Origin of the sequence: Pseudoflavitalea rhizosphaerae (assembly GCF_003991355.1) — a bacterium.
Taxonomy (GTDB): Bacteria; Bacteroidota; Bacteroidia; order Chitinophagales; family Chitinophagaceae; genus Pseudobacter; species Pseudobacter rhizosphaerae.
Genome location: NZ_RCSU01000010.1, coordinates 1 through 57,671, shown reverse-complemented (window position 1 = coordinate 57,671; position 57,671 = coordinate 1). Strand labels below are relative to the sequence as shown.

44 protein-coding genes, 1 tRNA gene and 1 riboswitch are annotated in these 57,671 nt (G+C 48.0%); of the genes, 30 read left to right on the top strand and 15 right to left on the bottom strand.

Going from position 1 to position 57,671, the window contains the following annotated elements:
- Nucleotides 1-376: 376 nt before the first annotated feature.
- Nucleotides 377-1,423, top strand: coding sequence for a Fic family protein (locus tag D9Y29_RS17415; RefSeq protein ID WP_206513820.1), 1,047 nt, complete (start codon nucleotides 377-379; stop codon nucleotides 1,421-1,423).
- 367 nt (nucleotides 1,424-1,790) lie between these two features.
- On the opposite strand, the gene D9Y29_RS17410 is transcribed toward D9Y29_RS17415, so the two are convergent.
- Nucleotides 1,791-1,864: transfer RNA gene (locus tag D9Y29_RS17410), tRNA-Pro, on the bottom strand.
- A gap of 285 nt (nucleotides 1,865-2,149) precedes the next feature.
- Here D9Y29_RS17410 and D9Y29_RS17405 point away from each other — a divergent pair.
- Nucleotides 2,150-2,722: a YceI family protein gene (locus tag D9Y29_RS17405; RefSeq protein ID WP_127130547.1), complete on the top strand. Its 573-nt coding sequence runs from the start codon at nucleotides 2,150-2,152 to the stop codon at nucleotides 2,720-2,722.
- A 16-nt stretch (nucleotides 2,723-2,738) separates the two neighbouring features.
- Here D9Y29_RS17405 and D9Y29_RS17400 read toward each other — a convergent pair whose 3' ends face one another.
- Both D9Y29_RS17400 and D9Y29_RS17395 read right to left on the bottom strand, forming a co-directional pair.
- Nucleotides 2,739-3,371: a response regulator transcription factor gene (locus D9Y29_RS17400; protein ID WP_127130545.1), complete on the bottom strand. Its 633-nt coding sequence runs from the start codon at nucleotides 3,369-3,371 to the stop codon at nucleotides 2,739-2,741.
- Between the two features lie 62 nt (nucleotides 3,372-3,433).
- Entirely contained in the window at nucleotides 3,434-6,577 is a 3,144-nt protein-coding gene (locus D9Y29_RS17395; RefSeq protein WP_127130543.1) for a sensor histidine kinase, read from the bottom strand.
- Nucleotides 6,578-6,725: 148 nt separating this feature from the next.
- On the opposite strand from D9Y29_RS17395, the gene D9Y29_RS17390 reads away from it, so the two are divergent.
- From D9Y29_RS17390 to D9Y29_RS17375, 4 genes are all read left to right on the top strand, one after another.
- A complete protein-coding gene (locus D9Y29_RS17390) occupies nucleotides 6,726-8,015 on the top strand; it encodes an OmpA family protein (protein ID WP_127130541.1) in 1,290 nt (429 codons plus the stop codon).
- A 20-nt stretch (nucleotides 8,016-8,035) separates the two neighbouring features.
- Nucleotides 8,036-10,141 carry a tetratricopeptide repeat protein gene (locus D9Y29_RS17385; RefSeq protein WP_127130539.1) on the top strand — a complete coding sequence of 702 codons (2,106 nt, stop codon included), beginning with the start codon at nucleotides 8,036-8,038 and terminating at the stop codon, nucleotides 10,139-10,141.
- Nucleotides 10,142-10,797: 656 nt separating this feature from the next.
- Nucleotides 10,798-11,037 carry a hypothetical protein gene (locus D9Y29_RS17380; RefSeq protein WP_127130537.1) on the top strand — a complete coding sequence of 80 codons (240 nt, stop codon included), beginning with the start codon at nucleotides 10,798-10,800 and terminating at the stop codon, nucleotides 11,035-11,037.
- Nucleotides 11,038-11,046: 9 nt separating this feature from the next.
- On the top strand, nucleotides 11,047-11,847 hold the full coding sequence (locus D9Y29_RS17375) for an SOS response-associated peptidase (protein ID WP_127130535.1): 801 nt from the start codon (nucleotides 11,047-11,049) through the stop codon (nucleotides 11,845-11,847).
- Here the strand turns inward: D9Y29_RS17375 and dinB are convergent.
- Together dinB and D9Y29_RS17365 are read right to left on the bottom strand one after the other, a co-directional pair.
- Nucleotides 11,804-13,027 carry a DNA polymerase IV gene (gene dinB, locus D9Y29_RS17370; RefSeq protein ID WP_127130533.1) on the bottom strand — a complete coding sequence of 408 codons (1,224 nt, stop codon included), beginning with the start codon at nucleotides 13,025-13,027 and terminating at the stop codon, nucleotides 11,804-11,806. The two genes, D9Y29_RS17375 and dinB, sit on opposite strands and share 44 nt — an antisense overlap.
- Nucleotides 13,028-13,036: 9 nt before the next feature.
- Nucleotides 13,037-16,018 carry a DNA polymerase III subunit alpha gene (locus tag D9Y29_RS17365; protein ID WP_127130531.1) on the bottom strand — a complete coding sequence of 994 codons (2,982 nt, stop codon included), beginning with the start codon at nucleotides 16,016-16,018 and terminating at the stop codon, nucleotides 13,037-13,039.
- Nucleotides 16,019-16,319: 301 nt separating this feature from the next.
- On the opposite strand from D9Y29_RS17365, the gene D9Y29_RS17360 reads away from it, so the two are divergent.
- Nucleotides 16,320-16,601, top strand: coding sequence for a hypothetical protein (locus D9Y29_RS17360; RefSeq protein ID WP_127130529.1), 282 nt, complete (start codon nucleotides 16,320-16,322; stop codon nucleotides 16,599-16,601).
- 229 nt (nucleotides 16,602-16,830) lie between these two features.
- Here the strand turns inward: D9Y29_RS17360 and D9Y29_RS17355 are convergent, their stop codons facing one another.
- The 8 genes from D9Y29_RS17355 to D9Y29_RS17320 all read right to left on the bottom strand — a co-directional run bounded on the left by D9Y29_RS17355 (nucleotide 16,831) and on the right by D9Y29_RS17320 (nucleotide 27,435).
- Nucleotides 16,831-18,066, bottom strand: a complete 1,236-nt coding sequence (locus D9Y29_RS17355) for a DUF4857 domain-containing protein (protein ID WP_127130527.1) — start codon at nucleotides 18,064-18,066, stop codon at nucleotides 16,831-16,833.
- Between the two features lies 1 nt (nucleotide 18,067).
- On the bottom strand, nucleotides 18,068-18,736 hold the full coding sequence (locus tag D9Y29_RS17350) for a hypothetical protein (RefSeq protein ID WP_127130525.1): 669 nt from the start codon (nucleotides 18,734-18,736) through the stop codon (nucleotides 18,068-18,070).
- Between the two features lie 5 nt (nucleotides 18,737-18,741).
- Complete coding sequence (locus D9Y29_RS17345; RefSeq protein ID WP_127130523.1) at nucleotides 18,742-19,629, bottom strand: ABC transporter ATP-binding protein; 888 nt, start codon at nucleotides 19,627-19,629, stop codon at nucleotides 18,742-18,744.
- Nucleotides 19,630-19,760: 131 nt separating this feature from the next.
- Nucleotides 19,761-21,164 (bottom strand): RagB/SusD family nutrient uptake outer membrane protein, encoded by a 1,404-nt coding sequence (locus D9Y29_RS17340; RefSeq protein ID WP_127130521.1) that lies wholly within the window; start codon nucleotides 21,162-21,164, stop codon nucleotides 19,761-19,763.
- 29 nt (nucleotides 21,165-21,193) lie between these two features.
- Nucleotides 21,194-24,640 (bottom strand): SusC/RagA family TonB-linked outer membrane protein, encoded by a 3,447-nt coding sequence (locus D9Y29_RS17335; RefSeq protein WP_164735453.1) that lies wholly within the window; start codon nucleotides 24,638-24,640, stop codon nucleotides 21,194-21,196.
- 306 nt (nucleotides 24,641-24,946) lie between these two features.
- Nucleotides 24,947-26,143, bottom strand: a complete 1,197-nt coding sequence (locus tag D9Y29_RS17330; protein ID WP_127130517.1) for a FecR family protein — start codon at nucleotides 26,141-26,143, stop codon at nucleotides 24,947-24,949.
- A 95-nt stretch (nucleotides 26,144-26,238) separates the two neighbouring features.
- Nucleotides 26,239-26,805: an RNA polymerase sigma factor gene (locus tag D9Y29_RS17325; protein ID WP_127130515.1), complete on the bottom strand. Its 567-nt coding sequence runs from the start codon at nucleotides 26,803-26,805 to the stop codon at nucleotides 26,239-26,241.
- 174 nt (nucleotides 26,806-26,979) lie between these two features.
- The gene (locus tag D9Y29_RS17320; RefSeq protein WP_127130513.1) at nucleotides 26,980-27,435 is read right to left on the bottom strand and encodes a sigma-70 family RNA polymerase sigma factor; all 456 of its coding nucleotides are present in this window, start codon (nucleotides 27,433-27,435) and stop codon (nucleotides 26,980-26,982) included.
- Nucleotides 27,436-27,658: 223 nt separating this feature from the next.
- Between D9Y29_RS17320 and D9Y29_RS17315 the strand changes: the two genes are divergently transcribed.
- Nucleotides 27,659-30,826 carry a sensor histidine kinase gene (locus D9Y29_RS17315; protein ID WP_164735452.1) on the top strand — a complete coding sequence of 1,056 codons (3,168 nt, stop codon included), beginning with the start codon at nucleotides 27,659-27,661 and terminating at the stop codon, nucleotides 30,824-30,826.
- Nucleotides 30,827-30,828: 2 nt separating this feature from the next.
- Here D9Y29_RS17315 and D9Y29_RS17310 read toward each other — a convergent pair whose 3' ends face one another.
- Nucleotides 30,829-31,497, bottom strand: coding sequence for a LuxR C-terminal-related transcriptional regulator (locus tag D9Y29_RS17310; RefSeq protein ID WP_127130509.1), 669 nt, complete (start codon nucleotides 31,495-31,497; stop codon nucleotides 30,829-30,831).
- 315 nt (nucleotides 31,498-31,812) lie between these two features.
- On the opposite strand from D9Y29_RS17310, the gene D9Y29_RS17305 reads away from it, so the two are divergent.
- From D9Y29_RS17305 to moeB, 8 genes are all read left to right on the top strand, one after another.
- Nucleotides 31,813-32,313, top strand: a complete 501-nt coding sequence (locus D9Y29_RS17305) for a BON domain-containing protein (RefSeq protein WP_127130507.1) — start codon at nucleotides 31,813-31,815, stop codon at nucleotides 32,311-32,313.
- A gap of 23 nt (nucleotides 32,314-32,336) precedes the next feature.
- On the top strand, nucleotides 32,337-32,759 hold the full coding sequence (locus D9Y29_RS17300; RefSeq protein ID WP_127130504.1) for an SH3 domain-containing protein: 423 nt from the start codon (nucleotides 32,337-32,339) through the stop codon (nucleotides 32,757-32,759).
- 116 nt (nucleotides 32,760-32,875) lie between these two features.
- Nucleotides 32,876-34,474, top strand: coding sequence for a L,D-transpeptidase family protein (locus D9Y29_RS17295; protein WP_127130502.1), 1,599 nt, complete (start codon nucleotides 32,876-32,878; stop codon nucleotides 34,472-34,474).
- 70 nt (nucleotides 34,475-34,544) lie between these two features.
- Nucleotides 34,545-34,874, top strand: coding sequence for a DMT family transporter (locus tag D9Y29_RS17290; RefSeq protein ID WP_127130500.1), 330 nt, complete (start codon nucleotides 34,545-34,547; stop codon nucleotides 34,872-34,874).
- A gap of 286 nt (nucleotides 34,875-35,160) precedes the next feature.
- Nucleotides 35,161-36,108, top strand: a complete 948-nt coding sequence (locus tag D9Y29_RS17285) for a PLP-dependent cysteine synthase family protein (RefSeq protein WP_127130498.1) — start codon at nucleotides 35,161-35,163, stop codon at nucleotides 36,106-36,108.
- Nucleotides 36,105-36,560: a M67 family metallopeptidase gene (locus D9Y29_RS17280; protein ID WP_127130496.1), complete on the top strand. Its 456-nt coding sequence runs from the start codon at nucleotides 36,105-36,107 to the stop codon at nucleotides 36,558-36,560. Before D9Y29_RS17285 ends, D9Y29_RS17280 begins: the two co-directional genes overlap by 4 nt.
- 12 nt (nucleotides 36,561-36,572) lie before the next feature.
- Nucleotides 36,573-36,851: a MoaD/ThiS family protein gene (locus D9Y29_RS26695; protein ID WP_206513819.1), complete on the top strand. Its 279-nt coding sequence runs from the start codon at nucleotides 36,573-36,575 to the stop codon at nucleotides 36,849-36,851.
- Nucleotides 36,852-36,878: 27 nt separating this feature from the next.
- A complete protein-coding gene (gene moeB, locus D9Y29_RS17275; RefSeq protein ID WP_206513818.1) occupies nucleotides 36,879-38,042 on the top strand; it encodes a molybdopterin-synthase adenylyltransferase MoeB in 1,164 nt (387 codons plus the stop codon).
- Between the two features lie 131 nt (nucleotides 38,043-38,173).
- Here moeB and D9Y29_RS17270 read toward each other — a convergent pair whose 3' ends face one another.
- Entirely contained in the window at nucleotides 38,174-39,736 is a 1,563-nt protein-coding gene (locus tag D9Y29_RS17270) for a hypothetical protein (RefSeq protein ID WP_127130494.1), read from the bottom strand.
- Nucleotides 39,737-39,959: 223 nt separating this feature from the next.
- Between D9Y29_RS17270 and D9Y29_RS17265 the strand changes: the two genes are divergently transcribed.
- From D9Y29_RS17265 to D9Y29_RS17200, 14 genes are all read left to right on the top strand, one after another.
- The gene (locus tag D9Y29_RS17265; RefSeq protein WP_127130492.1) at nucleotides 39,960-41,129 is read left to right on the top strand and encodes a 2-isopropylmalate synthase; all 1,170 of its coding nucleotides are present in this window, start codon (nucleotides 39,960-39,962) and stop codon (nucleotides 41,127-41,129) included.
- A gap of 80 nt (nucleotides 41,130-41,209) precedes the next feature.
- Nucleotides 41,210-42,607 carry a 3-isopropylmalate dehydratase large subunit gene (leuC, locus tag D9Y29_RS17260; protein ID WP_127130490.1) on the top strand — a complete coding sequence of 466 codons (1,398 nt, stop codon included), beginning with the start codon at nucleotides 41,210-41,212 and terminating at the stop codon, nucleotides 42,605-42,607.
- An 18-nt stretch (nucleotides 42,608-42,625) separates the two neighbouring features.
- Nucleotides 42,626-43,222: a 3-isopropylmalate dehydratase small subunit gene (gene leuD, locus D9Y29_RS17255; protein ID WP_127130488.1), complete on the top strand. Its 597-nt coding sequence runs from the start codon at nucleotides 42,626-42,628 to the stop codon at nucleotides 43,220-43,222.
- A 30-nt stretch (nucleotides 43,223-43,252) separates the two neighbouring features.
- Complete coding sequence (gene leuB, locus D9Y29_RS17250) at nucleotides 43,253-44,368, top strand: 3-isopropylmalate dehydrogenase (protein ID WP_127130486.1); 1,116 nt, start codon at nucleotides 43,253-43,255, stop codon at nucleotides 44,366-44,368.
- A gap of 280 nt (nucleotides 44,369-44,648) precedes the next feature.
- Entirely contained in the window at nucleotides 44,649-45,539 is an 891-nt protein-coding gene (locus D9Y29_RS17245; protein WP_127130484.1) for a branched-chain amino acid transaminase, read from the top strand.
- 217 nt (nucleotides 45,540-45,756) lie between these two features.
- Nucleotides 45,757-47,436, top strand: coding sequence for a dihydroxy-acid dehydratase (gene ilvD, locus D9Y29_RS17240; protein WP_127130482.1), 1,680 nt, complete (start codon nucleotides 45,757-45,759; stop codon nucleotides 47,434-47,436).
- Nucleotides 47,437-47,469: 33 nt separating this feature from the next.
- Entirely contained in the window at nucleotides 47,470-49,215 is a 1,746-nt protein-coding gene (ilvB, locus tag D9Y29_RS17235) for a biosynthetic-type acetolactate synthase large subunit (RefSeq protein WP_127130480.1), read from the top strand.
- Between the two features lie 183 nt (nucleotides 49,216-49,398).
- Entirely contained in the window at nucleotides 49,399-49,992 is a 594-nt protein-coding gene (ilvN, locus tag D9Y29_RS17230; protein ID WP_127130478.1) for an acetolactate synthase small subunit, read from the top strand.
- A gap of 50 nt (nucleotides 49,993-50,042) precedes the next feature.
- Nucleotides 50,043-51,122, top strand: a complete 1,080-nt coding sequence (gene ilvC, locus D9Y29_RS17225) for a ketol-acid reductoisomerase (RefSeq protein ID WP_127130476.1) — start codon at nucleotides 50,043-50,045, stop codon at nucleotides 51,120-51,122.
- 251 nt (nucleotides 51,123-51,373) lie between these two features.
- A complete protein-coding gene (gene ilvA, locus D9Y29_RS17220; protein WP_277601130.1) occupies nucleotides 51,374-52,663 on the top strand; it encodes a threonine ammonia-lyase in 1,290 nt (429 codons plus the stop codon).
- A 113-nt stretch (nucleotides 52,664-52,776) separates the two neighbouring features.
- A riboswitch (SAM riboswitch) is annotated at nucleotides 52,777-52,921 on the top strand.
- A 320-nt stretch (nucleotides 52,922-53,241) separates the two neighbouring features.
- Nucleotides 53,242-53,817, top strand: a complete 576-nt coding sequence (locus tag D9Y29_RS17215) for an RteC domain-containing protein (protein WP_127130474.1) — start codon at nucleotides 53,242-53,244, stop codon at nucleotides 53,815-53,817.
- A gap of 135 nt (nucleotides 53,818-53,952) precedes the next feature.
- Entirely contained in the window at nucleotides 53,953-54,513 is a 561-nt protein-coding gene (locus D9Y29_RS17210) for an RNA polymerase sigma-70 factor (RefSeq protein ID WP_127130472.1), read from the top strand.
- Between the two features lie 12 nt (nucleotides 54,514-54,525).
- Nucleotides 54,526-55,530 carry a FecR domain-containing protein gene (locus D9Y29_RS17205; RefSeq protein ID WP_127130470.1) on the top strand — a complete coding sequence of 335 codons (1,005 nt, stop codon included), beginning with the start codon at nucleotides 54,526-54,528 and terminating at the stop codon, nucleotides 55,528-55,530.
- Between the two features lie 15 nt (nucleotides 55,531-55,545).
- Complete coding sequence (locus D9Y29_RS17200) at nucleotides 55,546-57,597, top strand: STN and carboxypeptidase regulatory-like domain-containing protein (protein WP_127130468.1); 2,052 nt, start codon at nucleotides 55,546-55,548, stop codon at nucleotides 57,595-57,597.
- The last annotated feature ends 74 nt before the right edge of the window (nucleotides 57,598-57,671 follow it).

The window sequence follows — 57,671 nt, the reverse complement described above, 5'->3', positions numbered from 1 at the left end:
GAAGCGGTCCAATGTATATACAGTCTCAGCGCGGCTTTTGACCAAAAAGAAAAAGGACAAAGCGGAAATATTTCCTCTTTGTCCTCTCTTGTCGGGTGGATTGGACAGATATCTAATCTTTTCGTTTCTGAATTGTTGGAAATCAATAAATAGTTTATTGGTGATAGTCTTTATTCGTTGGATGGGATTTTGATACCATTACTAAATGAGATTAAATAAAGCTGTTTTTCGATGCATGAATAGAGCGGACCATGAGCTTTATTTTTGCCAAGGGTAAGCTAAATCCACATTGAGCTCACTTCACATACCCAAATTTCATAATTAAGCTCATTATTTGAGGAATTTGAGCTAGATTTATTGAAGAAATGAGCTTAATATGACAAGTCTATCGGGCACTCAGATGGCTATTCTGGAGTTTATCAGGGATAACCCAGGGCAATCTTCTCTTTACATCCACGAAGGGATTTCAGGAAATAAAGCATATGCCACAACCAAGAGAGCAATATCTCAATTAATTGCTCAGAATTGGGTAATTGCCAAAGGGCAAGGTAAAAGTACGAGATACTACATTGGTTCTTCTTTTATGTTGCTATCTCCGGTAGATATTGAAAAGTATTTCTTAAAGGAGATTGATGAGCGGACCATAAAATCTGATTTTAATCTTGAATTAATAGGCCAACAGTTGCCTTCGGCAAGGGTTTTCACTGACGATGAGTCAAAACATCTAGACTCACTACAAGAGCAGTTTAAAAGAAATATTTCTAAACTTACTCCGACTGAATATAATAAGGAGTTTGAAAGGCTTGCTATAGATTTGAGCTGGAAGTCCTCCCAGATTGAAGGGAACACTTACTCGTTGCTGGAAACCGAACGCCTGTTAAAAGATAAAGAGGTAGCTATTGGAAAGCCAAAAGAAGATGCAACAATGTTATTGAACCATAAGGATGCTATTTCATTTATTATTGATCATCCTGATTATGTTGTTCCATTAACAATATCAAGAATAGAAGATATTCATAGCATTCTTTTAAAGGACCTTGGTGTTGATCGAAATATCAGACAAGGAAGGGTAGGTATATCAGGAACTAACTACCGGCCATTGGATAATGAATATCAGATAAGAGAGGCTGTTAGAGATATGTGTGAGTTAATCAACAGCAGAGCGAGCGTTTTTGAAAAATCATTATTATCTCTAGTGCTACTTTCATACATCCAGCCGTTTGTTGATGGGAATAAGAGAACTGCGCGAATTGTCAGCAATGCAATTTTGATTGCAAATAATTACTGTCCCATTTCGTTTCGAACTGTAGATTCTGTTGAATATAAAAAAGCAATGTTGATATTTTACGAACAGAATAATATCAGTGCTTTTAAAAAGATTTTTATTGGCCAATTTGAGTTTGCGGTTAAGACGTATTTTTAATAGATTAATCTTTGTCGGTTTAGATTTTATTGAACTGAATGGAAGTATGCTGAAAAGAATTATACAGAAAAGTGAAGAATCAGAGGAGGATTACATTCTATTACGATGGAAAGGATCAGGAACGTTATACAATTCATCTAAGTTTCACGAATGATATGTATCAAATTCACTACTACGTATTTGATGGAAATGATGTATTTGATGAAACTAATTATAAAAATGAAAAAGTAATTAGAGACAGTGATTTTAATGAAATAATGAAAGTCATTGAAGAGTGCTTTCCTGGATTGATAGAAACCAGATCCAGTGAGACGAGAATTCTGGTGACAAAAAAAGCGATCTGAAATTCAGATCGCTTTTTTCGTTGTCGGGAAGACAGGATTCGAACCTGCGACCCCCTGGTCCCAAACCAGGTGCGCTACCGGCCTGCGCTACTTCCCGAACTTTTTTTCCGGACGCAATCCGAAAATTGCGGGATGCAAAAGTAAGGATTTAACTTTCAAAAACTCACACATTTAGAAATTTATTTTTGCCAAAATTACCGCTTACGAGCGAAATCCCCCACCAGCAACAGTTCCAGCCTGCAAAAACAATCCCCTTCATCCTCCATTCTTCCCACTTCAACCGGCCTGTCGCCGTTCTCCCCCTTTTTGTCGTTACCACACCCGCTTCGCATCCCGCGACTATTCTAGGTTTGCATTATTCCATCAACAAAAAATCAACAACATGAAAAAGGCAATTGTATTTCCTCTCATCGCCATAGCAATGTTCTCCTGGAAATCATTCCCCGCAGATATATGGACATTCGATGAACACCATGCCAGGCTGAGGTTTTCCGTTTCACATCTTTCCCTGGCCGATGTGGAAGGATCGTTTAAGATCAAAGAATCAACCATTACTTCCAATGGTAAGGAGTTTACCGATGCCTCGGTTACCCTCATCGCGGATGCGGCCAGTATCAACACAGACAATGAAATGAGAGATGGTTACCTCAGAAAGCCAGATTACCTGGATACAGATAAATACCCAACCATCACCTTTAAAAGCACTTCATTCAAAAAAGAAGGAGATCATTACAAAGTAACCGGTCCACTCACCTTACATGGGGTAACCAAAACCGTTACACTTACTGCCGTTGGCAAACTGGGAGAGAACCCAATGGACAAAACGCCAATGGCAGGTTTCAAAGTTACAGGCACCATCAACAGAAAAGACTTTGGAGTTTGCACCAGTACGCCATCAGCCATGTTGGGCGAGGAGATCCATATCGTCGCAAATGTTGAGTATATCAAGAAGTAAAAATAGAAGCACTGGATTATACTATCCGGTCGCGGAGCGCTTTGGCAACGGCTTCACTCTTGGAGTTCACATGCAGCTTTTCGTAAATGCTGCGGATATGACTACGTACGGTATCGATAGAAATGTACATTTCCGCCGCCACCATCTTGTAGCTGTTCCCATCCACCAGGCTTTGTAATACCTGCTTTTCGCGCTGGGAGAGCGCGTAATCGGGACTGACAGAGGGCTGCATACCGGCAAACATTTTCAATACCTGGGTAGCTATGCTCGCATTCATCGGAGCTCCGCCTTCGTGCACTTCGCGGATATAGTCGATGAGCTTGACAGGAGGGGTTTTCTTCAGCAGGTACCCATTAGCACCCTGGCGGATCGCTTCGAATACATTTTTGTTATCGTCAAATACAGTCAGCATCAGGACCTTTACGTCAGGGTGCTGACTTCTTATTTTGGCCAGCCCTTCAATGCCTGTCATAGCCGGCATATCGATGTCCAGCAAAATCACATCAGGTTTCAGTGTTTTGATATCCTGCACGGCGGTTTCGCAGTTGTCGAAAGCGCCCACCACCTCAAACCCATCGGTATTGCTGAGCAGCAGCACCAGGGATTCGCGCATCACTTCGGAATCATCGTATAACAATATTTTGATCATGTACGTAGTTTGCTGGTTCTTTGCAAAAATAGGGGCTAAGGTCACTTTCTGCTATCACATGATTATGCTAAGGGTATCCTGAGCTCCACTGAAGTGCCGGATTCAGGGGCTGAGATGATCTTCAATGCCCCCTTCATCGCTTCAGCCCGCTTCCTCATGTTCCGCAGTCCATTACCCCTTACTGGTCCCTGCTGATCATCTTCTGTGTTGAAACCCACTCCATTATCGGTGATCGTCATTTGCAGGGCGTTCTTTTGCTTGCGAAGGGTAATGTCCACTTTTGCAGCTTTAGCGTATTTCACAATATTATTGATGGCTTCCTTGAAAACGAGAAAGATCTCCCGTCGCCATTCCATATCGAAGGTCATGTCTTTTACAGTTTCGTCCACTGTAAAAGTGTATTCGATATCGCTTGCCTCCAACACGTTGCCGGCAAATTCCTTCATACGCGCCAGGATCTTGCGCATGCTGTCGTTCACGGGATTGATGCTCCATACGATATCGTCCATCGCTTCCATGATGCGGGAAGAGCTGTCGCTGATACGGCCCATATAATCCTGGCTGGCCTGCTGATCAGTCCCGATCTTTTTCACGGCCATATTGCTGAGGATATTGATGGTGCTGAGTGTAGAACCCATATCGTCGTGCAGGTCGCGGGCCAGTCGTGTGCGGATCTTTTCCACCTGCATCAGCCTGCGGATCCGCAGCCGGTAAAGATAGTAGAGGGCTCCGGCAATGGCCAGCACTACCAGTCCATAGAACCAGAACGTCCGCCAGAAAGGTGGCCTGATGATGATCCGCAATGAAGTGATATGGGGCGAAAAGATCCCTACTTCATTACGGGCGCGTACCTTGAAAACATAATTGCCGGGAGGCAGCAATGTAAAGTTCACCTGCAACGGACCTTCCATTCTTTGCCAGTCTTTATTGGCGCCCTCCAGCATGTAATAGTAACTGAGTTTATCGATCCGGTTGAAGCTGAGCGCCGCAAATGTGATGGTGAGCGAATTTCGATCGTACGGAAGCGTTAGTCCTCCCTGTTTTTCCAGGGAATCGACCGGCAGGAATTCGTTGAACAGTTTTACACTTCCGATACGTACATCGGGTGGCAAAGATTTATCATGGTATTGCGCCGGATCAAACGTGACCATGTTCTGATTACCCAGGAATGCCAGTTTCCCATTCCTCAGCTTAACACTGGCATCCAGCAGGAAATTATGATTGTATACGGTGATCAGGCCATCCCATTGCGTGAACCTGATGAAATAGTTGCCTTCGAAATTGTATTTGTACATTCCGTTGGCAGTGCTTAGCCAAACGTTCTGCTGATTATCCACCTGCATAGTCAGCACAGGACCAACGGGCCACTGATTGTAGGTGGCGGCATGGGTAATAGCGCCGGTATTATAATTCAGGAGATGCAGGTAATCGCCGGCAAATGCATAGATGCTGTCGTTCACCTGCACAATATCCCGTACATGGTTTCCATAAAAGAATTGTTGGGAAGATGGAATATTGTACTGCTTCACTTCATTGCCTGTGAGCGGGTCCACCACAAAAACGCCCTTCCCCCCGGTTGCAATCCAGAGCAATCCCCGATTGTCAACCATTATCTTACTGATGATCGATCTGTATTGATTTGTTATTTTGAAAGAACTGTCGTGCAGGCTGGATCCATTTTTCCATTTCAATATCATACCACTTTGGGTAGCAAACCAAAGATTCCCCTGCTGGTCTTCCGTGATCTGACGGATGGTAGAACCCTTGAAGGGAGCAGGTTTCAGGAAAACGGATTTTCCTTTTACCGTGTCATAGATCATTAGTCTACCCGCCTGGCAGGCAATCCATACCTTGCCTCCGGGGATCTGCAGGTGCATGTCCCAGGTAAGGCTGTAATTGCCATCATCTTTGGGAAGATCGAAAGTGATCTCCCTTTTCTTCAGATTGGGCTGACGGGTGAGCACACCGCGGCCCCATGTGGCAACCCAGAGATCACCATTGGGCAATTCCATAACAGAACTCAGGCTGGCGCGTTGTGGGTCCTGCCGTAATACGAGGTGCAGGTTGCTGTTGAGCTTACTGGTGGAATTGTACAATCCATTATCAGTAGCTACCCAGAGTAACTTCTCCCGGTCCTGGATAACCGAATAGATCCTGGTGAATTCAATATTGTAAGGAGATGATCCGGGAAAGATGAAAGTCTCGAAGCGATCTTCCTGCCGCATGGCCATATGATAAAGACCATATGTGAGCACAGTAGTGTCCTCAAATTCTGTGAATTTGTGCAATTCATAATAACCGCCGGGTGAAACGGTGGTAAGGCCGAGCGTGTCGTCGCTCCAGGTTTTCAGTTTTTCATCATAACAGAAATAGTGAAGGGAATAATTAGTGGTATCCCAGGTAGTGCACCAATGTCTTCTTTTTCCATCGATATAAACATTGGTTACATGCTGCCGCATGCTGCTTTCGTTCAACAGGAAATGTGGTGCATTGGGATCTGTTGCCCTGAAGAGTTGTTTTCTTTTTTTATCGAAATAAGCCAATCCGCCTCTTCCGCCGATCCAGAAACGACCTGTGCTTATATCATCAAAAGTGGCGAAGAGTCCAAATGAACGGGGAATAGAGAAAGGGGTTATGTCTTCCCTGAGTTCATTTTTTCCCTCATCATAGGATAACCAACCCCAGTTGCGGATCAGGACAAATATCTGTCCGCTTCCATTTTTTTCCAGGAAGATGTCTGCATTCTGTGGTATATCCAGTTCTTTGGCAAAGGGTACAGGTTTGTACCTGAACGTTGCATGATCGAATATGCCGATGGATTTTCCCATGCGCAGCCACATGCGCTCCATGGTATCCATCACAATCTGGTTTACGGGTAAACGCGGCAGCCTGTCGGCTCCGCTTTGCTGGTAGGGATAAAAGAATTGATAGCCGTCGTACCGCTGCAGGCCATTTTCTGTGCCTATCCACAGATAGCCCTTTGCATCCTGCAAAAGACTGTACACGAAATTGGATGCGAGGCCATCTCTTGAAGTGAGGTGATTGAAGATGAACTCCTGCGCCACTGCGCGGGCCCCAACACCAATACCGGCAGTCAGCATCAGGATGCTTAACAGAAGGCTTTGAAGCCCGCCCCCGGATTTGATTTTGGGGCCTTTATCGAAAACAGGACCGCATATATTTCCTGCGGAACGGTGAGTGATCATGTTAAAAGGATGATAAGTAGGTTCAGGATTTGAAAGCAAATGTACAACTCATGCAGTTGGTAAGCCCGCTTCAACCTTTCGTTAGCATGTTTATGCGATTGAGCCGCACAACTGACCGCAGTAGTTTTGCTCCCGTTAAATCAACGATATGAAAAAGCTCATTCTGTTATGTGTGTTCATTGCACCCTTCGTTTCACAAGCTCAGTTGGGTGGTTTGGTAAATAAAGCCAAAAACAAGATAAAGGAAAAACTGGACAATAAAGTGGACAGGGAGATCGACAAATCTCTCGATCCTCCAAAAGAAAAAACAAAAGAAGAAGAAAACAAAACAAACGGGGAAGGAAACAAACAGGGCGGAACCACGGCCAGAAGCCCCATTGCCGCTTACTCACGTTATGATTTCATTCCCGGCGAAAAAGTTTTGTATGCGGAAGATCTTGCGCAGGATAATATCGGCGAACTGCCACTCGGCTGGAATACCAGGGGAAAAGGTGAAGTGGTGACATTGGAGAATTTCCCGGGAAAATGGATGCGTATGTTCACAGGAGCTACTTATCTCTTCGGTAACAACAAAGCATTCGGTGAGAACTTCACCGTGGAATTCGACCTGATCGTAGATGGCTCCGCACCGCAGGGAACGCGCTTCTTACCGGGTTTCAAATTCGGTATGTTCAGTAGCGGCGCCAAAAAATCGACAGATAGATCATTGTGGTCGGAATCTGAATGGATGGACAAAAATGTACTGACCATCACCACCAAACCCAATCTGGACCTCATTTCCAAAGCAGAGCTCTATTCCCGCGAAAAAGGAAGCCAGAGTTTCAGCAGTGGTAATACGGACTTTGCGGCTTTCAGCAAATCATATTTCAAACCTGCTCACTATGCCATCCAGGTGCAGAAAAGCCGTGTACGCGTTTGGATAGATGGCAACAAGGTTTTCGATATTCCTGAAGTGGTTGGTTCTTCCATTCCTTTCAACAACCTGGTATTCGGTGTGTCCGATTATGTTTTTTATAACGAAAGCAATTTCGGGCTCTATATCTCCAACATCAAAGTGGCTACTGGCGTTCCGGATACCAGACACAAACTGCTGGATGAAGGGAAATTCTCTACAACAGGAATCCTCTTCGATCTCAACAGCGCCAGCATCAAACCCGAATCCCACAGTGTGCTGAAAGAGATCGGCAACCTGATGAAGGAGAACAAGGACCTCAAAGTAAAGATCGTTGGTCATACCAGCAGCGATGGCGATGATGCTGCTAACCTGGAGCTTTCCAAAAAACGGGCAGCAGCCATCAAAGACGCACTGGTAAAGGATTATAAGATCGAAGAAGAAAGGCTGCAGGCTGAAGGAAAGGGAGAAGCACAGCCTGTTGGTGATAACAAAACAAAAGAAGGACAGGCACAGAACCGCCGAGTGGAATTCATCAAATTGTAATCAGAACAGATCGTATAGCCATGAAGTTTATTGCAATGATGGCATTGGCGCTGCTTACGGGCAGCGCTTTTGCCCAGGAAAATATGTCTGAAAAAGAACTGGAAGAACTGATCCGACGTGCGGAAAAGATGGCAGAGAAGGCAAAGTCGGGTCCGGGGATGAAAAAGGCGATGGAAGAAGAAGTGAAAGCGGAGAACAAGCCCAAAAAATTTCCCACCAGGGATAATGCTGCATTGGCCGCACTGCCTGCCAAACCGATGAGCAATGGCAACATGAGCTCTTACCTGCAAAACCTTTACACCGCTTATAAAACCAAAATGCCAGTCGGTGCTATCCAGGCTGCCCAAAAAGCAACGGAAGCGCTCGGTGAAGATGCAGACAAGATGGGAGTAGCGGGTGTTTCTGCCTGGTACAATGGCGCACCGGAACAGGGCATTCTACTGCTCCTGCAGGCTGGCGCCAAAAAGCCGGAAGATCCATTACTGCTCAATAATCTCGGAGCGTTGCTCAATGCCGGCGGCGCCGCCAGGCATGCACTCCCGGTCCTTCATACCCTGGTAAGCAGGTTCCCGGAAAATCCCATGTTACTGAACAATCTCGGTCAGGCATATGCGGGAGTAGGGCAGTTGGATACGGCCATGAAATATTTTGCGCGTGTATTCAGGAAATCGCCACAACACCCGGAAGCGCGCAATACGGCAGGACAAATAGAGAAGCAACGTGGCCGCACAACCGAAGCCATCAAACATTTCCAGGAATCGCTCAAAGGCGCCCATAACCTTGAAGCCATCCAGGGACTGGAGGAATGCACCGGAGGGAATTATTACACCAAACTGCCGCCTGTTGGCTCTCCCATCGATCTTCCTTATTTCAATGAATTCAAATATAAACTTCCCAAACAGTGTACTGGCCCGGCAGACGCACCTTATATCAAACAAGAGCACGATGATTTCAGACGGTTCGTAAGCAATCTGTCGGCTGCCTACAACAACCTTGCTGCCGCAGAAAGAAAAAAAGGGGAAGAATTGCTCGACAAGGAAAGTGAAAAACTGAACAGGACGGTGTTGAATGCCCTCAGGACCGGCACTACACTCAGCGCTCCTCCATCGATCGGAAGCCCGGTGAATATCGCTGCTGCAAGAAAGATGATGGACATCGGCATGCGACTTGCCACCGTAGACCTGCCTGATCACGGCCGTCGAATGGATAAGCTTGACTCCGTTTATCACCGCCTCATCAGGGAGTACAAGGGGAAAAGTGAAAAGATCGCCGAAGAATATGCGCAGAAGAAAAGCCAGTATGATTGCGGTGAAGGCCGGGGCGCGGATTGTGCCGCCATCGAAAGGCTCAGCAAAGAAGAATGCCAGAAACAGGTAGCGCTCGGCAATGCGGCGCAGGGCGCTATCTCCGCCGCCAAAGTGGATTACCAGAAGGAACATCTCCGCTTCATCCGCTGGCAGTTCAACTACAGCGCCTTCTATGGATACCTCTCAGGATTCAATGATCACCTGGCCCGTGCCGCCTTCTATGATGCCTGCAGCAAGTACCTTACCGAACTGAAACGACTGGCATATGATCCATTCGTCTGCGCGGGTGGTCGTTGTGACGATGAAAGAACTGAAGTGCAATCAAAAGATGAATCGGATGGCACTAAAGAAATGGAATGTCCGATCGATATCGATATCAAATTCATCATTGGTAAGATCAAACTCAATTGCGAGAAATTTGAATTCACTGCCGGTGAAGGACTGGTATTCACTGCCACCAAAAGTTTCGTCGGTAGTAAACAAACCACCATGAGCCTCGGCGCAGGACTGCAATTCCAGGGATCGAAAGAATGGGGCATCTTCTCCGGTGAAGCCAGCGGCAGTGCCACACAATCCTTTTACATCGTCTGGGATAAAGACGATAAGATCATCGATGCAGGCATCGCCGTAAAAGCGGAAGGTTCCATCAAAGGCGAAGCAAAAGTGGAACTGCCCGGCGGCATCGGCAAAGACCAACTGCCTCAAAAAGAAATCAAAGTGGAAGGCGAATTCGGATATACCCTTGGAGTCAACTCCGGCTGGACCTTTGCTGACGGCAGCCTCAGCAGGATCGCAAACGCTGTCGGCTTGTTTAAATAGGCAGCAGCTTTTATTGTTTTTTGCTGCGTGGCGGCGGGATATGACAAATGGGCTGTGGAAACAAACCAACGCAGGTGAATGTTTTTTGGGCTTTTGATGGGTTGGATTGGGCGGTGGTGCTGAGCCGGACTTCTTCGCTTATGTTTCCAAGGCTCCATTTGTTCATATCCGCGCCGCCAACAGAGCCATGGAGGTGCGGCAGGGATATTTCAACACACTACATTGTTTGCATCGGGATACCTAACCAACCGTTGATGGGCCCAGGTTTGATCTTTGCTTTGTAATGGCAGCATTTATGGGTTGCGTTTTTTTATTGTTTCATTATTCATTCTTTGCTCTATTCTTTTTTCTTTTTCTTCGCAACTTTCTTATTGGGCGTCTTAATCTTTTTTACTTTTTTAAGTTGCTCCTGCCTTTTTTTGAACATTCTCAAACATCCATCTCCCGCACACGCTGGTTGGCAGGGGCCGGGAGGGGTATGAAAAGTCGGGCCCTGGAAACATAAGCGAAGAAGCCCGGCCCTGTACTACCGCTCCATCCAACCCATCGAAAGCCCAGTAAACTTCCAAATGCGCCGGTTTGTTTCCTCAGCCCGCACTTTCATACCCCTCCCGGCCCAACAACCCGGAAACAGAAAAAGTGTAAATTGAGGTGTTATGAAAGAGCAGGACATTCCATTCGAGATCATCTATGAACAGCATACTCTCAAAGTGGAGATCATCCGCAGCGGCAAAAGCGTGGTTTACAAGATCACGAATGATAAAAAGCCGGGTGTGTTTTTTGTGACCAGGGCTATGGATGCGGAAAAGAAATATTTCTGGACCTCCATTCCGGAAGGACGGCTCGAGATCGCTGCAAAGATTGGAATCCTGATCGAAGAAAAGATTAAACAATAAGTTTGTCCTATGTGCTACTATAATGGAGTGAAGGTTACCAGGTCTGAGTTCATCCGGCTAAAACAACTGGAGAAAGCCATTGCCAAACTGGAATTGCTCAACAGACCGATGATCATCGGATTCGATTATTCGCAGGCGCCGGTGCTGAAACGGGTGGAAGGAAAAGAGGATTTCGAGATCACGCAAATGGAGTGGGGATTCATCCCGCCTTACCTGAGAAACCGTGAGGCTGTGGTCAATTTCCGGAATGGCCACAAAGATGCCAATGGAAAATTCCACCCTCCCATCACCACACTCAATGCAGTGGGAGAGGAGATGCTGCAACCTGGAAAAATGTACAGGGATGCCGCGCTTCATCGCCGCTGCCTGGTGCTGAGCTCGGGATTCTTTGAATGGAGACATGTACATCCCATCGGCAGGCAGGGCAAACCACTCAAGACCGCTGTCAAATATCCCTATCATATCGTGTTGCCAGGCCAGGAAGTTTTTTTCATGGCGGGCATTTGGCAAAGCTGGACAGATAAAGACACGGGCGAAACGGTGGAGACTTTCGCCATTGTTACTACCGCTGCCAATAAACTGATGCAACAGGTCCATAATTCAAAAATGCGGATGCCGCTGATCCTGTCGGAAGACCAGGCATGGGACTGGTTGTTCGGTGATCTGAGTGAGGAGGATATCAAAAAGATTGTAGCGTCGCCTGTTGCGGCAGAACAAATGTCGGCTTATACCATCGCCAAAGATTTCAGGGCTATGAATGATCCAACTACCCCTTTCGAATACCCCGAATTGACGCCCGTTGAAATGTAGGATAGTGGCGGGTTTCGGAGGGCATCGATTCCAGTCCTTTTGCACGCATCAGCAATCCTTCACCAAAACGGTGCTTGATATGATCGATGCTCTGGTAGAGTTTGATCATCTCCTGAGTGTCTTCGAAAAGATTGATCTGGTAATTGCCCGGTACCAGGTGCGTGAAGCGTATGCCGAGCAGTCGCACCAGCATTCTTCTTTCATATAATGTTTCGAACAGGTCCTTTGCCGCTTTGAGCAGGGTATGGTCCGCTGCGGAGTAGGGGATGGTGAGCTGTTTGGTGACGGTATCGAAATTGGAGTAACGCAGTTTTACCGTTACACAGCCGGTGAGCTTGTTCTGCTCGCGCAACTGGAAAGCGATCTTTTCGGTCATACGTACCAGTTGGGACCGAAGGAATTCCACATCGATAGTGTCCTGCTGGAAAGTGCTTTCGGTGGAGATGGATTTCTGCTCGTGGTAGGGGATAACGGGCGTATCGTCAATGCCATTGGCGCGTCGCCAGAGATCGATGCCGTTCTTGCCGAGCAGGTTCTGCATCATTTCTAAGGGGATCTCGCTGAGCACTTTTACTGTTTCCACACCCATGCGCAGGAGAAGGAAAGCTGTTTCTTTTCCAACGCCGGGGATCTTGGCTACGCTGAGCGGCGCCAGGTAGGTCTTCTCGGAACCGAAGGGGATCTCGATCTGTCCGTTGGGTTTTACTTCATTGGTGGCCACTTTGCTGATGAGCTTGTTGCTGGCCAGCGCATAGGAAACGGGCAGTCCGCTTTCTTTCATCACTTTCTGACGGAGCTCTGTAGTGAACTGGTAGCAGCCAAAATATTTGTCCATTCCCGTTAGGTCCACATAGAATTCGTCCACTGAAGATTTCTCGAATAATGGAACGGTATCGCGGATGATATCTGTTACAAGTCGTGAGTAGTTGCTATAGGATTCCATATCTCCCTGAAGGATGATCGCATGCGGACAGAGCCTTTTGGCTAATTTCACCGGCATGGCTGAGTGGATGCCGAAAGAACGGGCTTCATAGCTGCAAGCTGCCACAACACCTCTGTCGCTGCTGCCGCCTACGATCAATGGTTTTCCTTTCAGAGAGCTGTTTTTCAAACATTCTACAGATACAAAAAATGCGTCGAGGTCGAGGTGAGCGATATGTCGCTCATGGTTGATGAACATAACATGGGCTTAAAGGTTTGCGTATTGTCTTTCTTTGTAACCGATCTTCTGCATGTAATCAACTTCCACGCTGAATACACCGAAGTCTTCCACTACTTTCCCACGGATACGATAGAAACCTTTTCCTTTCATAGGGTATATGCGGAGCGCAACCGGAAAATGAACAGTGTCTACCCAGTTGAGGTCCCTGTCTATGAAGGTGCCGAAGCTCATCACTTCCTGGGTTTTTGTAGGCACTGCTTTATAATCTATGAAATAGAGCTGCATGGTCACCGTCTTGCCCAGGTAATTCGGAAGATCGCCGGCCAGCAGGGTGGACTCATCCTGCTCAACCAGCTCGAAAGGATTACGCAAAGGGAAGCCGAGCAGCTCTATTTCATCGTGAAGGTCGTCCAGAGGATTATCCGACAGCTCCGGTAACCGGAACTGAAGCGGCGCTTCCTGGAACAAACGGTGACCAATATGCGATTCAGTATTCTTCTTTTGCAGGAAATTGGATTCCCACAACAGTCTCTTTTTATTCTTTCCGGTGAAGCGCAGTGCGCCGATCCTTACCAGGATATTCAGTTGCTCCGCTCCGGGCCTGGTCCGCTCTATGAAATCCTGCAGGTGCTCAAAAGGACCGTGCAGGCTGCGTTCCAGGATGATGGTCTCGATGAGTTTTTTCTCCAGTCCTTTCAGGTTCACAAAACCCATGTGTACATCGGTACCCCTGATATTGGTGAGGTAATCACTGTTGTTCACACAGGGAAGATGGATGGTAGCGCCCGTTTTCCGCAATTCCAGGAAGTACAGTTCCTGCGAATAAAATCCCCCGAAGTTATTCAGCACACCCACCATGAACTCCATAGGATAATACGTCTTCAGATATAGATCCTGGAAGCTCTCGACAGCAAAACTGGCGGAGTGGGCTTTACAGAAACTGTACCCGGCAAAGGATTCCATCTGACGCCAAACCTCTGCACTCAGCTCGTCCGGATACCCTTTGTCCCTGCAATTGCGTGTGAATTGTTCCTTCATCAGTGCAAAGCGATTATGGCTGCGGTACTTGCCACTCATGGCCCTCCGCAATACATCGGCTTCGCCCATGGACATTCCACCAAAAAAGTGCGCCACCTTGATCACATCTTCCTGAAATACCATCACACCAAATGTGTCTTTCAATAATTCTCCGATCAGTGGATGGAGATGTTGTACGGTTTCAGGGTTATGATAACGTTTGATATATTCCCGCATCATGCCGCTGCTGGCCACGCCTGGCCTGATGATACTGCTGGCGGATACCAGCGTGAGATAATCGCGGCATTTGAGTTTGCTGAGCAACTGCCGCATGGCAGGGCTTTCCACATAAAAGCATCCGATGGTGTTCACATTTTGCAACTGTTCCTGTACGTTAGGATCGTTCTTGAACTTTTCCACCTCATCTATCTGGATGCTGATATTCCTGTTTTCCTTTACCAGCCTCACGGTTTCCTTGATATGTCCGAGACCCCGCTGGCTCAGCACATCGAACTTGTAGAGGCCGATATCTTCCGCCACATGCATGTCTATCTGCGTGGTGGAAAATCCTTTCGGCGGCATCCAGGTGGCGGTGTAGGAATGAATGGGCGCTTCGCTGATCAGCATGCCGCCTGCATGGATACTGAGATGGTTCGGGAAATTGTTCAGCAGCTTTCCGTATTGCATGATCAGTGAGTGGTACTGATCACTCTGCGGTTTATTGAACCGTTCCTTCCTGCTGTCGCCATAATAATAACCACGCGCTCCCATGTCATCGATCTCTTTGGAAGGAAGACCGAACACTTTACCAAGCTCACGCACTACGGCATTGTACTGGAAAGTGACATAGCTGCCCACCAGCGCCACATGTTGCTCTCCATATCGTTTGAAGATGTAATCGATGATCTCGTCGCGGTCCAGCCAGCTGAAATCGATATCGAAATCAGGAGGTGATGTGCGCTCGGCGTTGAGGAAACGTTCGAAGAATAAATTCAGTTCCAGCGGGTCCACATCTGTGATCTTCAAACAGTAGGCTACAATGGAATTGGCGCCGCTGCCGCGTCCTACATGGAAGAAGCCACGGTTGGAAGCGTACCGCAGGAAATCCCAGGTGATGAGAAAATATGCGGTGAAACCGAGATCTTCTATCACCTGTAATTCCTTGTTGAGCCGGTCGATGGCTTTTGTATTGTTGCCGTACCGTATGCGGTAACCATCGTAAGCCAGCTTTCGCAGCAGTTGCACATCATCTTTTTTGCTGGCGGTGAAAAATTTCTTGTTCTTGTCTGTTCCGGATTCCATCTCTATGCTGCACATATCGATGAGCCGGAATGTATTGGTGACAATGAACGGGTATTGCATGAAAGCTTCGAACAGTTTTGCTGGCGCCACAAACTGTTCCGTGGTTGCACAGATAGCATCTGATTCCAGTTTTGAGAGCACAATATTTTTGTCAACAGCCCTCAGCAGGCGATGTACATTATGGTACTTCTTATTCTGTACGGTTACAGGTTGACGAATGATGAATTTTTCTTTGTACTGATTTCCCATTCCAAAGAGTTTATTCACCTCTTCGGGAAGCACACCGATCATTTCATTGGGCAGCAGTTCTTCTGCCGGTTTGTTACCCAATGGATAGATTACATAACCATCCCATAAATCCTGGAAAAATGGTTCCTGTCCGGCCTTCACAGGAAAAGGCTTGCTGGCTGAGAGATGACCAGACAGGAACGCATTGATCCAGGAGAAGCCGCGATTGTTGGCTGCCAGTAAGATATACAGCAGCTGATCACCATTGCGGACTTCCGCACCCAGGATAGGTTTGATACCTGATTCTTTGCAGCGGGAAACGAATTCCCAGGCATCACAGGTGGTATTTATATTAGTGAGTGCCAATGTTGTAGCCCCGGTTTCCATGCCTGCCTGTACCAGTTCTGCCGTGCTGTAAGTACCATAATGAAAGCTGAAATATGTTTTACAATTCAAATACATCCGTGGCGATTTTCTTTTTCAAACCTACAACATCTGCTAATAATTTTAGCATGATGAATACTAAAGAAATTAGTATTTTTGTTGCGAAAGAGCGCAGGTGATTTTTAAGAAAAGTGGAAATTAGGCTTTGAAATGCAGATGGGTAGTGAGGTTTGAGAATATCAAATTTTACTGGAAAAGAAAGATAAGTATAATCTGCATGCAATAAAAGTGGAATAGAGGGTAGAAAAAAAGTATAATAACTACTAAAAAAAGCTGACCATCATAACGCGCAATAGTAACATTCAAATGAAATTTGACTATGGTTGACGATCCAAGATATATTGCCGCAAAAAGAATGGTTGAACAGGGTGATATCAGCACTTTCAATCAATTGTTCACGATCATTCCCAAGAGCATTGTTGCAGCCGATATGGGAACACAGAACGTGAGGTTCACTACACTGATGAACCATATTGAAAAATTCACCCTGCAGGAATTGTTTATGCTGAGCAAGTTGTTTTCATTGGATGAGAAGGTTATCCTTGATCTGGCATTCAGCCAGTACATGGAACAAAAGAAAAGCAAAACCGGTAAAACATAATCCGCTCTTCTTGAGATAAACGCATGTTGCATTAGCCTTATCCATTCAACACTGAATCATTTTCAAAGAGCCATCATCTCAGCGATGGCTCTTTTTTTATTGGGGTGTGGCAGTCGCTCGCCTCCGGCGAGTGACCTGTATTTGTTCGCCTCCGGCGAACACTGTGTCGCCGGAGGCGACGGAATAAAAGTCACTCGCCGGAGGCGAGCGACTGCCACACCCTGAGTAATTAATACTGTTTGTTGGGAATGATATGCACAGCCAGGAAACCAAAGATGCCGGTCAGTGCAACAATCACCAGGTCCGGGATACTTCTTTCCAGGGTTTTCCCTTCCCTGCGCATGAGTATGACTGTTATAATAACCAGTGCAAGGTTCAGCGCCAGCCAGCTCCAGTTATTGCTATCTGTCAGGTGGAAGCTGATAAACTCATTGTCAGGTGAACTGAGTTGCAGCTGGAATGGAAAGAGGGCGCTGGCCACTTTGCCAATGGCCATTTCCGATTTCTGGGGAAGGGGATAGAAATATTTATCTATCACTTTGTAATCCCTGTCCATGGTAGTGAGCTGCACGCCTTTTTCTGACCTGGCTATCACTGTTTTGTTGAACAGGTTACCGCTGATGATGGCGCTGGTTTTGTTGGCATCGTATCCTTCCACGGGTAATTCTGTGGTGCTGTAATCTTTTTTGTTCAGTACATAAATTTTGGAATCGGGCGTGATGATGATGGCGTAGAATTCATCGGCATCAAAATCGTTGCAGACGATATACCTGAATTGCATACCGGCAGGCGTTTGAATCTTTTTGAGCCAGGGCTCGCCTTTGATCATCTTCAGGTGGAATAATTGGTCCTTGTTATCTACGATGAACCAGCCTTCGTCCCTTTTCTTCATCAGGGTAGGCAGGCCGGCAGCCAGCTTTGCAGGATAGCTGAATCCTTCTTTCTGCAACACTTCATTGAACTTCCGGCTTTTGGCTTCATTCAGCTTATTGGTCTTTGCATCGATGAATTCGATCCTTTTGCCGATACGGAAATAATCCCTGGAGAAGCTCAGACCGAATTCAGGCTGCGATTCAAAGAGCGGATAGATGCCATACACAGGCGTGTTGAGTTGTGATAATTCCAGCCAGCTGAAAAAACTCTCGCGCTGTAATTGCCGCGGATCGAGACGCATACCGGCGAAACTGTCGAGGTATGTACCTTTCGAAAGATGGTATGCATAGTTCTCGATGGGTGTATTCTCCATGAATTGTTGCTGGGTATAGGTTTTACCGTGCCGGTCTGTGAAAACGGGTTTCCCGTCCTGCCAGAGTGCGGCAAAATATTCTTTGTGTGTGGTGCTGTAGGTGATATAGGGCGCATTGATGCGGGTATCGAACAGCACATTGTAAATGGAAGGCAGTACATACGCGAATGTGATCACCGCGAGCACCACCAGCAGGTAACGACTAATTTTGGGTATCATATTACATTTCTCCTTTTCTGAATCGGTAAATAGAAAACAGTGATGAAATACTGAGCATCAGGGTGCAGATGAGCAGTGGCAGAATGGCGGGTTGATAAGAACCCGATACATTGCTTTTGTAAAACAAAGTGAGGAAGGCGCCGCCTGTGATCATGTACAGGATGCGGTATTTCCAGATCGGTTCCAGGATCACGAAGCTGGCGAGAAAATAGGCTGACAGCCCGGAGAAGAACCAGGGCAATATGCTCACGGCAGTCTTGTTCACGATCTCAACGGGAAAATATACCAGGCTCCAGCCATACATAACGGCAAAGAACAGACTAAAGATCAGCAGCAGGATGCCGGCGCCGATCCCTACCATCTTCAATACGATCTCTTCTTCGTTAATAGGGAGATGCAGGCTGAGCTTGATCCTTTTATCCACCGTTTCCGGAATGAACTGGGCCAGGCCGATCAGCAGGCCGGTGATCAGTGGAAGGAATTTGAAAATGGAAAAATAGACATACTTCTGGTACACGATCTCTGACCAGTAGATCTCTGCATCCTTCATCAGCAGATCATGGCGTACGGTGAGATGAATGCCTGCAATGATGAGCAGGCCAACAAAAGTGAGGAGGAGCGAGATCTTCCCGATCTTGATCCATTCTTTATAAAAAATAGAGGGTAACATGATTATTAATATTTTCCGGTTAATCCAATAAATGCGTCTTCCAGGCTCATGTCAACAGCACGGAGATTGGTAAAGGGAATGCCACGGGCATCCAGATAGGCGCTCACTTCATCCTGCTGTGCATAGGTATAGAGCTCTATAGTATTTTTTACTCTTTCGTGATTTACGACCGGTCCATTTTTTTCGAAAACGATCTCTGTGGCGGTAGTGTCGAAATTGAACTGGCGGAAAGTGCCCATGAACTGGCTGAGCGGCATGTAGGCAAGCACCCGGTTATAGTCCATGATCATCACATCATCTATCAGTCTTTCCATATCCTGGATGATATGGGAAGTGGTGAAGATGGTCTTGTTCTCTGCTTTCGCATACTCACGGAGGTAGTCCACGAAGAGACGGCGGTAGCCGGGATCGAGGCCGAGCGTGAAATCGTCCAGCACCAGCAAGTCGGGGTCCTGCGCCAAAATGAGGCCCAGCGCCACCTGTGAGCGTTGCCCGCAGCTCATGGTGCTGATCTTTTGTTTGGGCGTCACTTTCAGTTTGGCCATCAGTTCAAAATAGGCTTCACGTTTCCAGTTGGGATAGAAACCGGAATAGAATTTTTCGATCTGGTGGATATTCATGAAAGCATACTGGATATGTCCTTCAATGAGGAAGCCGATCTTCGCTTTCACGGCGGGAGAGAGGTTGCGCGAGTTCTCACCGAGGATGATACATTCCCCGCTCCTGGGTGTGAGGAAGCCATTGATGATATTGATGGTGGTGGTTTTGCCGGCACCATTCTTTCCTAATAATCCGAGGATGCTGCCCCTCCGGATATTGAAGCTGAGGTTTTCGTACACCAGCTTTTTCCCATAGTAATGGGTAAGGTTTCTACATTCTACGATATTCTCCATAACGATACTTGATAAGGGCTGTGCCCATTTTTTAATGAACCGACCAGGCATGGTGCGGACAGCCGCAGGGTGGCCGGTGCTTCAAACGGGATAGCACCGGTCCCTGCGTTCCGCACTTTTGGGGTCAGTGGTTATTGTCTGTTGTCTCTCGGATTTTGTTCCATGAGTGTGTTGAGGATCATCACTTTTTTGGGGATCGGGAAAATATAATTCTTGTCGTCCGGTTCAAGTGTAACGGTTTCTCCGCCCCAATCCCTGGAGATGTCTTTTCTGAACCTGGGATCGAGATTGAGACGTTTGAGATCGAACCATCTCCACCCTTCTGCAAACAGTTCCATCCTGCGTTCTTTGAGCACCAGTTCCAGTGCCTGCAGATCGGTCTGGTTCCGGTTGATAGCCACAAAGTCGGCAGGCAGGAACCTTTTTGCACGGAGGGTATTGAGGTCGTCGATGGCGAGACCGGGTTCATTCAGCCTGGCATTGCATTCTGCCCGGATGAGATATAACTCTGGCGTATATACGCCGGTTTTAAAATATTTCTCTTTGGGCCAGATATTGGGCCCATGCTGGTTGTTGCCGAACATGCCTTCTTCAATCACGGTGAGGTAGAGCCTGCGGTCTTTTTCATCGTAGAGTGCGCGGTGTTCATCAGACATGTATACGCCAATCATGTATACGAAAGTGTTATGCGCTTGTTTGTGCCAGAGCCCTTCCCGGTTATCGATGGCGCGGTTGGGAGCGCCGGCCACACCGAGGTATTTCGGCAGGCCTGGAATGAAGTCCATGTCTTTGAGGTCGTACAGGAAGCTGTATACATCCAGGGCGGCCTGTGCTTTTTGTTTTGCCAGTTCATATTTTCCCTGGTAGAGGTATACTTTGGCGAGCAATCCGTTTACGCCGGCCTGGCTGGGATGGTAATTGAATTCGGGTGTTGGCGGCAGCAGTGGGATTGCGTCTGTGAGATCCTTCTCTATCTGATCGTATACTGCTTTTACGGTTGCACGTGGTTTGGCGTCATTGATATCTGCTTCGAGGTATAGGGGAACGCCCATATCTTTTTCATAGGTAGCGGGGTTGTAATGCGGTGCATAGAGGTTCACCAGCATGAAATAGGAATAGGCTCTTTGTGCCAGTGCTTCTCCTTTTGCTTTCTTGCGAAGTGTTTCATTGGAACCTGCGGCGTTATCGATCTTATCCAGCACCACATTGGATTTGTAAATGGTTTTGTAGAGGCTATTCCAGTCCTGGTCATTGTCTTCATCATTCACAAAAATGAAGTCCTTCCAGAGATAGGCGTTGGTGAACATATCGGCGCCAAAGAAGATGCGGTTCACTTCGTCTTTGTACACTTTGATGTCGTCACTGGCCATGAAGGCATTGGTGGTGCTGACAATTAAGTTGCTGTAATCGCACAAGATATCGTAATAGTCGTCGATGGTAGTGGGGATTACTTTTCCCTTTTCGTTGATGTCGATGTATTTGTCGCAGCCTGCGAACAAAATGCCTGCCATCAATATGCTGAGTATTTTTTTCATTTTGGAACAGTTTAGGCTTCACCAAAAAATTAGAAATCCAGTTTGAGTTGGATGGTCCAGGTTTTCACTTCCGGCAGGCTGAGGTCGCCTGAGTTCCTGCTGATGGCTTCGGGATCGATGCCGAGACCGTTTTTCTTCCAGAGGAAAACATTGGTGCCCTGGGCCGCCAGTTGAATATTGCGGAAGATATTGCCTGTCCAGCGTTGTGGCAGGTTGTAACTCAGGCTCAGTACACTGAGACGAATAAAATCGGCGCTTACCACCCTGCTGGAATTCTGTGCATAGAACAGTCTGCGTTGATAAGGTTCGTTGGCTGTAGAATAGAGGCCTGGAAGGCTGGTGCTGTTCTCATCCCCTGCTTTGCGCCATCTTGTTGCGATATCTTCCATTACCGGAATGGCTGAGCGTACATAGGTAACAGGGGCCCGCATCACAGCCCCGAACTGGTAGGTGAAAACGGGGGTGAGTGTGAGATTTTTCCAACTGATCACGTTCATGAAAGAACCGAATACATCAGGCAGTGTGCTTCCGGAATAAACGAGCCATTCCAGTTTGGGAGTTTCGGAAGTGCTCCAGGGAACTTTCTCACCTTTATCATTATACGCCATTGGTTCACCATTTTCATTCAGCCCTGCCCAGTTATAGCTGTAGAAATAATCGATGGGTTTTCCTTCTATCTCCCTGCTTTTTCCTCCGGTGAGGTAATTGGTCATGGAAGGTGTGGGAACATATACTTTAGTAACCTTGTTCTTATTAACGGAAAGGTTGAGTGTGGATGTCCACCGGATATCTCCTTTAGGCAGGATTTCGCCACTGATGCGGATATCAATTCCTTTGTTACTGACTTCGGCTGTATTCTTGTACACTCTTTCAAAGCCGACAGAGGGGTCTGCCTGTACAAATCCGAGCAGGTCGTAGCTCTTTTTGATGTAGTAGTCGGCACTCAGTTCGAGGCGGTTATTGAAGAGGCTGGCATCCACACCGAAGTTGGTGCTTCTGGTACTTTCCCAGCGAAGCCTGGCATTTTCAGGGAATTCGATTTCCAGGTAGTCTTCACCGGTAGAATAGTTATTGGTGCGGGGAATGCCTACCAGTACTTTACTGGTGGATTTATCGATATTGCCATTGAGGCCGGTAGTGGCGCGGAGTTTCAGGTTGTTTACAAAAGTTGCATGGAAGAATTTTTCTTTGCTCAGGTTCCAGGCCAGGCCAAAGCTGTAGAGTGGTGTTGCTTTATCATTGGTAGCTGCACCAAAGAGGTTGGACTTATCGATGCGTCCGCTGGCAGAAAAAATAATGCGGTCGTCGTAGGTATAAGCACCGTTGGCATACATGGAGAACTGGCGGTTCTCTTTTTCCATCACTGGCTGGAACAGTGGTGCGTAAGTAGTATTCTGGCCATTCCACCCGGTAACGCCTCCCGCCAGTTTGTTGGCGTCGATCTGGCTGTAGGTGAGTCTTTGTTTGTCGTAATTATGGAACCGGTCTTTCCGTTCCAGTGATTTTACCCTGGTGATTTCAGTACCTGCAATGGCATTTACGCGGTGTTGCGATCCGTTCCATTCTTTGTCAAATTTGAGTTGGTTCCTCCAGTTGACTGCCTGTAAGCTGGAGCTGTTCTGGTAAAAGATGGGGCCACGTGGTAGCTGGTGAACCGGTTTGTTATCTGGTCCAATGATGGTGAACTGGTTGACCAGGTTCCGGGTATTGTATACTTCCAGGTTCTGGTAATCATCATTCCTGTTTTCGGTTCGTTCATACTGGAATTTTGTTTCCAGGGAGAGGGACCGGGTGGCATTCCATGCCAGGCTGAAGTTGATGCGCGGTGCAAAATAGCTCCAGGTTTTGTCTGAATTGTCGAAATCTCTTTTGAGGTTTTTGTTCCAGTCGAGATACCCTTTGTCTATTAATTCCTGGTTGCGTTGGATAGACCTGTAAGGTTCATAAGCAGGAACATAGTTTCCGTTTTCATCCAGGAACATTTCATAGCGGCGCTGCCGTACAAATTCGTAAGTGCTCAGGCCATTGTTCATACCTTTCTGGTAGGCGATGTTGAGGTCTGCATCGAACCGGAGTTGTGGGATGATCTGGTAACTATTTTTCACGAGCAGGTTCATGCGCTTGTATTCCGACTGGCGTGAGGTGAACTTGTTATCCTGGTAATTCATGGAAATATAATACCTGTTCTGGCTGGTGGCGCCGGATACCGAGAGGTGCTGATTGGTGAGCAGACCGGTTCGGAAGAAGAGGTTTTTCTGGGACCATGCGTCGTTGTTCCGCAGGGCATTGTATTGTCTGTTGGCTTCTTCTTCGGTGATCAGGTTATTCTTTTGGTTGCGGTAGATCTCGTACACGCGTGAATAGCCTGAATTGTTTTCCGGGTTGTTGAGGTTGTACCAGCCTTTATCGAGTGCTTCAATTTCCACATCCACGAGCTGTGAGGCGTTGGCAATGCGAAGGGCGCCGATATCGGGCATTTCCTGGAACTGGATGGAGGAGCTGAAAGAGAATGCGGGAGGGCTTGCACCTTTTTTTGCCTGTTTGGTGGTGATCACGATCACGCCATTGGAAGCACGTGCTCCCCAGATGGATGCGGCGGAAGCGTCGCGGAGGATGGTGATACTTTCAACATCATTTGGATTGATACTGCTGTACCCGAGCTCAGAGGCAAAGCCATCGATCACAAGGAGTGGTGATTGCGATGCGTTGAGTGAGCTTTTGCCGCGGATGATGGGATTACCGTTCACTAGCTGCACGCCGGGCAGCATCAGGAATTTCTGGGTAATATCGATGGCGCCGATCTGCCTGTCGAGGTCCACACTGCCGATATATCCGAAAGATCCGGTGGCGCGGTCGCGGTTGAAGCTCTGGTAGCCGGTATTCACCACCGTTACCACGGACGTGTCCATGATATTGGTCTTGATCTTCATCACGATGGTAATGGCAGTTTCATTTTTGTCCAATTTGTATTCCACCGTTTCGTATCCGATGGCGCTGATCACCAGGGTATTTCCGGGATTGGCATCGATGGAAAAGGCTCCTTCGATACTGGTGACGGTTCCGGTTTGTGTGCCTTTCACCTGGATATTTACGCCGGGCAGTTTTTGTCCGTTATGGTCTTTCACTATTCCATTGTAGATGATATAAGTTGGGTACAATGGAGGAAATGCAATTGATATCGGTTGTCTTGCCTGCACGATGATATTCTTGTCGTCGATGATATAAGTGAATGAACTGTTCTCGAAACACTGGTCCAGTGCATCTTTCAGCGGTGAATTCTCGAGCCGGATTGTAACGGATGGCATCTTTTCCAGGTCTTTTTTGAACACGATGAAAGTGAATCCGGTTTGTTGTTCGATACTGCGGAACACTTTTTCGGCAGGAGCTTTTTTCATGGAGAGCGTTACCGTCTGGGATATTCCGCTGGCTGAAACCTGCAGGAATCCTGCGAGCATAAAAAACATAAGCAGCCTCATAATACGCAGTGTTTGTTGTAACCGGGGAAACGGGCTGAAATCGGCGGGTCTGCCGGGCGTCTGCTGCGCCCCGGGTAATTGAATGGAATGCCGGCACAGGCCTGCATTCTTACAAGTTAAATGCATAACTTCGTTTAGTTTTGGGTTAATCAAATGCAATTGTAACAGGTTTGTCAAATGGTAGCCCGAATTGCCACAGGTGAGTACCAGTCATCTGTGGGCCACCCGTCAGTAGCAATGCTGCCGGGTTTTTTGCGGGCTCAGTTTTTCATTTTTCCTTTTTTACTTCATCAGCAGTCAATGGGTTTAGCGGGTTACTATAATCTTTTTTCCTTCGATGGTGAAATGCAGATGGCCTGTGAGACTGAGCTTATGCATCACGCGTGAGATGGGAATGTTCCTCGAAAGGTTGGCCATGATGGCTTCATTGGCCAGGTCTCCCTTCAGTACCACATCCACATCGTACCAGCGCTCGATCTGCCGCATGGCAACCGCCAGGTTGGTATTGGAGAACACGAATGCGTTCTGCGTCCAGGCAATCACGGGCCCGGTATCTGCTTTTTGTATTTTTATTTCGTTCAAATAATCTGGTTGGGAAGTATTGTCATGGGAAAAGATTGCCTGGTCTCCGGGCTCCAGGATCACTGGTGTTTTCCGGAAGCTGGTGGTGAGACCGATCTTTCCTTCCAGCAGTGTAGTGGTTACTACCGGTTCATTCGCATAGGCGTTGACGTTAAATTTTGTACCGAGTACCCGGATCTCGCCATGTGGTGATTGTACATAGAATGGAAGGTTCCTGAATTTCGCCACTTCAAAATAAGCTTCACCGGTGATCTCCACTCTTCGCTCTTTGTTGTTGAAGGCAGCGGGGTAGCGGATGGAAGAAGCCGCGTTGAGCCAGACTTTGCTTCCATCGGGCAGGGTTAAACGATAATGTCCGCCCCGCGGCGTACTTAATGTATTGAGCATACCTGCTGCATTCGACTGCCCGTTCAGTGAAAGGTAGCTCAGTTCGCCGTCTGCCTGTTTGAGGATGCGTATGCCGCCCTGTTCGGCAATATGACCGTTAGTTGTACTGTCCAGCATCACCTGTGTGCCATCAGCCAGGGTGAGCATGGCAACATCTCGTCCGGGCGGGATATCTGTAGTGGCTGCAATGACAGGGGGAGGCGTTTGTGTTTCATCGCTGCGTGAAAACAGGTACCAGGCCGCGGTTGTGGCGATCGCCATGATGGAAGCTGCCACTGCGATCCTTTTCAGTGTGAGCACTCTTCTTACAGGTTGCTGTTGCTCCGTGATCTTTTCGTAGAGCTCGTCCCAGTCTATTTTATCAGCCGCCGATCCGGGGGAAATGTTTTCATAGAGCGAATCCATGTAAGGATGTATCAAATCCGGCTCCATTTTCCTGAACTGATCGAACAGCTCCTGCAACTCGGCGCGGCTGCACTGGTTGCTGGTATAGCGTGAGAAGAGATAATTGAATCTGCCTGGTGTTGTTGACATACAGTTGTTAGTTTGCCTGTGATGGATCAGACATGGTTTGTTGTATGACGAATGGCGGATAATTGAATAACCGTGCGGAAGAAAAAAAAGTCAAATCAGCGGAAATGGTTCCAGGCGTAGATCCAGAAGATCATGCCGAGTTCGCCGGAATGTTTGTCGAGATGCGCTTTGATGAACTTTAGTGTTTCCGTGATGATATTGTTCACGCGGCTTTTGGAGAGGCCGGTGATGGCTGCAATTTCTTCGTGTGAGTGTTCCTGTTCGCGGCTGAGGCGGTATACCTGTTGTTTTTGAAGGGGGAGCTGACTCAGGGCCTGATCGATCAGTTGCTGGTATTCGCGCGTGAGGATGAATTCCTCCAGTGAGCGATCAGGCTGGGAGAGATTGGTCCAGACCTGGTTGATCATTTTTTGTTCGCGTGAGATTTTGCGTAGATGATCGAGGGTCCGGTTGCGGACCATCCGGTAGAGGTAGGCTTCTGGTGAATCGATGGCGGGAAGCTGGTTCCGCTGGACCCAGAGGCGTGTAAAACATTCCTGGATGATCTCTTCTGCATCGGCGGAGGATTTGGTCATGGCCAGTGCGAAGGAGAAAAGGCGCTTGCTGTAGGCATTGAACAAAGTTTTAAAGGCAGACTCATTGCCTGCAACGATCTGTGCCATCAGATCTCTTGCGGTATCAGGGTATTTGTTAACCAATCAGTGCCTTTGTGATGCTTAAAGTTCACAAAAAATCCGATATGGCATAAAAAAAAAGATCCCCGGCAAGAATACCAGGGATGGTTTACTAATCATTTCCATTAACACATTAACCCTTATCCTAAAAAAAGTTTGAATTCAGTTTTTTGATTTTTCCTGCCTCAGTTGCTGGAAATATTCTTTGGCCAGCGGTGGCAGATTTTCAGCGGGATTGTAGGAGAGCTCTCTCCATGGTCCCGGCCGGCTCAGTTCTTTTTCCATGAACTGGGTGGCATCCCGCCACACATAAACGGATAAACCGTCATCCTTGATCCCCTTCTGTCCAATCTCGATCATTCCAAAGCAGGCATCTCTCACATTTTTATATAGATAAGCCTTGATGGCTTTCCAGTTTTCGAATTGCATATGTGATTTCCAAAGACCTATAAACGTATTCTCTACAATTCTTTCTGCTTCCCTGGGTTTGTCCAAAATCTGTTTGGCAAAAAAGATGATCTCTAAATAGAACTGGTGAAAAATGATTGCAAATGTGTCGGTATTACCCGATCTGAATTGTTGAACGATTTCGTCTGTATTAGAATTCCTGTGGCTCATGGTTTCCTCCTTAATCTTTAGAATCTTCTTTCCTTCAGCAAAAACTTCCAAATTTAAGGACTACCTGGTTGGGAACCTCCGCTTGATTACTGTGGGAGGATTACAATGTAAACTTACGTTTCACGTTAAAATACAGATTGTAGTATTTTCTTTACAATCAGCGGAATTCATTATATTCATTGCTTCAATAACCCGTCCAATATTGCCATTTACCTTTTCTACTATGTCTGTAACCACAAGGGTTTGCCAAGCCTTACTGCTGCTCCTGCTGATTAGTGTGCCCATTTGCGTTAGATCACAGCAAACCAGTTCTCCGGATCCTTACCTGCTGGTGAATACGCTCAATGACAATAGCGGTCTGCCTCAGAATTCCATCATCACCCAATATATCGATACCAGCTCAGGCATGCTCTGGCTGGCTACCTTCGGCGGGCTCGTCCGTTACAATGGGATCTCCCTCAGAAGCTTCAATCACGATCATGATCATAGCCTTCTTACCAATAAACTGGTGAACCTGTTCCGTACCTATAACGGGGACGTGTATGCTATGAATGTTCATTCGCAGCTGCTGAAGATCGGGGCACAGGATGTCAGCATCAACCAGTCGCTCACCTGGATCTGGCAGCAATACTCCCTTTATGTATGGTTCCGCGGAGTGCTGCATTCTACAGACCAGATCCCGCGGCTGGGAGTGCATGCATTTGGAAAGAAAGCATACTATAAGGAGCAGGAGAACTGGCTCTCCACCTTATATGATTATTTCGTTACAGCCATTCCCAATAATCGCTTTGCCGTAGTCAGCAAAAGCAATGAACTGCTGATCTATTCAGACAGCCTGATAAGATTCCGGCAGCAACTGCCCTTCCAGTCAGATTCACTCCGCATCTTCTGCTCCGGAGGGCTGCTCTACATCTTGAACAACCGGCTGGAGGGCGTATGCTATGATGTGCGCGGACAACAGCCCGTTCCGGTGCCCGGAGCGCTGGCAAGGCTGGAGGAGATCCGCAATGCAGGGGGCAATACACAGCTTTATTACAATGAGCTGAACGATCAGGCCATTGTTTCCAGAGGGAGGGAACTGTATGTACTGGGATCGGATGACAGCGGTCTATATCCTGCATACCATGTGGCTGTAGAGCAAATGCCCAGGTCTATCAGCACCATTCTTTTCTATCCGCGTCACCGGACACTCTTTATCGGAACATCCACGGAAGGGCTTTTCGTTTTCAGGAAGAATAATTTCAAACAGTTGCTGGCGCCGGACCTGGCCCTCAATATCAACAGCGTATATGCACAGATCCTGAAAGACAGTAACCAGCTGCTCACCAGCAGGGGTGTTACTTTCAACCTGTTGAATAACGGCGCCGCCTATACGCAGGAGAAGAACAGTATGTATTCTCCATTTGTGCGCGACAGCACCGGCGGCTATTACTGGTGCAATGAAAATACGGTACAATACCAGCCGCCGGGTGGTGGGCCTGCCAGTATTTTCTACAGGAAATCCGACACCAGCCGGAAAGACAACAGGATCTGCTTTGTATGGCTGGACACTGCCACGCAAAAGCTTTGGGTAATGGAAACTTACCAATGGGGCTATTTCTTCCAGGGGCGATATTATGTATGCATCCATTCGCCCCGCAGCAAAATGCCGCATCCCTGTTATTTCACCCGCAAGGGAAGATTTATCTACCTGGCAACCGAACGTGGCGTTGTGAAACTGGATGAAGCCACCGGCCGCTGGGCCTTTGTACCGCAAACCCGCAATATGGAAGCCCGCTTCGTAGCGGCAGATCCTCAATATCCTGTTTGCTGGTTCAGCACGTATGGACATGGATTTGGCGCCTATCTTCCGGAAAAGGACTCTGTCGTTTTTTTCCCGCAGGATGCCAGCAGTTATTTGTCGAGCACCCATGCCCTGATCGAAGACAGCAGCCGGAATATCTGGTTGCCTACCAATAAAGGACTATTCCGGGTGCAAAAATCATTGCTCATGCATTTCATAGACCATCCCGGCAGCAGAGATATCCTGCATTATGATTATTTCGACAGGCAGGAGGGGTTAATGACGAATGAATTTAACGGTGGCGCACAACCGGTCTTCACCCGGTGGAAAGATGAGTTGCTCTTATCCACCATCAACGGCGTGCTGCGGTTCTCTCCAAATACCATTCCCGGCAAAGTCCTGTCTGAGCCCTTTTTCATCGATTATGCGGAAACGCCCGATCACAAATACATCAAGCCGGCCGGTGAAGGCATTTGGGAATTTGAGAAAGAGCATCGCGATCTCAAATGGATATTCAACCAGGCATGCTGGGGCAATCCTTATTCCCTGCGGGTGGAATACAGGATCGATGAGCGGTCAGCATGGAAAGTAGTGGAAGGGAACCGTCTGGTCACTGAGCAGGAGCAGGTCGGCGGTGGCGATCATACTCTGTATATCCGCCGGTACAATGCGGTGGACGGGAAATATATCGAGAAAGCAATTCCATTCAGGATCGGTCTCTACTGGTACGAAACCTGGTGGTGCTGGGCATTGGCGATGTTGCTGCTGATGGGCCTCATCATCTTCACTACCCTTCATTTCACTTTCCTCAAAAATCTGTTGCGCGTCAACCGGAAGAAAGATGAAGTATTATCTGAAACACTCACACTGATGGAGGAAGGCAATGCGATGCTGGATGCTTCCAATTTATATAAAGCGAAAGTGATGCATGTATTGATGCACGATATTACCGTGCCTGTGGCTTCCATCGAAAAAGTATCAGGCATGATCTCGCGCAACCTGGATAAAGTGAGCCCGGATACAATCAGGACCGTAATGAAGGAGATCAACGATGCCACGCGAAACCTGCTGATCCTTTCCGATCAGTTGATACAATGGTCCAATATCCAGGACACAGACAACAGTACTTCAGTGGAGCCTGCCGATGTTCATGCCGTGGTGGAAGAGATCAGGGAAGAGCTGGGCGACCGCTTTTTGTGGCGCAATAATGAATTGATCAATCGTGTTCCGGAAGATATGCAGATGCAAACGAAAGTTCATCTGTTGCACCACCTGCTTTTCAACCTTGTGCTGAATGCCAACAAGAATATGAAAGATGGTGTGATTGAAGTGGAGGCATCCCAGACACAGGGGTATACCGTACTGATCGTAAAAGACAATGGGGCGAGTATGGACACAGAGCTCCGCGAACAACTGATCACCGCTTCGGCTTCCCATGATTCATCTGCCGTGTATTCCGGCCATAGGTTATGGCATATCGGTTACCAGATCATCTTTGACCTTGTGCAATTGATGAAAGGGGAAATCGAGATCAAGGCAGGTGAGCACGAGACCGGGCTGATCATTGCCATCGGTCTGCCACCATTACATGAAATGTCCCGGAAATAAAGTTAAACGAAATTGTGTAGCCGCGCCATCTCGTGCAGCTCGATGATGTTCCGCGCATTCACCTTCTCCAGCAAGCGGTGCTTGTAGGTGGCGATGGTGCTTTGCTTTACTCCTATATCGGAAGAGATATCCTTCAGTCTTTGTCCTTCCAGGATCTGCCGCAAAACCTGTTGTTCTCTTCTGGACAAACTGAGGAAGGGATTGGGTTCTGCGGGAGAGTTCGATTTTGTATCGGAGCCGTTCATAGCCCGGTACTGCTTTACCAGCTTGCTCTCGAAGATCTGTCCGCTCAATACAGTCTGGATCGCATTCAGGATCTCTGTTTCTTTTGAGTCTTTCACCAGGAACCCGCGGATACCGGCTCCATAAAGCTGGTTGACATGACGTAGCTTATTCTTTGTTGTTACGATCAGGATGTACATGGAAGGGAATTTCTGTACCGTTTCCTCGATGAAATCGATCTTATTGGTCATATCATCATCGGTCAGTTCCAGGTCCCAGATGGCAAAAGTGAAGCGATGGCCCTGTTGCTCCAGGATCTCCTGGAGGTCCTTCATCGTGTTCACTATTTTATAATTGCTGTCGCGGAAATGAAGGTCCATGAAGAGCGTATAGCCCATGTTTGTAAGACCGTGGTCTTCGGCTATCAGAAAATATTCAGAAGTAGGCATATGGTAATGGTTTTATGGAAACTGGCCTTTTGACCAGGTGGTTTCCTTTTTGCAAGAGAAACCACTGCGTGCTTTTTGTGTCTGTAGATCCTCTTAAAGATAACAAATTATGAGTTTCAACTCTGTTTTCAAAGCCGTTTGTAATATGTTCTGCCATTATGTACAAAAGATTATAAATAGATATTGAACAAATTGATCCCAATCAAGGGTGACATAATAGGGTATTTGGCTACAAATACTGTACTGTTTAAAATAGTATATTTAGGCGTAATATATTGACTGGTATTTTTTTGCAAAAATCAAAATCACCGAATTATGAAAAAATGGATGGCAATTACGGCAATGGTATTGTTTGTAGCCTTTGCCCAGCAATCATGTAAGAGCAAACCCAAAGACGCCGACCTGCAGCAGGCAGCTACAGAAGCAGTGGCTAAAATTCCAGATGGAGGACCCACCCCCATGATCTCCGTTCAAAATGGCGTTGCAACCCTTACCGGTGAAGTGAAAGATGACAATGCCAAAGCTGCTTTTGCCGCAGCAGTGGCTGGCGTAAAAGGCATCAAGGAAGTGAACAATCAATTGTCCGTTGCTCCTCCTCCCATGCCAGATCCCGCACCCGTTACAGTTACTCCTGATGATCCCCTCACCAAAGGAGTGAATGACATCCTCAAAGATTTCTCCACTGTAAAATCCGAAGTGAAAGATGGCGTGATCACGCTTACGGGTACAGTTAAAAGGGCCGATCTGCAAAAGATCATGATGGGCCTGAATGCACTGAAGCCTAAAAAGATCGAAAACAAACTTACCATTCAATAACCAAACAGAGGAGGGAACAAACTATGGCACTTCAGGAAAAATACAAGGAACTGGTGGATGCCGCCAACGCTTCAGGCGCTACCAATCTGCAGGTTAGGGAGCAGGACAATGTTCTCTATATCGATGGCGATGTGCCTACGGGCGCTGCCAAAGACAAATTGTGGGACATCTATTCCAGGCTCGATCCTGATTACAGATCAGCTGACCTGATCATGAACCTGAACGTCACATCCATGGCTCCCGGAGCCAAAGCGAAAGTGACTACCACCTCTTCCAACCTGAACATCCGAAAAGGACCCGGCACCGATCACCCGATCGTGGGCAAGGCCGCTCATCATGAGATCGTAACCCTGGTGAACAAGGGAGAAGGTCAATGGTGGGAGATCAAAACAGATAAAGGCGTGGAAGGATTTGCCTCCGCACAATACCTTACTCCTGTAGAGTAAGCATCACCGGTAGTTTCCGGCTACCCGGCAGGCCCGGGTGGTCGGAAACTACTCTTATGCTCATACGCTTTCTTGCCAACCTGTATTCTATATAATTGATATTTATATTTGCACCTATGAACAGATTTGTACGATACGCTGCAGTAACGGCCATTATCTTTTATTCCTGCAATGGCAACAGTGAAAAATCTCCTCCCCCTGTAGCCCCCAGGGATACTACCATCAATGAGACGAACTCTTACAGCGAACTGTTCTTCGACAGCGCCAGCATGGAAAAATACATCGCTGCCGAAAAACTGCAAGATACGCTCGCAGACCGGGTGCGTAGTTTCTATAACTCACGCAACTACCAGTATGCCTGGTTCCTTGATGGCACCATTGCTGAATACGTGCCTACATTCATAGAGATGCAGAACAATTATATCGGATACTCCGGCGACAGCTCAATCTATGACCCCAGGTTGGAAGTGGTCATCGATTCCATCAAGAACAACAAGGACTCTTTCAATGTGAAGAGCCCGCTGCTCATGAATACCGAGCTACGCCTTACGGAACAGTTCTTCCGGTTCGCCAACCGCGCCTGGGCCGGCAGCAATCAGCAGCTTAAAGACCTGGGCTGGTTCATTCCCCGAAAAAAAGTGGACGTGGTGTCACTTCTCGATTCCCTGATCAGGAACAGGGGAAAAGATGTGTCCCGTTACGAACCCGTCAACCGGCAGTATAACCTGCTGAAAGAGTATTTGCTTAAATATTATGGTATCGAAAAAGAAGGCGGCTGGCCTTCCATTGCCGATCCTGGTAAGAAAGTGTACAGGGAAGGAGATTCTTCTGCTTTGATCACCCAGATCAAGAAAAGACTTTTTGCTTCCGGCGATTTCGAAGGCAGTGATACCAGTTCAACTTTCACGCCCAGGCTGGTGGAAGCCGTCAGGAACTATCAGGCAAGATATGGTTTCTCCAGTGATGGAAAAGTGAACAGCAAACTGGTGAAGGAAATGAATAAACCGGTGGACGACCGCATCCGTCAGATCCTGATCAATATGGAAAGGATCCGCTGGGTGCCTGCTGAGCCACCTTCCGATTACCTGCTGATCAATATACCCGAATACCGGTTACATGTATACGAAAATGGAAAATATGCCTGGAATATGGGCGTAGTGGTTGGTACACCAGCGCACAATACGGTGATCTTCTCCGGCGACCTCAAATATGTTGTGTTCAGTCCGTACTGGAATGTGCCGCCTGGCATCCTCAAGAATGAAGTATTGCCGGGGATCAGGCGAGATCCCGGTTATCTGGCAAGGCATCATATGGAAAAGATCGGGAACAGTGTTCGGCAGAAACCCGGCCCCTGGAATTCCCTTGGAGGCGTCAAATTCCTCTTCCCCAATTCCTACAATATCTACCTGCACGATACGCCCAGCCGCAGCCTGTTCGACAGGGACAAGCGGGCATTCAGCCACGGCTGTATCCGCCTGCATGAGCCAAAGCGGTTGGCGCAATACCTTTTGCGGGACGATCCCAAATGGGATTCGGCCAGTATCTCCAAAGCCATGAATTCCCGGAAAGAACAATATGTTACCCTCAAACACAGCGTTCCTGTATTCATTGGCTATTTCACTGCCTGGGTTGACCGGGAAGGCAGGCTGAATTTCAGGGAAGATGTATATGGTCACGATAAAAAAATGGCCGGGCACCTTTTTGCTGTGAAGTAGCGGTTTTTATCATTTGTATAAACAGCGCATACCAGGGTTGCGGAACTTTGCAGCCCTAAATCAATAAATTATGAACTGGGTTATTCTCATTATCGCCGGATTGTTTGAGGTGGCCTTCACTACCTGCATGGGCAAGGCCAAAGAAACCACGGGAGCTGCATCAACCGGATGGTGGATCGCTTTCCTGATCACGATGAGTATCAGCATGTACCTGCTGTACCGGGCTACGCTCACGCTGCCGATGGGCACTGCATATGCCGTGTGGACGGGCATCGGAGCGGTGGGAACTGTGCTGGTCGGTATCTTCCTTTTCAAAGAACCCGCAGGATTTTTGCGGTTATTATTCATCTTTCTCCTAATCGGTTCAATCATAGGGCTCAAGGCTGTATCGAAGCATTGAGTGAATATTTTTTAACAGATAGTCTACCCAATGAATAGGAATTGTAAATAATTTCCTATTATATTTGTAGAGAAATGAATCAACCGATGCAAATCAATCATTCAAATAATTCTTGTTGTTGCTGTTGTTGTAAACAAAGCGCCAGGGTTATTTGGGTGGGCGATAGCCGTTGGTTAAGTTAGTGTATATAAATATGCAACAACATAGTGAAGCTCCACCACGCGGTGGAGCTTTTTTTATGTCCCTCTGCGTCCGTGGCTCACTCATAAAAACAAAAAAGCCGATTATGTCCGTTACAACAGCATCAACAAATGTTGATCCATCGCTGCTGCAAAGTGTAAAGCTGCTGGGGAACCAGGTGGGGCGAACACCGTTGCATGCCATCACCAAACTCTTTTCAAAGCCCGGCGTGCAGTTGTATGCGAAGAAGGAATGGGAGCAATTATCGGGCAGTGTGAAAGCCCGCGCAGCATACTATATCTTTAAACATGCCATCGAGAGCGGAGCGCTGTCCCGCAATACTGCATTGCTGGATGCAACCAGCGGCAATACCGGTATCGCCTATGCGAAGATTGGACATTTGTTGGGAATACCTGTTACGCTTTGTCTTCCTGAAAATGCCAGTAAGGAACGAAAGGAGATCCTGTTGTCGCTTGGCGCCACTATCATTTTCACTTCCCGTTTCGAAGGTACGGATGGCGCACAGGCTGCCGCCAGGGAACTGGTTGCTTCCCATCCTCATAAATATTTCTACGCAGACCAGTATAAGAATGTCAATAACTGGAAAGCGCATTATCATACCACGGCGCCGGAGATCAAAGAAGCTTTGCCCGGACTCACCCATTTTGTAGCGGCACTTGGCACCACCGGGACCTTTGTGGGCACCGGCAGAAGATTGAAGGAGCTTGATCCCTCTGTACAACTCATTTCGCTGCAGCCCGATAATCCGTTGCATGGCCTGGAAGGCTGGAAACACCTGGAAACCGCGCTGGTGCCTGGTATCTACGATCCTTCCGTGGCAGATCATAACCAGGAAGTGGGAACAGAAGAAGCCTGGGAGATCATGAAAGCAGCCTGGAAATATGAGGGACTGCGGCTCAGCCCCAGCAGCGCCGCCAATCTCGCAGGGGCTATCCGCGTGGCCACTCAGCTGGAATCAGGAACAGTGGTCACCATTCTTCCTGACAATGCAGACAAATACAGTGAAGTAGTTTCAAAACTTAACATCATATGATCATCATCGATAACTCCGCCCGGGCAGAGATTTTGAAAGATGCTGTTGCAGCATTCCCGGATGAATGTTGCGGCTTCCTTTTCGGAACAGAAGACAGCAACGGCTTCCGCGCCATCACACAGATCCAGGTGGTGAACAATGCAAAGGAAGGCGATAAGCGCCGCCGTTTTGCCATTGCCCCGATCGATTATCTAAAAGCTGAACAGTTTGCAGAAGCGAACGATCTGCAATTGCTGGGTGTGTACCATTCACATCCGAACCATCCGGCCATCCCTTCGGAGCACGACAGGGTAGCGGCCCAACCCTGGTTCAGCTACTTAATCATTTCTGTGCTGGACGGAAGGTCTGATGCGCTCCGCTCCTGGAGGCTGAACGACGAGGACCAGTTCGACGAAGAAAATGTTGGCGTAGTGGCCGGCAATACCAATCATATATTCAATCATCAATCATAAATCGCATCAATCATGGCAACAGTGATCATTCCCACTCCGCTGCGCAAATTCACCAACAACACAGCCAGGCTGGAAGTGAAAGCAGAAAATATTCAACAAACAGTAGACGAGCTTACGCTCAATTTCCCTGACCTGAAAAAACATCTCCTGGATGAAAAGGGACAGATCCGTTCCTTTGTGAATATCTTCGTAGGCAACGACGATATCAGGGATCTGCAACAGGAACAAACAACCGTGAAAACGGATACCGTGATCAGCATCGTGCCGGCTATTGCGGGCGGTTATGCATAATAGTTATCATCCTAAAAAAATCATCCCATGAGCAACAATAACCCTGTTACTTTTTCAAAAGATGAACTGGCCAGGTATAACCGGCATATCATCATCCCCGGATTTGGACTGGAAGCACAGCAGAAACTGAAGGCCGCCAAAGTGCTGGTGGTTGGATCGGGAGGGCTGGGGAGCCCGTCGCTGCTCTATCTCGCGGCGGCTGGTGTAGGCACTATCGGTATCGTGGACTTCGATGTGGTGGACGATAGCAACCTGCAACGCCAGGTGCTCTTCGGTGTGGAAGCCATCGGTAAGCCAAAAGTACTCGAAGCGAAAAAAAGACTGGAAGCCCTGAACCCGCATATCAATATCATTTTACACAATACGCAGCTTACATCGCAGAATGCACTGGATATTCTCAGGGATTACGATGTGATTGCAGACGGCACAGACAATTTTCCAACAAGATACCTGGTGAATGATGCAGCGGTATTACTCGGTAAACCGAATGTGTATGCATCAATTTTCCAGTTCGAAGGACAGGTTGCTGTTTTCAACTACACCAATGCAAACGGAGAGCTGGGGCCCAACTACCGCGATCTCTATCCAACACCTCCTCCGCCCGGACTGGTGCCGAGTTGCGCTGAAGGTGGGGTACTCGGCGTGCTGCCCGGCATCATCGGCAGCCTGCAGGCGCTGGAGACAATCAAAGTGATCACGGGAGTGGGAGAGCCACTGTCCGGTAGATTCTATATTTTCGATGCGCTCAATTTCGAGAGCCGCACATTCAATATTTCAAGGAGAAAAGACAATCCGTTGAATGGAGAGAATCCAACCATCACCGGGTTGATCGATTATGAACAGTTCTGCGGCGTGAAGGCGGTGGAAAAACCGATAAAGGAAATCTCTGCAGAAGAATTATACAACTGGCAGGTGAATGGTGAACAATATCAGATCATCGATGTGCGTGAGCCGCATGAATATGAGATCGTGAATATCGGCGCTGAGCTGATACCGTTAGCTACTGTTGCCGCCAATGCTGATCGCATCAGCAAAGAAAAGAAGGTGGTTGTGCATTGTAAGATGGGAGGCCGCAGCGCCAAAGCAATTCGTGAGCTGGAAGAGAAATTCGGCTTTGAAAATCTTTACAATCTGAAAGGTGGTATCCTGGGCTGGATAGATGCGGTTCATCCTGAGCTGACGAAATATTAATTAGCGTGTGGCCAGTCGCTCGCCTCCCGGCGAGTGACTTCTATTTCGTCGCCTCCGGCGACACGGTGTTCGCCGGAGGCGAACAAACAAAGGTCACTCGCCGGGAGGCGAGCGACTGGCCACACGCTGCTTTATTCCTCCACCGCCTTCCTTTTGGAAGCGTGCAGATACTTTTGCCTGATAATATTCTGAACCGGCACTTTGCTGATCTTACTTTCCAGCCAGGAGATGATATCCAGATACATGAACGCACGCGTTTCGTAACGGTTACGCTCATGCTGTTTTAATTTATTGAGCAGCTTTTCGAATTCTCCTTTCAGGTCTTTCGGCGTTACGTGGAATGATCTCCGTAAGAACGCGAAGATCTCTTCTTCCACCACAGAAAGGTTTTCCATTTTCGACATGAAGCGATACACAGATTTGAAAAGATATTCCAGCAGATCATAGTTCTTCAATTCATAGTGAGCAATCAAATGCAGCAGGCGGCTGTAAGCCTGCAGGTCTGTGCGCAAATCCACTTTCCAGTTGATGATCTTGTTCAGGTAATCTATGGCCTGTTCGTACTGACCGGCGCCAAAATACAATGAGGCAAATTTGTAGTAAAAAACAAGAATGCGGTGCCGGTCCAGATACAAACTGTATTCTTTCAGTTTTGCTTCAATCACAGGCACCTGCTCACATCCTTCCGTGAAAGTGCCTTCCATGAAATGTTTATTGATCCGGCTGGTATTGAGGTATACAAAGGTCTGTATGGTATTGTTATGATTATGCACCACGATCTTCGAGTGTGAGAACTTTTCAAACACATCTAACACCTCATTGAACTTCTGGAAATTCCCCAGGTCAAAATGTGCGCTGAGCAGATTATGCAGCCCTTTGATGTAGTGGGCAGTTTCCACTTCTATCATTTGCTCTTCCTTGCTGAAAAGGTCCACCCATTTTTGAGTGTAGCGATAATAAGTGAGCAGGTCCTGCCTGATAAATCCGTACCAGCAATAACATTGGTACCGGTACAATCGTTCGTAAAAACCTTTCAGTCCTTCTGCTTCTTTGGGGAAATGTTTTTCGAAGAAACTGGTCACCAATTTTTCGTCCTTTTCATTTCTCGCATGACCATTCCTGATATACCAGCTATAGAGTTGAAGGGAGAGGTTACTGAGCTTGCTGGTCATATCCAGCCGCTGGTTCACTTCTTCTACTTCGGAGGTAAGTTTATCCGCGCGGTCCTGCATACTGCGGGTGATATGCAGGGCTTCGATTTTTTTCTCGAGGAAGAGTACCTGCAATAAATAAGTGAACTGGTTATAATAACGGGCAAGTTCCTTCATGCGGTCCAGCACTTTCAGGCTCTGGAGATAAAGACCTTTATTATAGAGGATGCGGGCATGGTCCATTTGCTCACGGAGCTGGATATCGATATTCTCATCATCCTTGATCAGACGGAGTGAGCTCAGGATCTGTTTGTACAGGTGGGCCTTGATATTGGAGAGCTGCTGTTTCTTGAGGTCTTTGTTCTTTTTAAGGATCAATGCCTCATCATATTCTTCCATTTTGTCCATGGCGTCGAACAGTTGCACCACTTTGAGGTCTTCACCGGAAGAATTCCGGGTCACATACAGTTTAAAATTTCGCTTTTCGGACTTTTCCAGTGAGTGGATCAGTTGAAATAAGGCGTCTGTTGATCTATTGGGCATCGTAGTTTAATATCGTTAAAGTGCTTGATAGACAATGTTTTACGATCATCTTGCACCCTCTCAGAAGTGTAAAATAGGTACAATTTTGATTTCCTTCCCCAAATTAATGGGAATAATTTCGGTTCAGCAGGTTGTTTTACCGGTTATCTATAGCAAGCAACACAAAAGTAAAACAACCTGCTATTTCAAATTTCTTAAAAACTAAATCCACCTATTGAATTGTATGCCGGATCAAAAGATATACATATTCGACACTACCCTCAGAGACGGTGAGCAGGTCCCGGGATGTAAATTGAATACCAAGGAAAAGATCGAGCTGGCATTGGCGCTGGAAGACCTGGGAGTAGATATCATCGAAGCCGGTTTTCCCATTTCTTCACCTGGTGATTTTCAAAGTGTGGAGGAGATCTGCAAGGTAATTAAGAACGCTACGATCTGCGCCCTGAGCCGTTCTGTGCAGAAAGACATCGAGGTTGCCGGTGAGGCACTGAAGAAAGCGAAGAGAGGCCGTATCCATACAGGGATCGGCACATCCGATTTTCATATCAAAGGTAAATTCAACAGTAACAGGGAAGATATACTGGCGCGGGCCATCCAATGTGTGAAATGGGCGAAGAACTACACGGACGACGTGGAATTCTATGCAGAAGACGCTGGTCGTACAGACAATGAGTATCTCGCACGTGTGATCGAAGCGGTGATCGCTGCCGGAGCAACAACAGTGAATATCCCTGACACAACCGGCTATTGCCTGCCATCCCAATACGGGGAAAAGATCGCGTACCTGGTCAACAACGTATCTAATATCGATAAGGCAGTGATCAGTTGCCATTGTCATAACGACCTCGGCCTGGCCACTGCCAATTCCATTGCAGGCGTGATCAACGGAGCAAGACAGATCGAGTGTACCATCAACGGCCTGGGTGAACGCGCCGGCAATACATCGCTGGAAGAAGTAGTGATGATCCTGAAACAGCACCATACGCTCGGATACACTACCAGCATCAAGGCACAACAACTGAACCCTCTCAGCAGGCTGGTTTCCGATACCATGCGGATGCCGGTACAACCTAATAAAGCGATCGTAGGCAGCAATGCATTTTCACACTCTTCCGGTATCCACCAGGACGGGTTCCTGAAAGATGCGCAGACCTATGAGATCATCAATCCGGATGAGGTAGGAGCGGAAGGCAGCAAGATCGTGCTCACGGCACGCAGTGGCCGCAGTGCGCTGGCACACCGTTTCCATAAGCTCGGATTCCAGTACACAAGGAACGACATCGATGTTTTGTATGCACAATTCCTCAATGTGGCAGATGGTAAAAAAGAAGTAAACGATGAGGACCTGCAAGCCCTGGCCAACGAATATCAGGCCGTGGCCGTAACAGCGTGAGCAGTATTTTCTCATAATCATGTAGTTTTTGTTTTCGCGTGGCGCGTCTGCGCCACGCTTTCCTCTCAAAAAGAAAAAAAGTGGCTAAGACATTATTTGATAAGATCTGGGATAAGCACGTTGTTCAACAAATCGACGGCGGCCCCTCAGTGCTGTATATCGACAAACATTTCATTCATGAAGTTACCAGCCCTCAGGCCTTCCAGGGGCTGGAGAAAAGAGGCATGAAAGTTTTCCGCCCACAGCAGATCGTTGCTACGGCGGACCACAACGTTCCTACTCTGGAGCAGCACCTTCCCATCAAGGATGAACTCTCCAGGGTACAGGTGCAACAGCTCATCACCAATTGCAAGAATCACAACATCGAATTATACGGATTGGGTCACCCATTCCAGGGAATTGTACATGTGATAGGACCGGAACTGGGCGTTACACAGCCCGGCATGACCATCGTCTGCGGAGACAGCCATACCAGCACGCACGGCGCTTTCGGCGCTATTGCCTTCGGTATCGGTACCAGCGAAGTGGAAATGGTAATGGCAACGCAGTGCCTGATGCAATCTAAACCAAAGCTTATGCGCATCAATGTAGAGGGCACATTGAATAAGGGAGTGGTATCTAAGGACATTATTCTCTACATTATCGCACAGATCTCAGCATCAGGCGCTACCGGTTATTTTGTTGAATATGCAGGATCCGCCATTCGCAGTCTTTCCATGGAAGGCCGCATGACCATCTGCAACATGAGCATCGAAATGGGCGCCCGCGGTGGCATGATCGCCCCCGACGAAGTGACCTTCGAATACATGAAAGGCAGACAGTTTGCTCCCGGTAACGGACAATGGGACCGCAAACTGGAACAATGGAAAGAACTCTATTCCGATGCTGACGCAAAATTCGATGTAGAGATCAACATCAAAGCGGAAGATATCGAACCCATGATCACCTACGGCACCAATCCCGGAATGGGCGTGAGTGTGGCTGGACTGATCCCCGGCGAAAAGGATATCGATGAAAAAGAGAAACCCTCATTCCTCAAATCGCTCGACTACATGGGCCTTCAGCCCGGTAGCAAGATCAAGGGAAAGAAAGTGGATTATGTTTTCATCGGCAGCTGCACCAACAGCCGTATTGAAGACCTTCGCCTGGTGGCCGGTTTCGTGAAAGGCAAAAAGAAAGCCAGCGATGTGGAAGTATGGATCGTGCCCGGTTCCAAGCAGGTGGAAAAACAAGCCATCGCGGAAGGGATCGACAAGGTCTTCGAGGAAGCTGGCTTCCAGCTCCGTCAACCAGGGTGCTCTGCCTGCCTGGGTATGAATGAAGACAAGATCCCTGCGGGAAAATATTGCGTTAGTACCAGTAACAGGAATTTCGAAGGAAGGCAGGGACCCAATGCCCGCACTTTCCTGGTAAGCCCGCTGACTGCTGCCGTGGCGGCCATCACCGGAGAGGTAGGAGACGTAAGAGAATTTATCTAAACAAGAACAAGTAAGAACGTGAGTAAATCAATCAATATAGTATCAAGCAGGGCAGTGCCACTCAGGGAAACCAATGTGGACACAGACCAGATCATTCCTGCCCGTTTCCTGAAAGCTACCAGCCGTGCAGGTTTTGGAAAGAACCTGTTCCGCGACTGGCGTTATGCAAATGATGATGAGAACCAGCCACGCGCTGAATTCGTTCTCAATAATCCTACCTGGTCCGGAAAAGTTTTGGTTGCCGGAAAAAATTTCGGTTGTGGATCATCGAGAGAACATGCCGCCTGGGCCATCAAGGATTATGGGTTCGATGTGGTAGTGAGCAGTTTCTTTGCTGACATCTTCCGCAACAATGCCCTCAATAATTTCCTGCTGCCTGTTCAGGTGAGCGATGAATTCCTGGAACAGCTCTTCGATGCCGTGGAAAAGGACCCCGCCACTGAAGTGGTGGTTAACGTGGAGGCACAAACGATTTCCGTTCCCGCTGCCGGACTGCAAAGCAGTTTCGACATCAACAATTACAAGAAAACCTGTCTGCTCAACGGCTATGATGATATCGATTATCTCCTTAGCATCAAACCAGCCATTGAAGCATTTGAACAACAACACAAATAAGGACGCTCTGAACCCTGAAACGATCAAACTATGGAAAAGAATATTGTAGTTATAGAAGGTGACGGTATCGGTCCTGAAGTGACCCGCCAGTCCGTGAAGGTGCTGAACACCATTGCTGAGCAGTTCGGTCACACCTTTCATTATACTTATTGCCTGATGGGCGCCGATGCCATCGATAAAACCGGCAACCCGCTTCCCGATGAAACCATCGAAGCCTGCCTGAACAGCGATGCTATTTTGTTCGGCGCAATCGGTCATCCCAAATATGATAACGATCCTACCGCCAAAGTAAGGCCGGAACAAGGTTTGCTGAAGCTCCGCAAGAGCCTGCAACTGTTCGCCAATATCAGGCCGGTAACCACATATACTTCTTTACATCACCTGAGCCCGTTGAAAACAAAGAATATCGAAGGCGTTGACTTCGTGATCTTCCGCGAGCTCACCGGTGGTATCTACTTCGGTAAGAAAGAAGTGAATGAAGAAAGAACACAGGCCTCTGATGATTGCGTGTATACCCGGGATGAGATCGAGCGTGTAACCCATCTTGCTTTTCAATATGCACAACAGCGCAGGAAAAAGCTGACGCTGGTGGATAAGGCCAATGTGCTGGAAACATCCCGCCTTTGGCGCAAAGTGGTGCAGGAGATCGCGGCGCAATATGCGGACGTGGCTGTTGACTTCCTGTTTGTTGACAATGCGGCTATGCAGATCATCCTGAACCCGAAACAATTTGATGTGGTGCTCACAGAGAATATGTTCGGTGATATCATCAGCGATGAAGCCAGTGTGATCAGTGGTTCACTGGGACTGCTGCCTTCCGCGAGTATCGGGAAAGGCGCTGCATTGTTTGAGCCTATTCACGGTTCTTATCCGCAGGCTGCCGGTAAAGACATTGCCAATCCGCTGGGCTCCATTCTCAGTGCTGCCATGCTGCTGGACCATTTGGGACTGGCTAAAGAAGCAGCCCTGGTACGGGAAGCCGCAGAGTGGACATTGAGCAATAGTTTCGTAACCAAAGACATCGATCCTATTAATTTTTATTTCACCAGCACCATCGGGGAACTGATCTGTGATTATGTTTCCAACAGGGTGCCGGGTGGTATCAATAAAGCAAATATTGAGTTGAGGAAGTCAACCATTATTTAAGTTTTTTCAGAAAAGTTGCTTGCTACAGTTCTTTTTATCAACCGGCGGGTGTATATTCGCAGAACATCATCTCATTTATGTTCAAAAGCGGAATCATTAATATCATCTCTGTAGTCATCGCAATTATTATTGTGGTGGTGGTGATTATTATTCCCGGAACTCACGGAGGTGGTGCATAGCGATAACTAAAAAGTTTGAAGATACATAGCGACCCGCCTCCCAAGAGGCGGGTCGCTTTTTTTTATGCTAACAAACGCTGGTCATTTTAAAAATCTGAAGTATGCCAACTTATTACAACCAGGATACCATTCTCTACTATAATGGAGAATACCTGAAAGCCGCCGACACCAAAACCGATCTGTACAGCCAGACCCTGCATTACGGGTATGGTGTATTTGAAGGGATCCGCTCTTACCGCACAGAGAGCGGCGAAACAAGGATCTTCAAGGCAGTTGAACATTATGATCGGTTGAAAGCATCCGCTGAAGCGCTGAACCTGCCTTACTCCTGGAGTACCGATGAACTGATCGAAGCAACGTATGAAGTACTGACACGCAACGATCTTCAAAACGCATATATCCGCCCGTTAGTGTTTGCTCCTGCAAACATGGGATTCAATCCGAATACCGAATCCAATATAATGATCGCCGTTTGGGAAATGGGACTGTTCCTGGGAGAAAAGAACCTTCGTGTAATGACCTCTCCCTGGCAAAGACCCAATCCGCTTGGCTTCAAGATCCAGGCTAAGGCAACAGGCCATTATGTGAATTCCATTCTCGCCAGCCAGGACGCCAAGGCCAAAGGCTTTGACGAAGCGCTGCTGATTGATATGAACGGACATGTGGCTGAAGGTCCCGGAGCCAATATGTTCTTTGAGAAGAACGGGATCGTATATACGCCATCGTTAGGAAATATCTTGCCCGGCATTACACGCGCAACAGTGATTGAAATGTGTGAGGAGCTTGGTATCAAAGTAGAGGAGAAAAAAATTACACCGGCAGAACTGAAATCCGCTGACAGTGCGTTCTTCTGCGGCACTGCAGCTGAAGTGGTAGGATTTGAATCATTGGACGAATACATCTTCCCGCAACCCTGGGAAAATTCCATTGGAAAGAAATTGCAAAAATTATATAAGGCAAAAGTCACAGAAGCCGGCGTAGCCGTCAGCTAGTGCTGATAAGCTTCGCCGGAGGCGAAGAAATAGAAGCCACTCGCCGGGAGGCGAGCGGCTGGGCACACTCCGCGGCTCTGCGGGCACACACAGAGGGCCGCCAGTCGCTCGCCTCCGGCGAGTGACAAATATCGGGAGGGCCTCCGGCCCGGCTCTAACATCTCGGACCACGGCTCTAAAAACTTGAACTCAGAAAACAAAACGATAACAAAAACCAATGGCACTCAACAAATATTCACGCACCATCACTCAGGATGTAACGCAACCCGCGGCACAGGCAATGTTATATGGCATCGGATTAACGGATGAAGATCTTGCCAAAGCGCAGGTGGGCATCGTCAGCATGGGCTACGATGGCAATACCTGTAATATGCACCTCAACGATCTGGCGGCCATCGTCAAAAAAGGCGTATGGGAACAGGACCTGGTAGGACTTATCTTCAACACCATCGGCGTTAGCGATGGCATCAGCAACGGAACGGAAGGCATGCGTTATTCCCTCGTGAGCCGCGATATCATTGCGGATAGTATCGAGGCTGTTTGTGGCGCGCAATATTATGATTCAGTGATCGCCATTCCGGGATGCGACAAAAATATGCCCGGTTCCATCATCGCCATGGGAAGGCTGAACAGGCCCGCCATCATGGTGTATGGCGGCACCATCGCTCCGGGTCACTACAAAGGCCAGGACCTGAACATCGTTTCAGCATTCGAAGCATTGGGACAAAAACTCGCAGGCAATTTGGATGAAGCGGATTTCAAAGGCATCATCCAGCATTCCTGTCCGGGTGCAGGCGCCTGCGGCGGCATGTACACGGCCAATACCATGGCATCCGCCATCGAAGCGCTGGGCATGAGCCTTCCGTATTCATCTTCCAATCCTGCCCTCAGTGAAGAAAAGAAAGCAGAATGCCTCGAAGCGGGTAAGGCTATCCGTTATCTCCTCGAAAAAGATATCAAGCCCTCCGATATCATGACGCGCAAGGCATTTGAAAACGCCATCGTTACCATTATGGTCCTCGGCGGCAGCACCAATGCAGTGCTTCACCTCATTGCCATGGCAAAGAGTGTAGGCGTTACCGTTACGCAGGACGATTTCCAGGACATCAGCAACAGGGTGCCTGTACTGGCTGATTTCAAGCCCAGCGGCAAATACCTGATGCAGGACCTGCACAATCATGGCGGCGTTCCTTCCGTGATGAAGTACCTGCTGAAAAAGGGATTGCTGCATGGCGATTGCCTCACCGTTACCGGTAAGACCCTCGCAGAGAATCTTGCATCAGTACCTGATCTCGATTTCGAAACGCAGAAGATCATCCTTCCCCTCGAAACACCTCTCAAAGCAACCGGTCACCTGCAAATCCTCTACGGAAACCTGGCATCAGGCGGCAGTGTAGCCAAGATCAGCGGTAAGGAAGGTGAGTTCTTTGCAGGTCCTGCACGCGTGTTCGACGGAGAGTTCGAGCTGATTGCCGGGATTAACAGCGGCAAGATCCAGCACGGAGATGTGGTGGTGATCAGGAATGTGGGCCCGAAAGGCGCGCCCGGTATGCCGGAAATGCTGAAGCCTACGTCTGCGCTGATCGGCGCAGGTCTTGGTAAAAGCATTGCATTGATTACTGATGGAAGGTTCAGTGGTGGTACGCATGGTTTCGTGGTAGGTCATATCACGCCTGAAGCGCATGAAGGAGGACTGATCGCATTGGTGCAGGATGATGATCCCATTGAACTGGATGCTGTGAAGAACACCATCACGCTGAAAGTTGCTGAAGATGAGATCGCAAAAAGAAGGGCAGCCTGGAAGCAGCCTGAACTGAAAGTAACAAAAGGAATTCTATTCAAATACGCGAAGAGTGTTAAGAATGCAGCGGAAGGATGTGTAACCGATGAAGCATAACCAGCTTAACTCTTCAACATTAAAAAATACATTATGAGCACAACGAAGGCAGCGCCCACACAGTCAAAGGAAGAGAAAAAAGCCTCCACCACTACTGTCAGTGGTTCAGTGGCCGTGCTGGATGCGATCATTGCAGAAGGGGTGGACACTATTTTCGGATACCCCGGCGGCGCTATCATGCCTATCTATGATGCACTGTACGATTACCAGGAGAAACTGAAACATATCCTCGTTCGTCACGAGCAGGGTGGGATCCACGCTGCACAAGGATTTGCGAGAACATCCGGGAATGTAGGCGTCGTGTTTGCCACCAGCGGTCCTGGTGCAACCAACCTTGTTACCGGTCTGGCCGACGCCATGATCGACAGTACGCCACTGGTTGCAGTAACCGGCCAGGTGTTTGCACATCTGCTGGGAACCGATGCCTTCCAGGAAACCGACGTGATCAATATCACTACGCCCGTTACCAAATGGAATTACCAGGTAACAGATGCAACGGAGATCCCGGCTGTAATGGCGAAAGCTTTTTATATCGCACGTACCGGTCGCCCCGGCCCCGTGTTGATCGATATCACGAAAAATGCACAACTGCAACAATTCGATTACGAAGGATACACCAAATGCGAGCATATCCGCAGCTATCGTCCCAAACCGATCATCCGCAAAGAGTATATCAAAGAGGCAGCCGCATTGATCAATGCTGCTGAAAAGCCTTTCGTATTGTTTGGTCAGGGTGTGATCCTCGGCAAGGCCGAGCTGGAATTCAAGAAATTCCTGGAGAAGAGCGGTATCCCCGCAGCCGCCACCATCCTGGGTTTGAGCGCACTGCCCACCGATCATCCGCAGCATGTGGGTATGCTGGGCATGCATGGAAACTATGGTCCGAATGTACTCACCAATGAATGCGATGTGCTCATCGCCATCGGTATGCGCTTCGATGACCGTGTTACCGGAAGGCTGGATAAATACGCCAAGCAGGCGAAGGTGATCCATCTTGATATCGATCCGGCAGAGATCGATAAAAATGTAAAAGCAGCCGTTCCAGTTTGGGGCGATTGTAAAGAAACATTGCCGCTGCTCACAGAGCTGATCGAACCGAAAGTATATCCGCAATGGTTGCAGAAGTTCCGCGATTTCCAGCAGCAGGAGGAAGAGCAGTGTATCACGCCTGAGCTCTATCCTTCAACCGATATTCTCACCATGGGTGAAGTGATCCGTTTGCTGAACGAGCTCACCGGCGGAGATGCAGTGGTGGTAACCGATGTAGGTCAACACCAGATGGTGGCCTGCCGTTATGCGAAATTCACACAGAGCCGCAGCAATATCACCAGTGGTGGCCTGGGTACGATGGGTTTTGCATTGCCAGCAGCTATCGGCGCAAAATTCGGAGCACCCGATCGTACAGTGGTGGCCGTTATAGGCGATGGCGGATTCCAGATGACATTGCAGGAGCTCGGCACTATCATGCAGAGCGGTATCGATGTAAAGATCCTTATTCTCAACAACGAGTTCCTTGGAATGGTGCGCCAGTGGCAGCAGCTCTTCCACGACAAACGCTATTCCTTTGTGAATATCACCAGTCCTGATTTTGTGGCCCTCGCGAAATCATATTATATCGATGGCAATCGCACCGGTGATCGCGCTGAACTGAGGGCAGCATTGCAGACCATGCTTAATCACAAAGGCTCTTACCTTCTGGAAGTGAAAGTGGGCAAGGAGAACAATGTGTTCCCGATGGTGCCACAGGGCTGCAGTGTAGCAGAGATCAGACTGAAATAACAGGGTGTGACTGAAATAACAGGGTGTGACTGAAAATATAGGGTGTGCCCAGTCGCTCGCCTCCGGCGAGTGACTTCTAATTGTTCGCCTCCGGCGAACACTGCGTCGCCGGAGGCGACTAAATAAAAGTCACTCGCCGGAGGCGAGCGACTGGGCACCCGCCGAACATTCAAAACTTTACGTATGTCAAGCAAACAGGAATTCACAGTAACAGTATATACCGAAAACCAGATCGGCCTGCTTAATCGCATAGCCATCATGTTTAGTCGCAGGAAAATAAATGTTGAGAGCCTCAATACTTCACCCAGTGAAGTGGACGGCATTCACCGGTTCACTATCGTGATCAATGAATCCGAAGAAGTGGTGAAGAAACTGGTGCGCCAGATCGAAAAACAGGTGGAAGTATTGCGCGCCTACTACAATTCCGGCGACGAGATCGTTTGGCAGGAACTGGCCATGTACAAGGTTCCTACTGATGAGATCGCGGAAAAAGTAAAAGTGGAAAGACTGCTCCGCGAGTACGGCGCACGTGCCGTAGTGATCCGCAAAGATTATACTGTGTTTGAGACCACCGGTCACCGCGAAGAAACCGATAAGCTCATCAGCGTGCTGGAGCCTTATGGGCTCATCGAGTTCGTCAGGAGTGCACGCGTGGCTATTATCAAGGCCAGCAGCGGCTTCCACGAAAAGCTGAAAGAGTTTGAAGAGACCGTTCCCAGCGAAGAAGTGGTGGAGAACGAGTACCTCAATCGCAACGACGAAGTATTCACAATGTAAATTTCATAACAAGCAACCTAGCTTTCTAACAACCATAAACAATTACGACAATGGCAAAACTCAATTTCGGCGGTGTTGAAGAAAATGTAGTAACCCGCGAAGAATTTCCCCTGGCCAAAGCGCAGTCAATTTTAAAGGATGAAGTAGTGGCCGTGATCGGTTACGGTGTGCAAGGTCCCGGACAGGCCCTCAATCAAAAAGACAATGGTGTGAATGTGATCGTTGGCCAGCGTAAAAATTCCAAAAGCTGGGATAAAGCCGTTCGTGATGGTTTTGTTCCCGGTGAAACCCTCTTCGAGATCGAAGAAGCGCTGCAACGCGGAACCGTGATCTGCTATCTGCTCAGCGATGCTGCCCAGATTGCCATGTGGCCTACAGTAAAGAAATACCTGACACCCGGAAAAGCCCTGTATTTCTCTCATGGCTTCGGGATCACTTATAACGATCAGACCGGTATCGTTCCTCCTGCCGATGTGGATGTATTCCTCGTAGCGCCTAAAGGCTCCGGTACCTCACTCCGCAGGATGTTCCTGCAGGGCCGTGGTCTTAACAGCTCCTACGCTATCTTCCAGGATGCAACCGGCCGCGCATTTGAAAGAGTGGTGGCGCTGGGTATCGCTATCGGTAGCGGTTACCTGTTTGAAACTGATTTCAGGAAAGAAGTTTACTCCGATCTCACTGGTGAGCGCGGTACCCTGATGGGCGCTATCCAGGGCATCTTTGCTGCACAGTACGAAGTACTGCGCAAGAAAGGTCACACGCCTTCTGAAGCATTCAACGAAACTGTTGAAGAGCTGACGCAATCCCTGATGCCACTGGTGGCTGAGAACGGAATGGACTGGATGTATGCCAACTGTTCTACCACTGCACAGCGCGGTGCACTGGACTGGTGGAAGAAATTCCGCGACGCTACACTGCCTGTATTCACTGAACTGTATGAGAGTGTGGCAGCCGGTAAGGAAGCAGCCCGTTCCATCAGCAGCAACAGCCAGCCAGACTATCGTGAGAAGCTGGAACTGGAATTGAAAGAACTGCGCGAAAGCGAACTGTGGCAAGCTGGTAAAACAGTACGCAGCCTGCGTCCTGAAAACCAGGCGGCGCAACCTGCAAAAGCAGTTGCGGCCAATTAAGATTTTTTGCAAGGGTTATGCGGCGGCTGCCTGTGGCCAGCCCGGGGAACGGGGGGCTTCAGACCCCGGACCAACGGAACTGTTCACGGCAGTTGTCCGCCCCGCCCCTGCGAAGAAAGATGTTTTATCGGAGAGCAGTCGCTCGCGTCCCCGCGAGTGACTCATATTTGTTCGCCTCTGGCGAACACTGTGCTCGCCAGAGGCGAGCCAATAATCGTCACTCGCGGGGACGCGAGCGACTGCACCAAAAAATGGCGGACAGGCGCCTGAACCTGCAACAAAACATGAGCACTACTACCAACCTGATGACAGGCCTCGAATTCCACAAAGCAGCCATGCGCCTGCGCAAAGTGGTGAACAGAACGCCCCTTCAGTATTCGCATAATCTAAGCCGTAAGTACGATGCCCAGGTATACCTCAAACGCGAGGACCTGCAGGTGGTGCGCTCCTACAAACTACGCGGCGCCTACAATATGATGAGCAGTCTTGCACCGGAGGAAATGTCCAAAGGTGTTGTATGTGCAAGCGCCGGCAACCATGCGCAGGGATTTGCATTCTCCTGCAAAAGACTCAACGTGAAAGGCGTGGTATTCATGCCCATCATTACGCCCAATCAAAAGGTTTCTCAAACCAAGATGTTTGGGGAAGATAATATCGAGATCAGGCTCGTTGGAGATACCTTCGACGATTGCGCTGCAGCAGCACGCGCTTACACTGAAGCCAATGGTATGACTTTCATTCCTCCATTCGATGATCTGCGTATCATTGAAGGACAGGGAACTGTAGGGCTCGAAATACTGGAAGACCAGAGCGAAGTGGATTATCTCTTCGTGCCTGTTGGTGGCGGCGGACTCAGTGCCGGTGTTGGTGCTTATTTCAAAACATATTCACCCAAAACAAAGATCATTGGCCTGGAGCCGGAAGGCGCTCCCAGCATGAAACAGGCGCTGGAAGCAGGTCATCCCGTGACGCTGGATAATATCGAAAGATTTGTAGACGGTGCTGCAGTAAAGAGAGTAGGAGAGATCACCTTCGAATTGTGCCGCGAAGTGCTTACTGAAATGCACCTGGTCCCCGAGGGAAAAGTTTGTTCCACCATCCTCAAACTCTATAACGAAGACGCGATTGTGGTAGAGCCCGCAGGAGCGCTCAGCATCGCTGCGCTGGACGACTATGCTGCACAGATCAAAGGAAAGACCGTGGTCTGTGTGGTGAGCGGCAGCAACAATGATATCGATCGCATGCAGGAGATCAAGGAGCGTAGCCTTCAGTACGAAGGGCTGAAGCACTATTTCCTGGTAAGGTTTGCGCAAAGACCCGGAGCGCTGAAAGAATTTGTGAACCATGTATTGGGGCCGGAAGACGATATCACCAGGTTTGAATATTATCAAAAACACAATAAGGAAACCGGGCCCGCGTTGGTAGGAATAGAATTGAGAAAGCGGGAAGATTACGATGCATTGCTGAAGAATATGCAGCAATACCAGATCAATTACACCGAGCTGAACAAAGACGATACGCTCTTCGGATATCTGGTGTAACAGGTTCTCTGGATAAAGGCAGGATTTAGTGTTGTGGTAACACAATAAAAAAATATTCGGGAAGTATATGAATCAAAGAGATTGATGTATATATTTGCCGGGTTCTAAGGAATAACTTATCAAGAAAGGCAGAGGGAAACGGGCCCGATGACGCCTTGACAACCTTCCAACAGAGCAGACATAGTGCATCGTCGTTTGTATAACTGTTGGAAAAGGTGCCAATTCCTACCCCCTGCCATGATGGGGGAGAGATAAGTCAGAGTATAGCTTTGAATGGTGAATATGCCTGTATGGGCATTCCTATATAATTGAAGCTCGTCTGACTAAAATCGGATGAGCTTTTTTGTTTGCGCCTCCTCTGAAACCCAGTACCGGGCGCTTACATGTACGTTTGTTTAATAGTAGATTTTCTCATGTGACCGTTTGGTCTAACCAGGGATTGTTTTTACTTTCCCTGCTTTTTTTTAGAGCCGCATTCACGTAGGGACAGTTGTAACAGTTATTACACTTTGGTCAGGGTAATACGATGTTTCAAAGCGAAACAAGGGGCAAGTATTTTGCTTTTAACTGTCTGAGCTATGAAAGAACAATATCGTCAACTGTATGAAAAAATGCTGGTTGAGATGGAAGTCTGCGGTAAACGGTTTGCCACTGAGAAAGAACAGATCGAATGCTGCTTTCAAACATGCGAACGTAACTGGAATGCCTTGCTGCAACTGCTTGACCATCGACAGTTCCGCAACGTCAATGATGAGATCTGGTTCTTTAAAACAGTGAAGCCCGCCTTTACCGGAATGCTGGAATATTTTGCACTGGTGTACAAGGCTGCGTTATTCCACCCGGAATCAGGCAGCGATGTGCAGGAGATCAATAATTTCTGGAGAAAAGAACTGCGCCACGCCGAAAAATTCCTCGAAGAGAACGAACAATTCTATCATTATTATAAAACTGGAAGAACCGAAATGGACGAAGTATATTTTGTCCGGACAGTCCATCCGCAAGACCCCTCTGTGCCTGTTGCTTACAGAAGTCATCACGGCACCATCTCCTTTCACAACAACTCTTCCCACGATGGCCTGTTTGCCGCTATCCAGGCGCGCGACAAATACCTGGGCTACGTAAAACGAAAAATTCAAACGGTTGAATCACAATAAGTTCAATGTTGTGCCGCTATTTATTTGATCAAACCTGCATTCTGCCATAGGGGTAAGCCATTTCCCGGTTGTCATATTAATAAAGGTCAATTGGGCGAAGCTGTTATCTTTGGCGCCAGATTTCAAAATCTACGAATGGCAGTATCGGAAGCAGGGAGAACACACTTGCTGGGCACAGCATTTGAGAATGTTTTTAAAAGTCATTTTAAAAGCCTTCACTCCTATGCATATACGATAGTCAAAGATGATATGGTTGCTGAAGAGATGGTCCAGAATGTATTTTGCAAGATTTGGGAAAAGAAAGGACATCTCGATATCGAAACTTCGCTCACCGCTTATCTGTACAGGGCCGTTTACAACGAAAGCCTGAATCACATCAAACATCAGAAAGTAAGATTGGCCTACCAGGCGCATGCCACTTATCAAATGAAAGAACAGTCTGATTCTGCTTCAAAAAAAGTATTGTTGAGCGATCTTGAACAAAAGTTGCGGAAAGCTATGAGCGAGCTGCCGGAACAATGCCGTACCATTTTTCAGATGAGCCGTTTTGAAGAACTCAAATACCAGGAGATCGCCAACCGCCTGGGAATCTCTGTCAAAACCGTAGAAAACCAGATGGGGAAGGCGCTCAAATTGCTGCGAAGCAAATTGGTCGACTTCCTGCCACTGTTATTGATAATCCTGACCAACCTCTAAAACGAAAACTGATTGAATGCCGAATTTTACAATATAAGTGATGACCTGCTGGTGAAATACCTGCTGGGTGAGGCGTCTGCCGGTGAGCGGGAAGAGGTGGAACATTGGATCGGTGCCAGCCCGGACAATCTGCGTTATTATGAGCAGTTCAAATTCATCTGGGATGAAAGTCAGGAGCTGGCCGCCAAAAGTTCCGTGAACGAGAACGATGCCTGGAAACGGTTCCAGCAACGCATCAGCCGTGAGGAAAGTACTCCCGAAATGACCCTGGTGGAACCGGCACGCACAAAATGGTATGATACGCGCATAGCCGCCGCCGTTATTATGCTGGTGGGAGTGGCCGCCCTGCTCTTTTTCATACTGGTGCCCTTTAAGTCTGGCAAACAGGTTGTGCTGTCTGCAAAATCGCAATCAAAAGCCGAAACCCTGCCCGATGGATCAGTGGTTACCCTCAATAAGAACTCCACTATCTCCTATACAGATGCATTCAAAGGAAAAGACAGAACCGTGAAATTGAAAGGCGAAGCCTTCTTCCAGGTGAAAGCAGATATTAAGAAACCCTTCATCGTTACCATCAATGATGTAACCATCACGGTACTGGGAACTTCATTCAATGTAAAAAGCAACAACGGTAAAACTGAGGTAGTGGTTGAAAGCGGATTGGTGAAAGTGGAATACGCTACCAGGTCCATTCAACTGAAACAGAAAGAAAAACTGGAGGTCGAAACCGGCGATACAGTACTGGTGAAGGAGCCCGTTACAGACCAATTCTATAAATTCTACCGGACACGCGAATTTGTTTGTGATGATACACCGCTCTGGAAGCTGGTACAGGCAATGAATGAATCCTACCATGTAAATATTCTGATCGAAAATCCTGAATTCAGGAATATTATGTTCACCGGAACTTATTACGATATGTCATTGCAGGAGTTACTCGACATGATCGTAGATACATCCTATCCATTATATGATATCACCGTGGAAAAAAAGGATTCCTTCATCATACTGAAATAGGCTTAGTACAGCAGCATGAGAACAATAACCAATGTGAAAAAGACGGGCCTTTGCGCTTTGCTCTCCTTATTATTCCTATTCCTTTATCAAACGGGTAAGGGACAATCGCCGTTGGACCGGACGGTAACGCTGGAGGTGAACCGCCAGCAACTGGCCCATGTACTGGAGATCCTCAGCAACAAAGCGAATTTCTATTTTTCCTATAACAGCAATATCGTTCGTAAAGACAGCCTGGTTTCCCTCAATGTGCAAAGCAGGTCTGTTGGTTATATCCTCCGGCTGCTTTTCAATGAAGGATACGAATTCAAGGAGAGTGGTAACTATATCATCATCCGCCGCAGGCCCATCCAGGTGCCGCTCATCACCACCCAGGCTGCAAGCGAAGATAACCAGTACTATGTTTCTGGCTATATCTTCGATGACCAGACCGGAGACCGGGTAGTGAATGCGAGTGTATTCGAAAAAAGCCAGCTGGCCTATGCGCAAACCAATACCGAAGGTTTTTTCAAACTGAAACTGAAAAGCCGCTATAAACAGGCGAGCATCACCGTTAGTAAGCAATACTATGAGGATACCACGGTTACCATTCGTCCCAAATTCAACCAGGAGCTTTCCATCACCATCATGCCTGTGGAGATCTCAGATCAGACCACTATTATCGGCCCTTATACTTTCCAGGCGCCTGATTCCATCGTGATCGCCGTCCGCAGCCCGGACAGTACACACTGGCTCTACACATACCGGAAAACCGATTCCGTGATGGTTGAGAAGACCGCCATGGGGAAATTCCTGGTAAGCACCATGCAGCAGATCCAGAGTATCAACCTCAGCAAATTCTTTACTGTCCGGCCCTACCAGGTATCGCTGGTGCCCGGCATCAGTTCAAATGGAAAAATGAACAGCCAGGTGATCAACAATTTTTCATTCAATATCCTGGGAGGTTATTCCGGTGGAGTGAATGGATTTGAACTGGGCGGTTTATTCAATATCAATAAGAAGGATGTTCGTTTTGTGCAGATAGGCGGTTTGCTCAATGTGGATGGTAAAAGCTTCACGGGAGTGCAGATCGCGGGCATACATAATACTGTACTCGATAGCGTAAATGGCTGGCAGGTGGGCGGTATCGGCAACTTCGTGAAGCGGAATGTGAACGGCTGGCAGATCGGTGGTATCTATAATCATACTGGCGGCGCTTTCAAAGGCGTGCAATTGAGTGGTATTGCCAATTTTGCCGGGAAGGAATTCCGGGGGCTGCAGGGCAGTGGCAATTATAATGTAGCGGGTAATGCTTTTGTTGGTGCACAGATCGCTGGCACTATCAATTTTGCACGGGGCAATACCCTGGGAGCTCAACTCGCTGGTAATGGAAATATCAACTGGAAGGACCTGGAAGGCGCACAGATCAGCGGTCTGGCTAACCTGAATGGAAGACATATGAATGGTGCACAGATCGCGGGATTGGGCAATATCAACGGAGGAGAGATGCGCGGCGCGCAGATATCGGCTTTACTGAACTATACCAAAAAACTCCGCGGCGTTCAGGTTGGTCTCGTGAATATTGCCGATACTTCAGATGGTTACAGTATCGGTTTGATCAATATTATTTTCAAAGGATATCATAAGCTCAGTTTATATACCAATGATGTGCTGCCTTTCAATGGCGCATTCAAAACCGGTAACAGCAAATTGTACAGCATACTGCTGGCAGGTGTGAGTGTAGGTTATGGCAATGATACACTCGATAAAGCCTGGAGCTTCGGTTATGGTATCGGCCGTGAATGGCCGCTTGCAAAAAAATGGGCGTTGAATACGGAACTTACTTCGCAACATATTTACCTGGGCGACTGGGACCATCTCAATCTCCTGAACCGCGTGAACATCAACGCGCATTTCAAGATCAATAAACTGATCAGCATTTTTGCCGGCCCGGCTTTTTCAATTTATTATTCAGATCAGACCATCAAACACGATGGATTCAAGCTGGAGATGGCGCCTGATAGTCATTTCAAGTTTGACGACAGGGTGAAAGCCTGGTTCGGATTCAGCGCTGGTATCGACTTTTTCTAATACTCGACGTGTGCCCAGTAGCTCGCCTCCCGGCGAGTTACTTCTATTCCGTCGCCTCCGGCGACACAGTGTTC

Excerpts from the sequence above, each read along its gene's own strand:
- D9Y29_RS17415 (WP_206513820.1), top strand. The coding sequence starts at position 377 with ATGACAAGTCTATCGGGCACTCAGATGGCTATTCTGGAGTTTATCAGG.
- D9Y29_RS17405 (WP_127130547.1), top strand. The coding sequence starts at position 2,150 with ATGAAAAAGGCAATTGTATTTCCTCTCATCGCCATAGCAATGTTCTCC.
- D9Y29_RS17400 (WP_127130545.1), bottom strand. The coding sequence starts at position 3,371 with ATGATCAAAATATTGTTATACGATGATTCCGAAGTGATGCGCGAATCC.
- D9Y29_RS17395 (WP_127130543.1), bottom strand. The coding sequence starts at position 6,577 with ATGATCACTCACCGTTCCGCAGGAAATATATGCGGTCCTGTTTTCGAT.
- D9Y29_RS17390 (WP_127130541.1), top strand. The coding sequence starts at position 6,726 with ATGAAAAAGCTCATTCTGTTATGTGTGTTCATTGCACCCTTCGTTTCA.
- D9Y29_RS17385 (WP_127130539.1), top strand. The coding sequence starts at position 8,036 with ATGAAGTTTATTGCAATGATGGCATTGGCGCTGCTTACGGGCAGCGCT.
- D9Y29_RS17380 (WP_127130537.1), top strand. The coding sequence starts at position 10,798 with ATGAAAGAGCAGGACATTCCATTCGAGATCATCTATGAACAGCATACT.
- D9Y29_RS17375 (WP_127130535.1), top strand. The coding sequence starts at position 11,047 with ATGTGCTACTATAATGGAGTGAAGGTTACCAGGTCTGAGTTCATCCGG.
- dinB (WP_127130533.1), bottom strand. The coding sequence starts at position 13,027 with ATGTTCATCAACCATGAGCGACATATCGCTCACCTCGACCTCGACGCA.
- D9Y29_RS17365 (WP_127130531.1), bottom strand. The coding sequence starts at position 16,018 with ATGTATTTGAATTGTAAAACATATTTCAGCTTTCATTATGGTACTTAC.
- D9Y29_RS17360 (WP_127130529.1), top strand. The coding sequence starts at position 16,320 with ATGGTTGACGATCCAAGATATATTGCCGCAAAAAGAATGGTTGAACAG.
- D9Y29_RS17355 (WP_127130527.1), bottom strand. The coding sequence starts at position 18,066 with ATGATACCCAAAATTAGTCGTTACCTGCTGGTGGTGCTCGCGGTGATC.
- D9Y29_RS17350 (WP_127130525.1), bottom strand. The coding sequence starts at position 18,736 with ATGTTACCCTCTATTTTTTATAAAGAATGGATCAAGATCGGGAAGATC.
- D9Y29_RS17345 (WP_127130523.1), bottom strand. The coding sequence starts at position 19,629 with ATGGAGAATATCGTAGAATGTAGAAACCTTACCCATTACTATGGGAAA.
- D9Y29_RS17340 (WP_127130521.1), bottom strand. The coding sequence starts at position 21,164 with ATGAAAAAAATACTCAGCATATTGATGGCAGGCATTTTGTTCGCAGGC.
- D9Y29_RS17335 (WP_164735453.1), bottom strand. The coding sequence starts at position 24,640 with ATGAGGCTGCTTATGTTTTTTATGCTCGCAGGATTCCTGCAGGTTTCA.
- D9Y29_RS17330 (WP_127130517.1), bottom strand. The coding sequence starts at position 26,143 with ATGTCAACAACACCAGGCAGATTCAATTATCTCTTCTCACGCTATACC.
- D9Y29_RS17325 (WP_127130515.1), bottom strand. The coding sequence starts at position 26,805 with ATGGCACAGATCGTTGCAGGCAATGAGTCTGCCTTTAAAACTTTGTTC.
- D9Y29_RS17320 (WP_127130513.1), bottom strand. The coding sequence starts at position 27,435 with ATGAGCCACAGGAATTCTAATACAGACGAAATCGTTCAACAATTCAGA.
- D9Y29_RS17315 (WP_164735452.1), top strand. The coding sequence starts at position 27,659 with ATGTCTGTAACCACAAGGGTTTGCCAAGCCTTACTGCTGCTCCTGCTG.
- D9Y29_RS17310 (WP_127130509.1), bottom strand. The coding sequence starts at position 31,497 with ATGCCTACTTCTGAATATTTTCTGATAGCCGAAGACCACGGTCTTACA.
- D9Y29_RS17305 (WP_127130507.1), top strand. The coding sequence starts at position 31,813 with ATGAAAAAATGGATGGCAATTACGGCAATGGTATTGTTTGTAGCCTTT.
- D9Y29_RS17300 (WP_127130504.1), top strand. The coding sequence starts at position 32,337 with ATGGCACTTCAGGAAAAATACAAGGAACTGGTGGATGCCGCCAACGCT.
- D9Y29_RS17295 (WP_127130502.1), top strand. The coding sequence starts at position 32,876 with ATGAACAGATTTGTACGATACGCTGCAGTAACGGCCATTATCTTTTAT.
- D9Y29_RS17290 (WP_127130500.1), top strand. The coding sequence starts at position 34,545 with ATGAACTGGGTTATTCTCATTATCGCCGGATTGTTTGAGGTGGCCTTC.
- D9Y29_RS17285 (WP_127130498.1), top strand. The coding sequence starts at position 35,161 with ATGTCCGTTACAACAGCATCAACAAATGTTGATCCATCGCTGCTGCAA.
- D9Y29_RS17280 (WP_127130496.1), top strand. The coding sequence starts at position 36,105 with ATGATCATCATCGATAACTCCGCCCGGGCAGAGATTTTGAAAGATGCT.
- D9Y29_RS26695 (WP_206513819.1), top strand. The coding sequence starts at position 36,573 with ATGGCAACAGTGATCATTCCCACTCCGCTGCGCAAATTCACCAACAAC.
- moeB (WP_206513818.1), top strand. The coding sequence starts at position 36,879 with ATGAGCAACAATAACCCTGTTACTTTTTCAAAAGATGAACTGGCCAGG.
- D9Y29_RS17270 (WP_127130494.1), bottom strand. The coding sequence starts at position 39,736 with ATGCCCAATAGATCAACAGACGCCTTATTTCAACTGATCCACTCACTG.
- D9Y29_RS17265 (WP_127130492.1), top strand. The coding sequence starts at position 39,960 with ATGCCGGATCAAAAGATATACATATTCGACACTACCCTCAGAGACGGT.
- leuB (WP_127130486.1), top strand. The coding sequence starts at position 43,253 with ATGGAAAAGAATATTGTAGTTATAGAAGGTGACGGTATCGGTCCTGAA.
- D9Y29_RS17245 (WP_127130484.1), top strand. The coding sequence starts at position 44,649 with ATGCCAACTTATTACAACCAGGATACCATTCTCTACTATAATGGAGAA.
- ilvD (WP_127130482.1), top strand. The coding sequence starts at position 45,757 with ATGGCACTCAACAAATATTCACGCACCATCACTCAGGATGTAACGCAA.
- ilvB (WP_127130480.1), top strand. The coding sequence starts at position 47,470 with ATGAGCACAACGAAGGCAGCGCCCACACAGTCAAAGGAAGAGAAAAAA.
- ilvN (WP_127130478.1), top strand. The coding sequence starts at position 49,399 with ATGTCAAGCAAACAGGAATTCACAGTAACAGTATATACCGAAAACCAG.
- ilvC (WP_127130476.1), top strand. The coding sequence starts at position 50,043 with ATGGCAAAACTCAATTTCGGCGGTGTTGAAGAAAATGTAGTAACCCGC.
- ilvA (WP_277601130.1), top strand. The coding sequence starts at position 51,374 with ATGGCGGACAGGCGCCTGAACCTGCAACAAAACATGAGCACTACTACC.
- D9Y29_RS17215 (WP_127130474.1), top strand. The coding sequence starts at position 53,242 with ATGAAAGAACAATATCGTCAACTGTATGAAAAAATGCTGGTTGAGATG.
- D9Y29_RS17210 (WP_127130472.1), top strand. The coding sequence starts at position 53,953 with ATGGCAGTATCGGAAGCAGGGAGAACACACTTGCTGGGCACAGCATTT.
- D9Y29_RS17200 (WP_127130468.1), top strand. The coding sequence starts at position 55,546 with ATGAGAACAATAACCAATGTGAAAAAGACGGGCCTTTGCGCTTTGCTC.